The organism is Martinezella sp. CNPSo 3959, from assembly GCF_057784355.1.
This window is the reverse complement of sequence record NZ_JBXSOV010000001.1, coordinates 224,981-282,134: the sequence shown is the minus strand read 5'-3', so window position 1 is coordinate 282,134 and position 57,154 is coordinate 224,981. Positions and strand designations below refer to the sequence as shown.

At 58.9% G+C, this 57,154-nt stretch carries 54 protein-coding genes (2 of these 54 cut by a window edge); 30 read left to right on the top strand and 24 right to left on the bottom strand.

What is annotated here, in order from left to right:
- Both AC13RE_RS01450 and AC13RE_RS01445 read left to right on the top strand, forming a co-directional pair.
- Positions 1-370, top strand: partial view of a DNA polymerase III subunit delta' gene (locus AC13RE_RS01450; protein WP_488561694.1) — the end only. Its footprint begins 662 nt before the window's first position; the window shows 370 of its 1,032 coding nt (coding positions 663-1,032); its start codon lies beyond the left edge, outside the window; the stop codon is at positions 368-370.
- A 242-nt stretch (positions 371-612) separates the two neighbouring features.
- Positions 613-1,566, top strand: a complete 954-nt coding sequence (locus tag AC13RE_RS01445) for an NmrA/HSCARG family protein (protein ID WP_488561693.1) — start codon at positions 613-615, stop codon at positions 1,564-1,566.
- A 17-nt stretch (positions 1,567-1,583) separates the two neighbouring features.
- On the opposite strand, the gene AC13RE_RS01440 is transcribed toward AC13RE_RS01445, so the two are convergent.
- Together AC13RE_RS01440 and AC13RE_RS01435 are read right to left on the bottom strand one after the other, a co-directional pair.
- Positions 1,584-2,504, bottom strand: a complete 921-nt coding sequence (locus AC13RE_RS01440) for a LysR family transcriptional regulator (RefSeq protein WP_488561692.1) — start codon at positions 2,502-2,504, stop codon at positions 1,584-1,586.
- A 123-nt stretch (positions 2,505-2,627) separates the two neighbouring features.
- On the bottom strand, positions 2,628-3,467 hold the full coding sequence (locus AC13RE_RS01435; protein WP_488561691.1) for a sulfite exporter TauE/SafE family protein: 840 nt from the start codon (positions 3,465-3,467) through the stop codon (positions 2,628-2,630).
- A 210-nt stretch (positions 3,468-3,677) separates the two neighbouring features.
- Between AC13RE_RS01435 and metG the strand changes: the two genes are divergently transcribed.
- The 5 genes from metG to AC13RE_RS01410 all read left to right on the top strand — a co-directional run bounded on the left by metG (position 3,678) and on the right by AC13RE_RS01410 (position 7,896).
- Positions 3,678-5,231: a methionine--tRNA ligase gene (gene metG / locus AC13RE_RS01430; protein WP_488561690.1), complete on the top strand. Its 1,554-nt coding sequence runs from the start codon at positions 3,678-3,680 to the stop codon at positions 5,229-5,231.
- A gap of 8 nt (positions 5,232-5,239) precedes the next feature.
- Positions 5,240-6,022 (top strand): TatD family hydrolase, encoded by a 783-nt coding sequence (locus tag AC13RE_RS01425; RefSeq protein WP_488561689.1) that lies wholly within the window; start codon positions 5,240-5,242, stop codon positions 6,020-6,022.
- A 4-nt stretch (positions 6,023-6,026) separates the two neighbouring features.
- On the top strand, positions 6,027-6,854 hold the full coding sequence (locus tag AC13RE_RS01420) for an MBL fold metallo-hydrolase (protein WP_112413779.1): 828 nt from the start codon (positions 6,027-6,029) through the stop codon (positions 6,852-6,854).
- The gene (locus tag AC13RE_RS01415; protein ID WP_132716587.1) at positions 6,851-7,342 is read left to right on the top strand and encodes a YbaK/EbsC family protein; all 492 of its coding nucleotides are present in this window, start codon (positions 6,851-6,853) and stop codon (positions 7,340-7,342) included. The genes AC13RE_RS01420 and AC13RE_RS01415 overlap by 4 nt, the downstream gene beginning before the upstream one ends.
- Positions 7,343-7,416: 74 nt before the next feature.
- Positions 7,417-7,896 carry an SRPBCC domain-containing protein gene (locus AC13RE_RS01410; protein ID WP_488561688.1) on the top strand — a complete coding sequence of 160 codons (480 nt, stop codon included), beginning with the start codon at positions 7,417-7,419 and terminating at the stop codon, positions 7,894-7,896.
- Positions 7,897-8,079: 183 nt separating this feature from the next.
- On the opposite strand, the gene AC13RE_RS01405 is transcribed toward AC13RE_RS01410, so the two are convergent.
- The 3 genes from AC13RE_RS01405 to AC13RE_RS01395 form a co-directional block, all read right to left on the bottom strand.
- On the bottom strand, positions 8,080-8,823 hold the full coding sequence (locus tag AC13RE_RS01405) for a class I SAM-dependent methyltransferase (protein WP_488561687.1): 744 nt from the start codon (positions 8,821-8,823) through the stop codon (positions 8,080-8,082).
- 458 nt (positions 8,824-9,281) lie between these two features.
- Entirely contained in the window at positions 9,282-10,136 is an 855-nt protein-coding gene (locus AC13RE_RS01400; protein WP_488561686.1) for a D-alanyl-D-alanine carboxypeptidase family protein, read from the bottom strand.
- Between the two features lie 269 nt (positions 10,137-10,405).
- Positions 10,406-10,633 (bottom strand): DUF1127 domain-containing protein, encoded by a 228-nt coding sequence (locus AC13RE_RS01395; protein WP_488561685.1) that lies wholly within the window; start codon positions 10,631-10,633, stop codon positions 10,406-10,408.
- A 54-nt stretch (positions 10,634-10,687) separates the two neighbouring features.
- On the opposite strand from AC13RE_RS01395, the gene AC13RE_RS01390 reads away from it, so the two are divergent.
- The gene (locus AC13RE_RS01390) at positions 10,688-11,614 is read left to right on the top strand and encodes a LysR family transcriptional regulator (RefSeq protein ID WP_488562525.1); all 927 of its coding nucleotides are present in this window, start codon (positions 10,688-10,690) and stop codon (positions 11,612-11,614) included.
- Between the two features lie 57 nt (positions 11,615-11,671).
- Here AC13RE_RS01390 and AC13RE_RS01385 read toward each other — a convergent pair whose 3' ends face one another.
- Positions 11,672-12,328 carry a dihydrofolate reductase family protein gene (locus tag AC13RE_RS01385; RefSeq protein ID WP_488561684.1) on the bottom strand — a complete coding sequence of 219 codons (657 nt, stop codon included), beginning with the start codon at positions 12,326-12,328 and terminating at the stop codon, positions 11,672-11,674.
- A gap of 226 nt (positions 12,329-12,554) precedes the next feature.
- On the opposite strand from AC13RE_RS01385, the gene AC13RE_RS01380 reads away from it, so the two are divergent.
- From AC13RE_RS01380 to AC13RE_RS01355, 6 genes are all read left to right on the top strand, one after another.
- On the top strand, positions 12,555-14,444 hold the full coding sequence (locus tag AC13RE_RS01380; RefSeq protein ID WP_488561683.1) for an ABC transporter ATP-binding protein: 1,890 nt from the start codon (positions 12,555-12,557) through the stop codon (positions 14,442-14,444).
- 2 nt (positions 14,445-14,446) lie between these two features.
- Complete coding sequence (locus AC13RE_RS01375; protein WP_488561682.1) at positions 14,447-16,348, top strand: ABC transporter ATP-binding protein; 1,902 nt, start codon at positions 14,447-14,449, stop codon at positions 16,346-16,348.
- Between the two features lie 37 nt (positions 16,349-16,385).
- Positions 16,386-16,976, top strand: coding sequence for an NADPH-dependent FMN reductase (locus tag AC13RE_RS01370; protein WP_488561681.1), 591 nt, complete (start codon positions 16,386-16,388; stop codon positions 16,974-16,976).
- 190 nt (positions 16,977-17,166) lie between these two features.
- Positions 17,167-17,673 (top strand): winged helix-turn-helix transcriptional regulator, encoded by a 507-nt coding sequence (locus tag AC13RE_RS01365; RefSeq protein ID WP_488562524.1) that lies wholly within the window; start codon positions 17,167-17,169, stop codon positions 17,671-17,673.
- A 17-nt stretch (positions 17,674-17,690) separates the two neighbouring features.
- Positions 17,691-18,956, top strand: a complete 1,266-nt coding sequence (fabF, locus tag AC13RE_RS01360; protein WP_488561680.1) for a beta-ketoacyl-ACP synthase II — start codon at positions 17,691-17,693, stop codon at positions 18,954-18,956.
- A gap of 57 nt (positions 18,957-19,013) precedes the next feature.
- The gene (locus AC13RE_RS01355) at positions 19,014-19,436 is read left to right on the top strand and encodes a DUF4864 domain-containing protein (protein WP_488561679.1); all 423 of its coding nucleotides are present in this window, start codon (positions 19,014-19,016) and stop codon (positions 19,434-19,436) included.
- A gap of 180 nt (positions 19,437-19,616) precedes the next feature.
- Here the strand turns inward: AC13RE_RS01355 and AC13RE_RS01350 are convergent, their stop codons facing one another.
- The 7 genes from AC13RE_RS01350 to coaD form a co-directional block, all read right to left on the bottom strand.
- Positions 19,617-20,507 (bottom strand): cell wall hydrolase, encoded by an 891-nt coding sequence (locus AC13RE_RS01350; RefSeq protein ID WP_488561678.1) that lies wholly within the window; start codon positions 20,505-20,507, stop codon positions 19,617-19,619.
- 253 nt (positions 20,508-20,760) lie between these two features.
- Positions 20,761-21,186 (bottom strand): VOC family protein, encoded by a 426-nt coding sequence (locus AC13RE_RS01345; protein ID WP_488485013.1) that lies wholly within the window; start codon positions 21,184-21,186, stop codon positions 20,761-20,763.
- 246 nt (positions 21,187-21,432) lie between these two features.
- Positions 21,433-22,563: a tRNA guanosine(34) transglycosylase Tgt gene (gene tgt / locus AC13RE_RS01340; protein ID WP_488561677.1), complete on the bottom strand. Its 1,131-nt coding sequence runs from the start codon at positions 22,561-22,563 to the stop codon at positions 21,433-21,435.
- Positions 22,564-22,569: 6 nt separating this feature from the next.
- On the bottom strand, positions 22,570-23,655 hold the full coding sequence (gene queA / locus AC13RE_RS01335; protein ID WP_488561676.1) for a tRNA preQ1(34) S-adenosylmethionine ribosyltransferase-isomerase QueA: 1,086 nt from the start codon (positions 23,653-23,655) through the stop codon (positions 22,570-22,572).
- Positions 23,656-23,743: 88 nt separating this feature from the next.
- On the bottom strand, positions 23,744-24,244 hold the full coding sequence (locus tag AC13RE_RS01330) for a peptidylprolyl isomerase (protein WP_015339890.1): 501 nt from the start codon (positions 24,242-24,244) through the stop codon (positions 23,744-23,746).
- Between the two features lie 34 nt (positions 24,245-24,278).
- On the bottom strand, positions 24,279-24,851 hold the full coding sequence (locus tag AC13RE_RS01325) for a peptidylprolyl isomerase (RefSeq protein ID WP_488561675.1): 573 nt from the start codon (positions 24,849-24,851) through the stop codon (positions 24,279-24,281).
- 29 nt (positions 24,852-24,880) lie between these two features.
- Positions 24,881-25,393, bottom strand: coding sequence for a pantetheine-phosphate adenylyltransferase (gene coaD, locus AC13RE_RS01320; protein WP_488561674.1), 513 nt, complete (start codon positions 25,391-25,393; stop codon positions 24,881-24,883).
- 202 nt (positions 25,394-25,595) lie between these two features.
- Here coaD and AC13RE_RS01315 point away from each other — a divergent pair, with 202 nt between their 5' ends.
- From AC13RE_RS01315 to AC13RE_RS01300, 4 genes are all read left to right on the top strand, one after another.
- Positions 25,596-25,820 carry a hypothetical protein gene (locus AC13RE_RS01315; protein ID WP_488484964.1) on the top strand — a complete coding sequence of 75 codons (225 nt, stop codon included), beginning with the start codon at positions 25,596-25,598 and terminating at the stop codon, positions 25,818-25,820.
- Between the two features lie 91 nt (positions 25,821-25,911).
- The gene (locus tag AC13RE_RS01310; protein WP_015339886.1) at positions 25,912-26,070 is read left to right on the top strand and encodes a hypothetical protein; all 159 of its coding nucleotides are present in this window, start codon (positions 25,912-25,914) and stop codon (positions 26,068-26,070) included.
- 39 nt (positions 26,071-26,109) lie between these two features.
- Positions 26,110-26,244 (top strand): hypothetical protein, encoded by a 135-nt coding sequence (locus AC13RE_RS01305; protein ID WP_015339885.1) that lies wholly within the window; start codon positions 26,110-26,112, stop codon positions 26,242-26,244.
- A 212-nt stretch (positions 26,245-26,456) separates the two neighbouring features.
- Complete coding sequence (locus AC13RE_RS01300) at positions 26,457-27,347, top strand: NAD-dependent epimerase/dehydratase family protein (protein ID WP_488561673.1); 891 nt, start codon at positions 26,457-26,459, stop codon at positions 27,345-27,347.
- Between the two features lie 147 nt (positions 27,348-27,494).
- Here AC13RE_RS01300 and gyrA read toward each other — a convergent pair whose 3' ends face one another.
- Entirely contained in the window at positions 27,495-30,290 is a 2,796-nt protein-coding gene (gene gyrA / locus AC13RE_RS01295) for a DNA gyrase subunit A (RefSeq protein WP_488484962.1), read from the bottom strand.
- Positions 30,291-30,514: 224 nt separating this feature from the next.
- Here gyrA and AC13RE_RS01290 point away from each other — a divergent pair, with 224 nt between their 5' ends.
- Positions 30,515-31,147 (top strand): MarC family protein, encoded by a 633-nt coding sequence (locus AC13RE_RS01290; protein ID WP_041677886.1) that lies wholly within the window; start codon positions 30,515-30,517, stop codon positions 31,145-31,147.
- Between the two features lie 170 nt (positions 31,148-31,317).
- Positions 31,318-31,512: a hypothetical protein gene (locus tag AC13RE_RS01285; protein WP_132716568.1), complete on the top strand. Its 195-nt coding sequence runs from the start codon at positions 31,318-31,320 to the stop codon at positions 31,510-31,512.
- A gap of 69 nt (positions 31,513-31,581) precedes the next feature.
- On the opposite strand, the gene AC13RE_RS01280 is transcribed toward AC13RE_RS01285, so the two are convergent.
- Entirely contained in the window at positions 31,582-32,130 is a 549-nt protein-coding gene (locus tag AC13RE_RS01280) for a single-stranded DNA-binding protein (RefSeq protein WP_488561672.1), read from the bottom strand.
- A gap of 273 nt (positions 32,131-32,403) precedes the next feature.
- On the opposite strand from AC13RE_RS01280, the gene uvrA reads away from it, so the two are divergent.
- Positions 32,404-35,325, top strand: a complete 2,922-nt coding sequence (gene uvrA, locus AC13RE_RS01275; protein WP_112610291.1) for an excinuclease ABC subunit UvrA — start codon at positions 32,404-32,406, stop codon at positions 35,323-35,325.
- 33 nt (positions 35,326-35,358) lie between these two features.
- Positions 35,359-36,165: a DUF72 domain-containing protein gene (locus tag AC13RE_RS01270; protein ID WP_488561671.1), complete on the top strand. Its 807-nt coding sequence runs from the start codon at positions 35,359-35,361 to the stop codon at positions 36,163-36,165.
- Positions 36,166-36,167: 2 nt separating this feature from the next.
- Here AC13RE_RS01270 and AC13RE_RS01265 read toward each other — a convergent pair whose 3' ends face one another.
- The gene (locus AC13RE_RS01265; RefSeq protein ID WP_488561670.1) at positions 36,168-37,643 is read right to left on the bottom strand and encodes an NAD(P)H-hydrate dehydratase; all 1,476 of its coding nucleotides are present in this window, start codon (positions 37,641-37,643) and stop codon (positions 36,168-36,170) included.
- On the opposite strand from AC13RE_RS01265, the gene AC13RE_RS01260 reads away from it, so the two are divergent.
- The 4 genes from AC13RE_RS01260 (at position 37,642) to hspQ (ending at position 40,341) form a co-directional block, all read left to right on the top strand.
- Positions 37,642-37,773: a hypothetical protein gene (locus tag AC13RE_RS01260; protein WP_488561669.1), complete on the top strand. Its 132-nt coding sequence runs from the start codon at positions 37,642-37,644 to the stop codon at positions 37,771-37,773. The genes AC13RE_RS01265 and AC13RE_RS01260 overlap by 2 nt on opposite strands.
- 218 nt (positions 37,774-37,991) lie before the next feature.
- Entirely contained in the window at positions 37,992-38,330 is a 339-nt protein-coding gene (locus AC13RE_RS01255; protein ID WP_015339877.1) for a P-II family nitrogen regulator, read from the top strand.
- 62 nt (positions 38,331-38,392) lie between these two features.
- Entirely contained in the window at positions 38,393-39,802 is a 1,410-nt protein-coding gene (gene glnA / locus AC13RE_RS01250; protein ID WP_132716564.1) for a type I glutamate--ammonia ligase, read from the top strand.
- Positions 39,803-40,011: 209 nt separating this feature from the next.
- On the top strand, positions 40,012-40,341 hold the full coding sequence (hspQ, locus tag AC13RE_RS01245; RefSeq protein ID WP_015339875.1) for a heat shock protein HspQ: 330 nt from the start codon (positions 40,012-40,014) through the stop codon (positions 40,339-40,341).
- 152 nt (positions 40,342-40,493) lie between these two features.
- Here hspQ and AC13RE_RS01240 read toward each other — a convergent pair whose 3' ends face one another.
- Positions 40,494-41,153: an invasion associated locus B family protein gene (locus tag AC13RE_RS01240; protein ID WP_113233463.1), complete on the bottom strand. Its 660-nt coding sequence runs from the start codon at positions 41,151-41,153 to the stop codon at positions 40,494-40,496.
- 264 nt (positions 41,154-41,417) lie between these two features.
- Between AC13RE_RS01240 and AC13RE_RS01235 the strand changes: the two genes are divergently transcribed.
- Positions 41,418-43,229: an extracellular solute-binding protein gene (locus tag AC13RE_RS01235; protein ID WP_488561668.1), complete on the top strand. Its 1,812-nt coding sequence runs from the start codon at positions 41,418-41,420 to the stop codon at positions 43,227-43,229.
- A gap of 93 nt (positions 43,230-43,322) precedes the next feature.
- A complete protein-coding gene (locus AC13RE_RS01230) occupies positions 43,323-43,994 on the top strand; it encodes a DsbA family oxidoreductase (protein WP_132716562.1) in 672 nt (223 codons plus the stop codon).
- Positions 43,995-44,074: 80 nt separating this feature from the next.
- On the opposite strand, the gene AC13RE_RS01225 is transcribed toward AC13RE_RS01230, so the two are convergent.
- Positions 44,075-44,662, bottom strand: a complete 588-nt coding sequence (locus AC13RE_RS01225; protein WP_488484955.1) for a TetR/AcrR family transcriptional regulator — start codon at positions 44,660-44,662, stop codon at positions 44,075-44,077.
- 168 nt (positions 44,663-44,830) lie between these two features.
- On the opposite strand from AC13RE_RS01225, the gene AC13RE_RS01220 reads away from it, so the two are divergent.
- Positions 44,831-45,253 (top strand): RidA family protein, encoded by a 423-nt coding sequence (locus tag AC13RE_RS01220; RefSeq protein ID WP_488561667.1) that lies wholly within the window; start codon positions 44,831-44,833, stop codon positions 45,251-45,253.
- Positions 45,254-45,352: 99 nt separating this feature from the next.
- On the opposite strand, the gene mfd is transcribed toward AC13RE_RS01220, so the two are convergent.
- Together mfd and AC13RE_RS01210 are read right to left on the bottom strand one after the other, a co-directional pair.
- Positions 45,353-48,853 (bottom strand): transcription-repair coupling factor, encoded by a 3,501-nt coding sequence (mfd, locus tag AC13RE_RS01215; RefSeq protein WP_488561666.1) that lies wholly within the window; start codon positions 48,851-48,853, stop codon positions 45,353-45,355.
- Positions 48,850-49,164 carry an FAD assembly factor SdhE gene (locus AC13RE_RS01210; protein WP_168806214.1) on the bottom strand — a complete coding sequence of 105 codons (315 nt, stop codon included), beginning with the start codon at positions 49,162-49,164 and terminating at the stop codon, positions 48,850-48,852. Before AC13RE_RS01210 ends, mfd begins: the two co-directional genes overlap by 4 nt.
- A 173-nt stretch (positions 49,165-49,337) precedes the next feature.
- On the opposite strand from AC13RE_RS01210, the gene recG reads away from it, so the two are divergent.
- Positions 49,338-51,443 (top strand): ATP-dependent DNA helicase RecG, encoded by a 2,106-nt coding sequence (gene recG, locus AC13RE_RS01205; RefSeq protein WP_488561665.1) that lies wholly within the window; start codon positions 49,338-49,340, stop codon positions 51,441-51,443.
- 42 nt (positions 51,444-51,485) lie between these two features.
- Here the strand turns inward: recG and AC13RE_RS01200 are convergent, their stop codons facing one another.
- The 4 genes from AC13RE_RS01200 to glmU all read right to left on the bottom strand — a co-directional run.
- Positions 51,486-52,973, bottom strand: a complete 1,488-nt coding sequence (locus AC13RE_RS01200; protein WP_488562523.1) for an esterase-like activity of phytase family protein — start codon at positions 52,971-52,973, stop codon at positions 51,486-51,488.
- A gap of 238 nt (positions 52,974-53,211) precedes the next feature.
- Complete coding sequence (locus AC13RE_RS01195; protein WP_488561664.1) at positions 53,212-53,910, bottom strand: DUF502 domain-containing protein; 699 nt, start codon at positions 53,908-53,910, stop codon at positions 53,212-53,214.
- Between the two features lie 176 nt (positions 53,911-54,086).
- The gene (glmS, locus tag AC13RE_RS01190) at positions 54,087-55,913 is read right to left on the bottom strand and encodes a glutamine--fructose-6-phosphate transaminase (isomerizing) (protein ID WP_488561663.1); all 1,827 of its coding nucleotides are present in this window, start codon (positions 55,911-55,913) and stop codon (positions 54,087-54,089) included.
- A 113-nt stretch (positions 55,914-56,026) separates the two neighbouring features.
- On the bottom strand, positions 56,027-57,154 hold the 3' portion of the coding sequence (gene glmU / locus AC13RE_RS01185; RefSeq protein WP_488561662.1) for a bifunctional UDP-N-acetylglucosamine diphosphorylase/glucosamine-1-phosphate N-acetyltransferase GlmU. 234 nt of this gene lie beyond the right edge of the window; only the last 1,128 of its 1,362 coding nucleotides appear in the window; its start codon lies off the right edge, out of view; it ends in the stop codon at positions 56,027-56,029.

Sequence of the window (57,154 nt, the reverse complement as noted above, 5' to 3'; positions counted from 1 at the left end):
AGCCAAAGGCAGCGTCAGCGAGGCGCTCAAGCTCCTGAACTATGGCGGCGGCGAGATCATCGAAGCTTACCGCCAGGTGCTTTCGGCAGACGGACCTGCGGCACGCAAGGCAATGCATCGGCTCGCTGACGCGCTTTCCGGCAAGGACAGCGACACGATCTTCGGCTTCTTCCTGTCGCATATCGGCGACGATATCATCGAGCGAGCCCGCGCCGCCGCGCTTGACGGCTCCATTTCGACGGCCGAAAGGCTGGCACGCTTGCATTCCGAGACGACAGAGCGGCTGAACGTGTCGCAAGCCTATAATCTCGATCGTAAGCAGACCCTCATTACCATTCTCGGTGAGCTCAAACAGCAGCTTTCGGCCTAGCTTCCCCATGCAATTTCCGGGAATGAAAACTCGCTGCATTCCTCAGTTTTGCGGCAAGAGATGCATGCGGATCATCACGGCGATATATCCAAAAAACGGCATGATGTAATTCATTACCAGCGTGTAGTGCAGCGCGATGCGGCCCCCTACCTTCATGGTCAGACCGTATCTTAGTTGAAGTGATCGGTCTCATTTGAAGGTGCCGCAGCTCTTCGGCTGTGGAATTGGATTGGAGACTAACCGTGACAATACATGACAAACCGTTGATCGCGATTGTCGGTGCGACGAGCAAGCAAGGGCGAAGCGTGGCGACGACGCTGCTTCAAAGTCAACGCTTCCGCGTCCGTGCGCTTACTCGGAGCAAGGATTCGCCCTCAGCGCGCGCGCTGCGGGCGTTAGGAGCGGAAATCGTGACGGTGCCGCTCGAACTCGGCCGGACAAAGGAACTCGTGGGTGCTTTCGAGGGCGCTGCCGGCGCCTTCCTGATGACGCCTCCCATCGCGCCGCCAGACACGAGTGAGGCGCCGCTTGGCCGGCAATTGGCCGATGCTGCCGTGGAGGCCGGGGTCGGCCATGTGGTCTTCAGCACGCTGGAGAATGTCGAAAAGATCACAGGCGGGACGAAATATGCGCCGCACTTCACCGACAAGGCAAAGGTTGCCGATTATATACGCGGACTTCCGGTCTCGCACTCCTTCGTCATGCTCGCGTTCTTCTACACCAACCTGCTCGAATATTATGTTCCTCGTTATGATGGCGACACGCTCCTATTGCCGATCTATCTGCCGGAAGACTTCGCCGCACCTTTCGTCGATCCGTTGACGGCCACCGGTCCTGTCGTTCTTGAGATCTTCTCCCACCCTGAACGCTACAACGGAAAGACGCTTCCGATCGTGGGCGATATCATTTCACCGCGTGAAATGGTCGATACCTTCCGGCGCGTAACGGGTCTGAAAGCCGAATATCGGAACGCCTTTTCCAGGGGCGGCCTCCTGCGGTATTTTCCGGAATTCGCCGCCAACGAGCTGCTCGTTCGCGAGATTTTGGGGATGGTCGAATATGCCGTCGAATATGGCTATTTCAGCGGAGAACATGATCTCGGCTGGAGTCGCCGCTTGGATCCAGACACATTGAACTGGGAGCAATTTTTGCGAACCACCGGCTGGCGCGGTGAAAAGCGAGCGTTCGGACTTTGAGGCCGATTGCCTGTCTCTCAGTTAGGAGCGATGCCCGGCAGCTTCGTTAACTCGGTGACGAGAAAATCGACCAATAACCGCACGCGAGCGACGCCTGCTCGTTCGGGCACGACGAGCAGGCTGACGGGAACCGCCTCAAGGTCGCACTCGTCAAACAGAACTTCGAGCGTACCGGCATCGAGCAGATCCTGGACCAGCCAGAGGTGAGCGGGACCGATGCCGCGGCCGGCGGCCAGAGCAGCTCGAGCAGCGAGGCCGTGATCGACCCGCAGCATTCCGCTCACAGGAACCACCAGACGCATCCCATCCGGAGCAAACAGAACAAGCTGATCGCTTCCGGCAATGTTGGACATTACCACGCTATCGTGTTGCGCGAGGTCGGCGGGACGTGTGGGCCGCCCCTTGCGGCGAAAATAATCGGGAGAACCCACGAGCCTTCGATGGCTTTTTCCGATGGAAACGAGCTTCATGGCGTCATCGGCGATCGGCCCCAGCCGCAAAGCGATATCAATCCCCTCCCGGGCAAGATCGATGCGCTCATCCGTGAGATTAAGATCTATCCCGATCTCCGGATATCGGTCTTGAAAATCGAAAATCATCCGCGTGACGTGCATGACGCCGAGAGCGGCAGTGCAGGATAGGCGAACCGCACCTGCCGGCGACCGCCGCGCATTTCTTGCTTCTTCGGTAGCCTGCTCTACAAGCCGCAGAATCTGCAGGCAGTTTGCATAGTAGCGGCTCCCTTCCTCGGTGAGCGTGACGCGGCGTGTGGTCCTTCCGAGAAGAGGAACTCCGACGGCCGCCTCCAACTCATTGATATGGCGGGTTACCGTCGATTGACCAAGGCCAAGCTCTCGCGCAGCAGCCGACAAACTACCACGTTCTACAACCCGGACGAATGTCCGCATCCGATCCAGGGAAAGGCCTTGATCATCCATTTTTTGGCGAAATCAGGTTCATTACCCCTTATAAATTGATCAATCGCCTTTGGCTACGGCAACCCTTCCAAGGGGGCTGCATGATCGTACCGGCTATCAATCCGGCATTATGTTCAGGGCGACCTAGGGTAAGATCAGCTTCCAGGCAACGATCGTGAGCGTCACGGCAAGTATGATGCGCACGGACCGCTCATGCAGGCGAGGCGCGAGCAGGCTACCGGCGACGATACCTGGAATTGACCCCACCAACAGGGCGAACAGCATCGCCCAGTTGATCTCGCCGATGAACCAATAGCCCATGCCGCCGATCAAAGTCAGCGGCACGGCATGGACGATGTCGGAGCCGACGATTTCGCGTACGTCGGTCTGCGGATAGAGCACCAGCAGAACGGTGACACCGAGCGCGCCGGCGCCGACCGAGGTCATCGTGACGAGAATACCGAGCATAAGGCCGAGGATGACTGTGAGCAGAGCAATGTTGCGCGGCGATATCGTTCCGCGCTCGCCGCGCCATTTGCGGATGGCCTCGAGGATCTGGCCACGGAAAATCAGCATCAGCGCCGTCAAAAGCAAAAGACAGCCCAATGACAGGGTGATGGAATGAGCAACGGCGGGGCTCTCGCGATTGACGCCGGCCATGATCCAGAGCATGGCGAGCGCCGCCGGAACGCTGCCTGACGCCAAGAGGCTCACAACCTTCCAATTGACGCGTCCGTGCATGCCGTGCACGGCCGTTCCCGCCGTCTTGGTGATGGCGGCATAGAGCAGATCCGTGCCAACGGCCGTTGCCGGATGGACGCCGAAGAGAAGTACGAGCAGGGGGGTCATCAGCGAACCGCCGCCAACCCCTGTAATGCCCACGAGCATGCCGACGAAAAAGCCGGAAAAGGAATAAAGCGGCTGAAAGGAATCGATCAAACTCAAACTCACGGCCTCTTGAAGCCGTTTGGCAGACCAATACATAAAACGATGAAATCCACGGCGACGTCTGTCCTGCGTTCCACTCTCCCGAAGGGGTAAAGGCGAGGCGGAGTCGAGTCAAGCAAAGCGCCATCCTGAAGTTCCGAATGCTGCGCGCGCGAAACTTGGTGTTTCGCTCATGGCAAACATGCGCTAAAGCGAGCGGAGCAAGAATAACAGCGACGTAACAGTAAAAGCGGGCCACTGCCTCACATGACCGAAAAAACTCCGTTCTACATCACCACCGCGATCGCCTATCCCAACGGTAAGCCGCATATCGGCCATGCCTATGAGCTGATCGCCACCGATGCGCTGGCACGTTTCCAGCGCCTCGATGGCCGCGATGTCTTCTTTCTGACGGGTACGGATGAGCATGGCCAGAAGATGCAGCAGACGGCGCGGGCAGAAGGCATGGAACCGCAGCAGCTCGCCAATCGCAATTCCGATGAATTCCAGGCGATGGGCAAGCTGCTGAATGCGTCGAATGACGATTTCATCCGCACGACGCAGGCGCGCCACCACGAGACCTCGCAGAACATCTGGAACCTGATGGCCGATGCCGGTGACATCTACAAGGATTCCTATGCCGGCTGGTATTCCGTGCGTGACGAAGCCTATTACCAGGAAAACGAAACCGAGCTGCGCGCCGATGGCGTGCGCTACGGGCCGCAAGGCACGCCGGTCGAGTGGGTGGAGGAGGCAAGCTACTTCTTCAAGCTCTCCGAATACCAGGACCGGCTGCTGAAGCTTTACGAAGAGAACCCGGATTTCATTGGTCCGGCCGAACGCCGCAACGAAGTCATTTCCTTCGTCAAGTCCGGCCTGAAGGATCTGTCGATTTCCCGCACGACTTTCGATTGGGGTATCAAGGTACCTAACGATCCGTCGCACGTCATGTATGTCTGGGTCGACGCTCTGACGAACTACATCACGGCGACCGGCTACATCGAGGATAGGAACAATCCGAGGGCGAAATACTGGCCTGCCGATCTTCATATCATCGGCAAGGACATCATTCGCTTCCACGCCGTCTACTGGCCAGCCTTCCTGATGTCGGCGAAGCTGCCGCTGCCGAAGCGTGTCTATGCCCATGGCTTCCTGCTCAACAAGGGCGAGAAGATGTCGAAGTCGCTCGGCAACGTCGTCGATCCGGTCAATCTGGTGAACCATTTCGGCCTAGACCAGGTGCGCTACTTCTTTCTGCGCGAAGTCTCCTTCGGCCAGGACGGCAGCTACAGCGAAGAAGCGATCGGCACGCGCATCAATTCCGACCTCGCCAATGGCATTGGCAATCTCGCCAGCCGCTCGCTGTCGATGATCGTCAAGAACTGCGACGGCCAGATTCCTGAATGCGGTCCACTGACCGACGAAGACAAGGCGCTTTTGGCTCAGGCCGACGCGTTGCTTGCCTCGACCCGCGAAGACATGGGCAAGCAGCTTATCCATCGCGCTCTCGCTTCCATCATCGCGGTGGTTTCAGAAACCGACCGCTATTTCGCGAGCCAGGAGCCCTGGGCGCTGAAGAAGACCGATCCGGCGCGCATGGCAACCGTGCTCTATGTCACGGCCGATGTCGTGCGTCAGATCGGCATTCTCCTGCAGCCCTTCATGCCGGAATCCTCGGGTAAGCTCTTGGATCTCATCGCCATCCCAGCCGACAAGCGTGATTTCGCAGCCCTCGGCGAGGCCGGCCGCCTCGTTGCCGGAACGCCGCTGGAGGCCCCAAAGCCGGTCTTCCCGCGCTATGTCGCGCCGACTGCCGAATAAGGTTTTCCATGCTGATCGACACGCACTGCCATCTGGATTTTGCCGACTTCGAAGAGGAGCGCGACGCGATCGTCGCTCGCGCTCACGAGATGGGCGTCAAGCAGATGGTCACCATTTCGACAAAGGTCAGGAAGCTCGACGGATTGCTTGCTCTTACCGAGCGTTATCCGACGGTTTTCTGCTCGGTCGGCACCCATCCGAACAGCGCCGATCAGGAGCTTGATATCCAGACGGAAGATCTCGTGAGGCTGGCAAACCAGCACGAGAAGATCGTCGCGATCGGCGAGGCGGGTCTCGATTACTTCTACGATACCGTCAAGCCGGAAGATCAGAAGACCGGTTTCCTGCGCCATATAGCGGCCGCGCGCGAAACGCAGCTACCGCTGGTTATCCATAGCCGCAGCGCCGACGAAGACATGGCCGCGATCCTGACTGAGGAAACAGGGAAGGGGGCTTTCCCCTTTATCCTCCATTGCTTTTCTGCCGGCCCTGCCCTTGCCCAGACCGGCGTCGAGCTCGGCGGCTATATTTCCTTTTCCGGCATCCTGACCTTTCCGAAATCGGAAGAGCTGCGCGAGATCGCCAAGACTGTCCCACACGATCGTCTGTTGGTCGAAACGGATGCGCCATATCTCGCGCCGAAACGCTGGCGGGGAAAACGCAACGAGCCGTCCTATGTCATCAACACTGCCGAAGTGCTGGCCGATACAATCGGTGTCAGCATGGACGAGATCGCCGACATCACGACCGAAAACGCCTTCCGCTGCTTCTCCAAAATGACGAGGGTCTGACGTCGTGACATACCGGCGACGCTTCACCATTTTGGGCTGTTCATCGTCGCCGGGTGTTCCGCGTATTACCGGCGATTGGGGCGCCTGCGATCCGAAAAACGCAAAAAACCGTCGCACGCGCGCTGCCTTTCTCATCGAGCAGATCGCACCGGATGGCGGCATTACCACCGTCGTCATCGATACAGGTCCGGATTTCCGCGAACAGATGATCCATGCCGGCGTCAGCTTCATCGACGCCGTTCTCTATACCCACGCCCATGCCGACCATATTCACGGCATCGATGATCTGCGCGGCTATTTCCATATCTCGAACGAGCGCATCCCGATCTATGCCGATCCGCCGACGATGGACCGCATTCGCGAAGGCTTTCGCTACTGCCTGGAAACGCCAGCCGGCAGCAGCTATCCGCCGATCGTGCGGCCGGTGCTGATCGAAAATCTCGAGAAAAGTTTCGTGATCGATGGGGCAGGCGGTCCCATCCGCTTTTGGCCGCACAAGCAAGTCCACGGCGATATCCATTCGTTGGGCTTCCGTATCGGCAAACTCGCTTATTGCAGCGATATCAGTGACTTCCCGCCGGAATCGATAGAAAGAGTTCAAAACCTCGACATTCTGATCATCGACGCGTTGCAGTATCGGCCTCATCCAAGCCATCTGTCGTTGGAGCAATCGCTCGAATGGATCGAACGCCTGGCGCCGAAACACGCCATCTTGACCCATATGCATACGCCGCTCGATTATGAAACCGTGCTGGCTGAAACGCCCGATCATGTCGAGCCGGCCTACGATCAGATGCAGATCGAACTCGACGTGGAGGATGATGAGCTATGAGCGAAGATATCAGGAAGCTTTCCAGCCTGGAGCGCGTCGAACTTGCGGCGCGCACGCTGGGGCTCGACATCTCGATCAAGCGCATGGAGCAATCGACGCGGACCGCCGAAGAAGCCGCCAAGGCCGCAGGATGCGCCGTCGGCCAGATCGTGAAATCGCTGGTTTTCGTCAATGCCGATACGCAGGCGCTGACGCTGCTTCTTGTTTCCGGCGCCCACAATGCCGACACCGCTTATATTGCAACGGCTTATGGCGTTCGGCTGAAGCGCGCGGATATCGATCGCGTTCGCGACGAAACCGGCTTTGCCATCGGCGGCGTCGCGCCCATCGGCCATCTGGTCGATCTGCCTGTCTTTATGGACGAGAGCCTTTTGGCTTATGATCAGGTCTGGTGCGCGGCCGGACGTCCGGACAGCATTTTCTCCTGCAATCCAACGACGCTGGCCGAGAAGATTGCGGCCAAGGTGATCCGCATCAAAGCAGGCTGAAGAGGCAAACGCTGTCGGCATTGAATCGGCCGAACCGTACGAAGCGCTGCAATGCGCACGACGAGGAGGATGTGATGAGCGAGGCAACAGGCGCGAAAAGAACCGACACGGCTTCCAGAATAATCCGCGCCACGCCACACACGATCTTCGACGCATTCATCAATCCCGATGCATTGATCGCCTGGCTTCCGCCCAATGGCATGACGGGGCACGTTCACGTCTTCGAGCCACATCAAGGCGGCAATTATCGGCTGGCGCTGTCCTATGATGCAGCGGATCATTCGACACCCGGAAAATCCTCCGAGCACACCGATATCGTTTCCGGCCGGTTCCTCGAAATCGTTCCTGATAAGCGCATCGTTCAGGCGGTGGATTTCGAATCCGACGACCCGGCGTTTGCTGGCACGATGATCATTACGTGGTCCTTTGTGGAGGTGCCATCCGGTACGAAGGTCACCATAGTTTGCGAGAATGTGCCATATGGTATCAGCAAGAAAGACCATGACGAGGGCTTGAAATCGACTCTCGAAAATCTCGATAACTATCTGAAATAAAATCAGAAAATTGCCCTCTCTTTCCAACCGCTATATTTGATTTAGTTCCATAATCTATCTTATCTGATGTTTATTCGTAACCGGGTGGGTTCCATTTTTAAATGCAACAAACACACAGCATCAGCCATGATTTCTTGGGCACGGCATGGCCTGCTCTTTTGCGCGATTGAACAGGCCCGCCCCTCATGCCTCGAGGGTCATGACAACGATCCAAGCCTGCCATCTGACGCCAGGGATTTTGAGCAGAAGATTGTCAATCTGTTCGCCGGTGCCTCGGACCGCGGTGCCGAACGGGCTCCTGCGAAACGGGATCGAGGCAAGCGTAGCGAGCCCGAAGAATTCCAGATCGCACTTCGAGAAATATTTGCGCACGATGTCGAAGTCGGATTTCAAGAGCGGGTGCTCATCGACCGTACGGGCCTCCGGCGTCCGATTGCGATAGAGATTGATCACGGGGTTGTGGCCGAGTGGTTCGAAGAAGAATGCCTTGCCACCGGGTCTGAGCACACGCCGGATCTCGCTAAGCGATTTCTCCAGGACCAGGTGGTGCAGGATGCCGCTGCCGAAGACGACGTCAAAACCCGCTGACGGTAGGCTCATATCCTCGGCATTATCGACCTGGAACGTCACGTTGTCGATTCCGAGAAGAGCCGCCGAATTCTTGGCCTGCTGAATAGCGACATCAGAAATGTCGATACCGGTGATCCGCTTGGCGGAGTGCGCAAGACCAATGCTGCTCATGCCGTTCGAGCATCCGTATTCGAGTACATCCCTTTCGGGACAGGCCGCCCTCACCAGCCGCCAATAGGTGACCACAGCGGCTCTGACGGCGAAATAAAACGAATCCTCCTTGCGCTCCTCCACTGCACCGAAGCGTTCATTGTGAAAGTCGCGCTCACGCGTCAAACGTGCATCATCATACGTCATTCCGGTCCTCCAAACTTGACCCTAATGCGCTGAAATATTTGCTTTGCGAGATTTTATAGGAGCATCAGACCGGTCGCGGCCAATGATGGATCCTTCATTTCGGAGAATACAAACTGAAACCAGATATCTCCGCCTAAGCGAATTCGCAGTTCGGCGCTGATTTCTACCAAATCACGACAAGCGCAGCGAACGAGCAACAGTAGACATAGGGCAGTCCGCCAGTTCGGCAATCACTGTTCGACTATTCATCATCAGAGAGCCCTCTCACTGATCAACGATGAAAAGGCCTTGCGTGAAAGTGGCGGTCGGGGTCATCGCACTTTTGCACGAAGAAACCCGCCCCCTCACCCTGTAATGTGGCAGGTTAACTTCTCCACGGAGCGACTTCGAAAACGGAGCCACCCCTCGTCAGCCGCCCAAAGATCAATGGTCGGCCGGACGCTGAAATCAAGCAGAAATCAGTTCGCCGAGCTTTGCTTGGGAGCGCCGGTCAATACCGTGGTCGTTGATGCCACGGGGGCCAGATAGGTGTCCAGAAGGCTCGCCATCTTGTCATCGCGAATTTGCGCCGTCTTCTCCCCCATGACCACGCCGACGACGCGGCGGCCGTTTTTCGAGGCTGACGTCACGAGATTGTAGCCGGAGGCATCGGTATAGCCGGTCTTGATGCCGTCGGCGCCTGCGTAACGATACATCAGATTGTTGTGGCCCCGCAGCTTCATGCCGCGGAACTTCATGCCGCGCAGCGAGAAAAGTTTGAACTCTTCCGGAAAGTCGCGCATGAGCGCAACGCCCAGCGTTGCCATATCGTGTGCGGTCGTGACCTGTTCCGGATCCGGCAAACCTGACGGATTCTTGAAGACGGTCTTGCTCATACCAAGCTGGTGCGCCTTCGCGGTCATGATCTTCCCGAAGCTCTCCTCCGAGCCGCCAAGCTGCTCGGCAATCGCGACAGCCGCATCATTGGCCGACAGGACGACGATGCCTTCAACAGCCTCGCGCGTCGTGACCTTGCGGCCTGCACCGATCGCGAATTTGAAGGGCTCCTTGCTCTCGGCATTCTCCGACATGGTCAGCTTCTGATCCCATTTCAGGCGACCGTCATGCAGCGCTTCGAAGGCGAGATAAAGCGTCATCATCTTGGTGAGCGAGGCCGGATAATTCAGCTCGTTCTCGTTGGATGCTTCCAGCACCTGACCGCTATGCGCATCCACGAGATAACTCGCCTGCCCGGCCTCCGCTGCCGAAGCTGCGCCGAGAAGCGATAGGGTCGAAATCGCCGCGGCGAGGAGCAGGGATTTTGTATTGAGCATGGATTTTGCGGTCTCGTACTTTGATGTTCCAGGCGAAACAGCAGATCACCGAGGAAACCGGCCGCCTGCTTTCGAGCGGAATGGATCGGGCAAATCTGTGGCGGAAAAAAGAACAACGGGATGAAAAAAGGACGATCGGAAAATACTCCCCAGACCATTTTGCCCGCCCTCGCCCAAATGCCAAGCTTTCAACCGCTTTCCGCCGGCAACCGCTGCAAGATACCGCTCTATTCCAACCCGGGCCGATGGTTTGAACGCCTTCAAGCACCCTATCCCCAGAACCACGACTTATTGACTTCGGTCCTGGCTTCGGTGCGCGTCATGCCGATGTCTAGAAGCTGGTCATCGGTCAGCTCGCGCAGGCTCCATCTTGTCTCGCGCTTTTCAAGATAGGTCAGGAATTTCTCCAGCGCTTTTCGCCACAATCCCCGCTTTCGCCGACCTCTACCTGCAACGGCGGCCGCTGCTCGCATCGGTCTGTCGATATCGGTCGTCATTTTCCTGCTCCTCAGGCTCATATGAACATGGCTCAGGATGCACTGGCGCTGGCAATGAATGAAGCTTATGATATTTATACAAACCATAAGGAATTCTTTTTGCTCAACCTGGATCAGCTAGCCGCATTTGTCAGTGTTGTCGATCTCGGAAGCTTTACAGCCGCTGCCGATAAGGTCGGGCTCACACAACCGGCTGTCAGCCTGCAGGTGAAACTGCTGGAGCAGCGTCTCGGCGTAAAGCTGATCGAGCGCGTCGGCAGGCGGGCGCAGCCCTCGCCGGCCGGGCTTGATTTGCTTGCACATGCCCGCCGCATCATCGAAGCCTGCTCGATCGCAGAGGAGGCGATGACGCCTTTTCGGGAGGGATCGGTCGGACGCGTGCGGATCGGCAGCGGCGGCACCGCTTCGATTCATCTGCTGCCGCGCGCCATCGCCATGGCAAAGAAGCGCATGCCCGATCTCGAGATCATCGTCCGTGTCGGCAATATCGAGGAGATCCTGCGTGATCTCGAAGCCAATGCGCTGGATCTTGCGGTCGTTGCCCTGCCCGCCTCCGGCCGTTCGCTGGAAGTCGAGCCATTCCATGAAGACGAGCTTTTGGCCGTGGCCCCCAAGGGAAGCGCGATGCCGGAGGGCGGGCCGGATGTAGAATTCATGAAAACCAAGACGATGCTGCTTTACGAAGGCGGTAACACGCGTCGCGCCACGAATGAATGGTTTGAGGCCGGTGGGGTTCACCCCGAGCCGGCCATGGAGTTTGGCAGCGTCGAGGCGATCAAGGAACTGATCGCCGCCGGCCTCGGATGGTCCATCCTTCCCGACATGGCTCTGAGACGGGATAGGTCGGACCAGCTGGTTACCTCGCCACTCAAGCCGAGGCTCGTTCGGCAACTCGGCATGGTGTTGCGCCGGGACAAGCATCTCACAAGAGGTCTTCGCGAAGTCATGAAAGCGCTGCGTGATTTTCAAACATCGGAATAGGCGATATAAGCCTTGGCGGGACATCTAGACGGTGTCCCGCTGCCGACCTTTGGCTGCCTATTCGAGCCGCCTGCGGCGCTCCATCTCCTCTTCAGAGGGATTGTGACCAACGAAGGAACCCGTCTTCACCGGCCCATCGGGTTCGTAGGTCGCGAAGATGACGCCGGTCGGAGAGGTTTTGCTGCGCAGCAGCTTCATTGCACAAGGCACCGCCCCGCCGGCAAACAGCTTCTTGCCGCCGCCCAGAACCAGCGGAAAGATCACCAGATGGTATTCGTCGATCAGCCCGTGGCGGAGGAGGGTCTGAATGAAATCGCCACTGCCCTGAATCAGCAGATCCGGCCCCTCGCCCGCCTTCAGTTCCTTCATTGCAGCAACGACATCCTTGCCGAGCGATCGGCTCTTGTTCCATTTCAATTCGGCGTCGCCGCGCGTCGCGACATATTTGGTGACGCTGTTGAATTTATTGGCAATTGGATTGTCGTTGTCGATATAGGGCCAATAGGCTGCGAAAATGTCATATGTCTTGCGGCCGAGCAGCAGATCGAACGGCTTTTCGAACAGTTCGAAGAGCGTCTTGCCGGTTTGCTCGTCAGAGTGCGGGAAGACCCAGCCGCCATACTTGAAGCCGCCGGTCGGATCCTCGTCCGGACCACCGGGTGCCTGCATAACGCCGTCGAGGCTGATAAATGTCGCTGCGATAATCTTGCGCATGGTGCTCTCCTTTTCTGGCACGGTGCCCCAAGGACGCCTCATCAAACTCCATCCCGACATCTCATCGGCAATTTTTGAACACGCAATCTAACGTTCGCGTGGCACTTGTGACCGATTGACTCTTGAACGTCGCCATGGAATCGGCAAAATTCATCCTATCAATACTTTCCCTGAGATACGAACCCGTCTGCGGGCCCGCCTCGTTCAATTATGCCTGGATAAAAGCGTGAGCAGCGATTCATCAAGAAGCGCGGCGAAGCCATTGGCCTCGCGCGCGCATATCAATGCGGTCGGTTGGGGCCAAGGCCTGTCGACGATCGTCCGGATCACCCATATGACGCTGCGCCACCCATGGCAGACGAGCTTCGCCATAGGGGCAACATTCGTAGCTGCAACGTTGCAGCTGACGATCCCGCGCCTGCTCGGTCGCGCGGTCGATCAGACACAGACAGCGGTCGCTGGCGGTACCGCTGGCCAGATCGCCGAAAATGCTTTGGCGACGACCGCTTTGCTGTTGCTTATTGTCAGCATTCTGCGCGGCCTGTTCACGATGGTGCAGAACTATTACAGCGAATCCGTCGGCCACCATATGGGCTATGAGCTCCGGCTTGCCTGCTACGAGAAGATCCAGCAGCTCTCCTTCAGCTTCCACGATAAGGTCCATTCCGGTGATCTTATCACCGTCGGCCTGCTCGATCTCGAAGGCGTGCGCATGTATTTCTCCACCGCGCTGGTGCGCATGGTGCTGCTCACCATGCTGATCGGTGTCGGCGCCTATATGCTGCTTACGACGGATGTGGCACTCGGCCTCCTGGCCCTGAGTTTCGTGCCCTTCGTCGCTTGGCGCTCCTCCGTGACGCAGCTGCGGCTGCGGTCGACATGGCTCGAGCTGCAGGAACGGCTCTCGGTGCTGACGCGCGTCATGGAGGAAAATCTCGGCGGCATCCGTGTCGTCCGGGCCTTTGCCGCTCAGGCGCATGAAATCCTGAAGTTCGATCGCGCCTCCTACAATGCGCTTTCGCTGGCGCACAAGCGCGTCGGCATCCGCGTGGTTAATACCAGCGCCATGAACTTCTCCTTTTTCGCGTCTATGGGGCTCGTGCTTTGGCTGGGTGGTCTCAAGGTCATTGCGGGTGAGATCAGCGTCGGCACGCTGGCCTCATTCCTGACCTTCATGACCATCCTGCAGATGCCGGTGCGCCAGCTTGGCCTGATGGTGAATGCCTTCGCCCGCGCATCGACCTGTGGCTCGCGCCTGTTTGCGCTGCTCGATCTCGATATCCCCATCAAGGATGCCCCGGACGCCAAGCCGCTCGTCGTCACCAATGGCACACTGCGGTTCGAGAATGTCGACTTCAGCTATCCAGGCGCTGAGGAGCGCCCTGTGCTCAAGAATATCTGTTTCGAGGCAAGACGCGGTGAAACGATCGGCATTGTCGGCCCGCCCGGTAGCGGCAAGTCCACCATCGCGCATCTCATTCCACGCTTCTACGATGTCACGGCGGGAGGGATCACCCTTGACGGTCAGGATATCCGCAAGACAACGCTGCAATCGCTGCGACAAAACGTTGCCGTCGTGCAGCAGGATTCCTTCCTGTTCACCACAAGCATCGAGAACAACATTGCCTATGGCGATCCTTGGGCAAAGGAAACCCGCATCGAGCGCGCCGCAGAGTCGGCGCAGCTGCACAATTATATTCTCGGTCTACCCGCCGGCTACACCACGGTCGTCGGCGAGCGCGGTGTGTCCCTTTCCGGTGGTCAGCGCCAGCGTCTGACGATCGCTCGCACATTGATGCTGAAGCCCGCCGTCATGGTCTTCGACGATTCCACCGCCGCGATCGACGCCGCGACGGAGCAGCGCATCCGCAGCGCCATGAAGCGTTTTGCCCGCGACCGTGTGACCCTGATCGTCGCCCATCGACTGAGCTCGCTGATGCATGCGGACCAGATCCTTTTCATCGAGGATGGCGAGATCGTCGAGCGCGGCACGCATGAGCAGCTTTTGGCCGCAGCTGGCCGCTACAAGGCGCTTTACGATCTCCAGGTTCGCCCGGAGGACGATGTCATCAGGACATCGGGCGACATGCTCGAAAGAGCAAAAAGGGAGGTATGACGATGTCGGAAATCACCGAAACCGAGCGCAACGATGTGCGCGAAGACGGTCGCCGCCCTCCCCGCGCAGTTGTCGGCTCGCACCGCGTCGAAGAAGAGATCTTTGGCAAGGTCTTCGACAGCAAGATCATCCGCCGCATCTGGGCCTTCGTCAGCCCTTACCGCCGGCAGGTCTATATTTCGGTCGTCGCCGTTCTGCTTTTCACGGGATCGCAGATCGTCATCCCGCTTGTGATCCGGCATGCGATCGACAATGCGATGGCACCCGGTGCCATCGATTACTCCGCGCTCTGGCTGTCCCTAGCGATTTTTGCTGCGGCAATCCTCGTCAATTACGGGGCGAGCTACGTACAAGAAACCTTTGTCGGCCAAGTCGCCGAAGAAGTCTTGTTCGACATACGCCGGGCGATGTTCGCGCATCTGCAGCGCGTCTCTCTGTCCTTCATGGACAAGACGGAAGTCGGACGTTTGATGTCGCGCCTGCAGGGCGACGTGAATTCCATGCAGGAATTCCTTGAAACTTCAGTGCTTTCCGTCGGCGATATAGCTCTGCTTTTCGGTATCGTCATCGTCATGCTGTCGCTCGATTTCCGGCTCGGCCTGCTGACGCTCTCCGTCATGCCGATCCTCTTCATCGTGCGGCTGTTCTGGCTGCCGAAAGCGCGTGTCGCCTTCATGAACGCGCATGAGACCAACTCCATCACCAATGGGGCGCTGGCGGAGGCCATCCATGGCGTACGCGCTGTCCAGGGCATGCATCGGCAAGCCGTCAATTTCGCTCTTTTCGACGACAAGGCACATACGAATCTTCAGTCGCATCTGACGGCGGCACGCTATGCGCAGATCATGGTGCCGATCGTCGATACGCTGACCGGTATGGCGATGGCGATCGTCATCATCGTCGGCGGCTCGATGGTGCTGAACCACAGGCTCGATGTCGGCATCATGGTCGCCTTCCTGTTCTACATCCAGCGCTTCTTCGATCCGATCCGTTCGCTCACCATGCAATATTCGGTGATGCAGCGCGCCATGGCCTCCGGCCAGCGGTTGACCGAAGTGCTCGACGTTCCGGTCGACATCAAAGATGCGCCGGATGCGATCGAGCTGTCGGCCGACATGGACGGCTCGGTGGAATTTCGCGATGTGATCTTCGGCTATGATCCAAAGCACCCTGTGCTGAAGAATGTCAGCTTCAGGGTCAATCCAGGAGAAACGGTGGCGCTGATCGGGCCGACGGGCTCGGGCAAGTCCAGTTCGATGGCGCTCATTCACCGATTCTATGACGTGCAGCAGGGCCAGGTACTGGTCGGCGGTCACGACGTGCGCTCCCTCACCCAGGATTCGCTCGGCCGCCAGATCGCCATGGTGCTGCAGGAGCCGTTCCTCTTCACCGGCACGGTGCTGGAGAACATCCGCTATAACAAGGCGGAAGCGACGCGCGAAGACGTCATAGAAGCCGCCAAGGCCGTCGGCGCGCATGAGTTCATCATGCGCCTTCCGGATGGCTACGATTCCGTTCTCGGCGAGCGCGGCGGCGGTCTTTCGCTCGGCCAGCGCCAGCTCGTCAGCTTCGCCCGCGCGCTCGTCGCCGATGCCAAGATCCTCGTACTCGACGAAGCCACTGCGAATATCGACAGCTACACCGAAATGCTGATCCAGAAAGCGTTGGTGAAGCTGCTCGAAGGCCGCACGGGTCTCGTCATCGCCCATCGGCTTGCCACCATCCGCGAAGCCGACCGCATCATCGTGCTGCAGAACGGCCAACTGCTTGAAAGCGGCAACCACAATCAGCTGATGGCAAACGGCAAGCTTTACTCGAAGCTCTATAACCTCAATTATGCGTCCTTCGACGACATTCCGGAGGAAGAGGCGTCTGCTTCCGTGCCTGCGGAGTCGCAGACCTAGAGTAAGGTCACAAAAAACTGTGGGGGCATAATCAACAATGACCGACAGTATTCTGGTTCTCTACGGTTCCTACCGCTCGGATCGCCTCGGCATCCGTCTCGCGAATTATCTCGTAACCAGCCTGCGTCAGCGCGGAAACGATGTAGAGCTCATCGACGCCAAAACGGTTGGCCTGCCGATGCTGGACCGGATGTATAAAGAATATCCCAAAGGCTCCGCTCCCTCGGCCATGGAGCAGCTTGCGGAGAAAATCCGGACTGCCGATGCCTTCGTCTTCGTCACGGGCGAATACAACTGGGGTATGCAACCCGGCCTGAAAAACCTGACCGACCATTACCTTGAGGAGTGGTTTTGGCGACCGGCGGCCATTGCCAGCTATTCCGGCGGCCGCCTTTCCGGCGCCCATGCGGCGGTCTCCTGGCATGGCACCCTTTCCGAGATGGGAATGGTGGTCATCTCAAGCACCCTCGCAGTCGCCAATATCTCGGCCGCCTTGGACGCTGACGGCAAACCTACCGGGAACGGCGGCGATGCCCTTGCGAAGGCGTTTCCCCGTTTTGCCGAGGACCTCGCCTGGTGGACCGAGGCAGCAAAACAGCAACGTGCCCGCAAGGCACCTCCCTATTGAAAATCCGGAACCCGTAAACATCTCGTTTTGGTCATCGACACCTCGACGCAGAGGTCGCCTTTTTCAACTTGTGGCAAAACCCTCGAAAGCAGTCAGATTTCGCGCTTGCAGATCGCGCTTTCGCCTATGCGAAGTCAGCGTGCGCTAGTAACTTGCATAATGATAGTTACTCGTGCTATCTGCCCTGTCCATGCAAAGAACGAGCTTCAGCACCTTCAAATGCCCTGCCGCCCGTGCGCTGGAAAGCGTCGGCGACTGGTGGAGCATCCTGATCCTGCGTGATGCCCTTCAGGGGTTGAGGCGGTTTGATGAATTCCAGAAAAGCCTTGGAATTGCACCCAATATTCTGACGCGCCGGCTCAAGCATCTGACCGATGAAGGCCTGTTTGAGCGACGGCTCTATCAAGAGCGACCGCCACGCCACGAATATGTCTTGACTGACAAGGGCCGAGATTTCTTCCCTGTGCTGATGGCGCTCTTCACTTGGGGCAATCGGCACTTGCCTGCCGAAGAAGTCGCCGTGCGGCTAGCCGACGCTAGCACCGGTGAAGATCGCGACCCACTTCTCATCGACCGCGTCACCGGCCGCGCCTTTCAGCCCGAAGACACGATCCTCGTGCCGGGACCGGCCGCCGACGACGCGGTTCACGAACGCATTGCCCAGATGAAAGCATGGTTTCTGGGCTTCGACGCCTGAGATAATAGGAGCAAAAGATGGATCGTATCGTCGTCACCGGCATGGGGCTGGTTTCGCCCCTGGGCGTGGGTGTCAATGCAAGCTGGAAGAGGCTTGTCGAGGGGCGCTCAGGCCTGAGGCTGTTGCCCGAGGAGATGGTGGGCGATCTCGGGGCGAAGATCGGCGGCGTCGTTCCCGATAGCGCCGAAGATCCCGAGGCGGGCTTCGATGCCGATCGCTATGTGCCCGTCAAAGACCAGAAGAAGATGGATCGCTTCATCCTCTTCGCCATGGCTGCCGCCGAGGAAGCGATCCTGCAGGCCGGCTGGCAACCGACTGACGTGGGCGCTCTGGAGCGGACGGCCACGATCATTGCATCGGGCGTCGGTGGCTTTCCCGCCATCGCCGATGCCGTGCGCACAGCCGAAACGAAGGGCGTGCGGCGTTTGTCGCCCTTCACGGTCCCCTCCTTCCTCGTCAATCTTGCCGCCGGCCAGGTGAGTATCCGCTATGGCTTCAAGGGGCCGCTCGGTGCGCCGGTCACTGCCTGTGCCGCCAGCGTGCAGGCAATCGGCGATGCGGCGCGGCTGATCCGGTCCGGAGAAGCCGATGTCGCCATCTGCGGCGGAGCGGAAGCCTGCATCGACAAGGTCAGCCTTGGCGGCTTTGCTGCGGCGCGTGCGCTTTCGACAGGCTTCAGCAATCGCCCCGAGGAAGCCTCCCGTCCCTTCGACAGTGGCCGTGACGGCTTCGTCATGGGTGAAGGCGCCGGCATGCTTGTCATCGAGACGCTAGAGCATGCCCTTGCGCGTGGTGCCGCGCCGCTTGCCGAGCTTGTCGGCTATGGCACTGCCGCCGATGCCTATCACATGACGGCAGGGCCGGAAGACGGCGATGGCGCACGCCGGGCTATGCTCGCGGCCCTCACCCAGGCACGGATTTCGCCGGCCGAGGTCAAACACCTGAATGCGCACGCGACATCGACCCAAGTCGGTGACCGCGGCGAGATGGAAGCAATTAAGACCGTCTTCGGCCGCGAGGGCGCGATCGCCGTCAGTGGCACGAAGGCGGCGACTGGCCACCTTCTAGGCGCGGCCGGCGGCATGGAAGCGATCTTCACCATCATGGCGCTGCGGGACCAGATCGCGCCGCCAACGCGCAATCTGCAGGATCCGGATCCGGCGGCCGAGGGCATCGATATTGTCGGCGGCACGGCGCGACCGATGGCCATGGACTACGCAATCTCCAATGGTTTCGGTTTCGGCGGCGTCAACGCCAGCGCCCTCTTCCGCCGCTGGCAGTAATCGCTTCTGCTTGCGATCAAAGCGCGCTAAGCTTTCTCCATATGGCTGGGGACGGACATGCGCGCTTTTTCTTTCGCCGTTTTTCTCTGCTGCGTTGCCTCTGCACCGTTCGCTTACGCGGAAGATCCGGTGCAAACGGCACAGAGCCTTATTGAGCAGCAGATCGAAGCTTTCCTGCACGATGATGCGGCGACGGCCTATTCCTTCGCCGCACCTGGCATCAAGGCGCTCTTTCCCGACAAGGACAGCTTCTTCGCCATGGTGAGGAAGAACTACCTGCCGGTCTATCATCCCGGCAACTATGCCTTCGGCAAAAGTCGCGCGATCGACAATGGCGCAGTCGTCTATCAGGAGGTATTGATCACAGGGACCGATGACAAGGACTGGACGGCGATCTACCAGATAACTCGTCAGCCGGACGGCAGTTATAAGATCAACGGCGTGCAGATTCTTGCCAAAACGGCAAGTGAGGGCATTTAAAGCATTTCCGCTTTTCTTCGAATCGCGAAAATGCTCTATCTTCTTGTTTTTACGCAGTTCCGGACGCAAAACCGCTTCGCACTTTTGCTGGAACCGCTCTAAGTCATCGCTGGCTACAAAACGCAAACAGCGCATCTCTAAACAAGAGACGCGCTGTCATAAAGCATGGGCTCGATCTTATTAACCGCGAACTCTAAGCGAATTTCCTGCGGGCGCGTTGCCTTCGAATTCCGGCCGCGGCTGCGGAATCACAACTGTCGAAGCCGGCATAGGCGTATTCGTGTATGTGGTCTCGCCGCTTGAGAGCGGTCCTGAAATTGCCATGTCCGTAGGTGCGGGCGTCGGGATCGGAACCGCAGTCGGGATGACGACGGCACTCTGCGGCATCGTCACCGTCGGATTCGAGACCGGCGTGAAGGCCGCTACGGCAGACGTCATGGACGCAGGCTGCGTTTCCGGCAGGACGAACGGAGATTGCGGCGCGCCCTGCGCGGGCACGTAATTCATCGCAACCTCATAGGCCGGAAGCGGCGCAGGCGTCTGCAATTCGCCATCGCGACCACGCTTCTCATAGAACGCGTTGCCGCCGGCATAAGCGACGTAGTGCATATTATCGTATGGGAATCTCAGGCCTTCGGTATGAAAGAACATCGCGTCCTTCACCTGGGGATGCCGTTCGCCGCGCAGGATCTTCGAGGCAGCGACTTCAAGATCGGGCTTTGCCTGATCCTTGACTTCCCTGGTCATCACGCCCGGGGCAAACTGCTTTTCCTGGGCAACGACGCCGCAGATCGTGGGCGGATAAGCACCGGAGGTCAGCCGGTTCATTACGACCGTACCGACAGCCATGTAACCGCTCGGGTCGGAACGCTCTGATTCGAAGTACATTGCACGTTCGAGACAGTCCTTGTCCTTCGTCGTGTAATTGTACGTTACTTTAGCGCCACGAATGGGCTTGGTGGTATTGCTGGGGGTGGGGGTTGTCTTCTGCGTCGTCGTGCAGCTCGTAGCGGCCAAACCGACAACCAATAGTCCCGAAAGACATGCCCCGAATTTGCGTTGCGCCCTCAACGGCAAGTGCCTCCTATTTTCGGTAGTACAGCCCTTATCGATTAAGAGAATGCGTTTTAGCCGGATTTTTTCGAAATTCCAAGCAGCCACGCAATCAAATCTGCCAATGACGTTTTTCAAAGGCGGACGGACCGTTTATTCCGATTCGCTATTTTTCCCAATGCTTTATTGTCGCCAAGCTCATTTTGAAACGCGGCCGGAAGCGGAAATTGCCCAAGGCAAGCCCGTTCCAGCCGGCTCAAAATGATGTTTGTTAAGGATAGCAATCAATCGATAATAAATGATTTACCAACAGCGCAAGGTCCATGCGCCAGCCGACTTCGACGAGGATTCGCCCCGGTGCGAAACAATAAAACGACCAATTGCCACGTATGGCCGAAGGTGGTTTCCAAATCTCGCAGCCGCTCGATTTCGCTCGCTCGAACAGAAGATCGACCGCCTCTCGAGACGGCTGCATGAAGCCGATGTGATAGGTATTGCGACCGATGGAGACGCTATCGGCACCACCGAATTTCTCGACAGGCCGGCTGATGACAAGTTCAAGTCCGGCGTCGTCGCGAAGGATGGCAAGGCCATTTGCGCCCCGCGTTTCCACCTCCGTCAGGCCGAATACGGAAACAAAAAATTCCCGAGTCGCGGCGACATCGGGAACATGCAGATCCAGGTGGTTCAGTCTCATGACAGCTCCAAAAGGCATTCCCGCGGAGACATGTCGGTCGATCCCGGCCCACGTCAACGCGAGACACTCGACCACAATGGTCAAGTTCCGCGTCGCGGGCTCTCATCGCCAATGGCTAGGAGCAGAACTTCCAAACCGGAAGGGGTTGGGCCTACCGAAACCAACCCTGCCTTTTTCGACACGCTTCTGTTAGCGCGGAATCGCCATAGGAGCAAGATCGCGTGGCGCATCCTCGTCGTCGCTGAATCAAACGGGCTCGAGATCACCCCTCGCCCAGTTTTCCTGCGTCTCGGCCATGAAATCGGCAAAGCGGCCTTCGGCGATCGCCTGGCGAATGCCCTGCATCAATTCCTGATAGTAGGCAAGATTGTGCCAGGAGAGCAGCATGCCGCCGAGCGCTTCGTTGGCACGGACGAGGTGATGTAGATAGGCGCGGGAATAATCGCGCGAAGCCGGGCAATTGGACTGTTCGTCCAGCGGACGCATGTCTTCGGCGTGGCGGGCGTTGCGGATATTCACCTTGCCGCGGCGGGTGAAGGCCAATCCATGGCGACCAGAGCGGGTCGGCATCACGCAGTCGAACATGTCGATGCCGCGGGCGACGGACTTCAGGATGTCGTCCGGCGTGCCGACGCCCATCAGATAGCGCGGCTTCTCCGTCGGCAGTTCCGGCAAGGTGATCTCAAGCATGCGCAGCATGATTTCCTGCGGCTCGCCGACGGCAAGGCCGCCGACCGCATAGCCCTTCAGGTCCATACCGCTTAGCGCCTGTGCGGAGCGGACTCGCAGCTCCGGCACGTCGCCACCCTGGACGATGCCGAACATCGCCTTGCCGGGCTGGTTGCCGAAGGCAACCTTGCAACGCTCCGCCCAACGCAACGACATTTCCATGGCGCGCTCGATTTCTTTCGGCGTTGCCGGCAGAGCGACGCATTCGTCGAGCTGCATCTGGATATCCGAGCCGAGCAATCCCTGGATCTCGATCGATCGCTCCGGCGACATATGATGCAAGCTGCCGTCGACATGCGATTTGAAGGTGACCCCCTGCTCATCGAGTTTACGCAGACCGGACAGCGACATCACCTGGAAGCCGCCGGAATCGGTCAGGATCGGATGCGGCCAACGGATCAGCTGATGCAATCCGCCGAGGCGGGCGACGCGCTCGGCTGTCGGACGCAGCATCAGGTGATAGGTATTGCCGAGAATAATGTCGGCGCCCGTCTCGCGCACCTGGTCGAGATACATGGCCTTAACGGTGCCGACGGTGCCGACGGGCATGAAGGCCGGCGTGCGGATGGTCCCGCGCGGCATGGAAACTTCGCCGAGGCGGGCGCCGCCATCGGTCTTCTTCAATTGAAACTGAAAGCTCTCGCTCATTTCGTCCTAGTCTTTCCGGTAGAGCAGGCTGCCATCGCCATAGGAATAGAAGCGATAGCCCGTCTCGATAGCATGGGTATAGGCCGCGCGCATCGTATCGAGGCCGGCAAAGGCCGATACGAGCATGAACAGGGTCGAGCGCGGCAAGTGGAAATTGGTCATCAGCATGTCAACGGCCTTGAAGCGGTAGCCGGGCGTAATGAAAATGCCGGTAGCGCCTTGCCAGGGCTGGATGGTGCCGTCGTCAGCGGCGGCGCTTTCGATCAGTCGCAGCGAGGTGGTGCCGACGCAGACGATGCGCCCACCCCTCGCCTTGACGGCGTTGAGCTTCTCGGCGGTGGCGGCATCGACATAGCCGATCTCGAAATGCATCTTGTGGTCATCGGTATCGTCGGCCTTGACCGGCAGGAAGGTGCCGGCGCCGACATGCAGCGTCACAAAATGCCGCTCGACGCCCATGGCATCGAGCGCGGCAAACAAGGATGGCGTGAAGTGCAGGCCGGCGGTGGGTGCTGCGACCGCGCCCTCTTCACGCGCATAAATCGTCTGATAGTCGGCGCGATCACGCTCGTCTTCGGGGCGCTTCGCCGCGATGTAAGGTGGCAGCGGAATATGCCCAACGCTGGCAATCGCCTCATCGAGAGCGGGACCGGATAGATCGAACCGCAGGGTAATCTCGCCGCCCTCGCCTTTTTCCTCGACAGTGGCGTCGAGCGAACCGAGCGCGCAGACATTTTCGCCGTGACCGAACTGGATGCGATCGCCGATCTTGATACGCTTGCCGGGCTTGGCAAACGCCTTCCAGCGATCTGGCGCCGCGCGCATGTGCAAGGTCGCCGAGACCTGCTGGCCGGGCGCGCCTTCGCGGTGACGAGTGCCTTCCAGCTGCGCTGGGATCACCTTGGTATCGTTGAAGACTACAGCGTCGCCTGGGCGCAGGAAGGATGGCAGATCCTGTATCTGATAGTCGCTTAGCGTATGCGAGCCATTGTTCGGATCGACAACAAGCAGACGCGCGCTGTCGCGCGGCTCGGCAGGCCTGAGCGCGATACGCTCCTCCGGCAGATCGAAATCGAAAAGGTCAACACGCATTCAATTGGTCCAGGCAGTTCATGCAAGCAAAGCGAAACCCGCCCCTCACGCCAAAGGCGCAAGAGGCGGGTTTCAGGAATAATCACGATCAGACGTCGGCGGCAACCCGCGCGGAGACGATCGAATCCGGATCCTTTACCGGCTCGCCGCGCTTGATCTGATCAACAAATTCCATGCCGGAGATGACCTGACCCCAAACGGAGTACTGCTTGTTCAGCCAAGGTGCATCGGTGAAGCAGATGAAGAACTGCGAGTTGGCCGAGTTCGGGTTCTGCGAACGAGCCATCGAGCACGTACCGCGAACGTGCGGAGTTGCGGAGAATTCAGCCTTCAGGTCAGGCTTGGACGAGCCACCGGTGCCGGCGCGGGCGGTGTTGCCGCCAACCTTGCCATGCTCGACATCACCGGTCTGAGCCATGAACCCGTCGATGACGCGATGGAAAACAACGTTGTCATAAGCCTTTTCGCGCGCCAATTCCTTGATGCGGGCGACATGCTCCGGAGCGACCTGCGGCAGAAGCTGAATGACAACCTGGCCCTTGGTGGTTTCCAGGATGAGGGTGTTTTCTGGATCCTTGATCTCAGCCATGTTCGTTTCCTTGTTCTCTCTGTTTGCTTTGGAATTATTTCTTTGTGACGGTAACCTTGACCATCTTGTCTGGATTGCTCACTTCGCCGTTCTGGCCTTCGCCACGTTTGATCTTGTCGACGAGCTCCATGCCCGAGATGACCTTGCCGACGATCGTGTACTGGCCGTTCAGGAAAGCGCCGTCGGCGAACATGATGAAGAACTGCGAGTTGGCGGAGTTCGGGTCTTGGGCACGCGCCATACCGACAACGCCGCGCGTGAACGGAACCTTGGAGAATTCGGCCGGAAGGTTCGGCAGATCGGAACCGCCGGTGCCGGCCTTGTTCGGATCAAAGCCCTTAGAGGCGTTACCATACTGAACGTCGCCCGTCTGAGCCATGAAGCCATCGATGACGCGATGGAACACGACGTTGTCGTAAGCGCCCTTCTTCGCCAGCGCTTCGATCTGGGCGACGTGCTTCGGAGCAACTTCCGGCATCAACTGGATAACCACCGGGCCGTCCTTGAGCTGGATGGTCAAAAGATCTGCGGCTGCGGCCGAGAACGCGCTGCCTGCGAAGGCGGCAAGGCTCAGGAATCCTGCCAATGCAATATGAAAGAGTTTCATGGATGCTCCGTTCGGGATTGGATTTCGGCTCAGCTGTTGCCGCTGGCCTTATTTTTGAGTTTGCCGTTCAGCGCTTCCAGAACCGCCAACGGCACGAAGGCGCTGACATCGCCGCCCATGGATGCGATCTGCCGCACCAATGTGGCGGTTATAGGCCGCGAGGCCGTGCCGGCGGGCAGAAACAGCGTCTGAATATCCGGCGCCATCTGCCTGTTCATGCCTGCCATCTGCATTTCATAGTCAAGATCGGTGCCGTCACGCAGGCCACGCACCAGCAAGGTCGCGCCATGGGCGCGAGCGGCATCGACGACCAGATTGTCGAAAGCGACGACGGAAATAGCGCCCGCCTTCTGCGGCAGAGCCTCACCGAGCGACCTGCGGATCAGCTCCGCCCGCTCCTCGAAAGAGAAAAGAGGCTTCTTGCCCGGATGAATGCCGATCGCGACGATCACCTTGGCGGCGACATTCAACGCCTGCACGAGGACATCAAGATGTCCGTTGGTCATCGGGTCGAAGGACCCTGGATAGAAGGCTGTCGTCATTATCAAGCCGGCTCGTTGTTTCGACGCCTTTTGTCATGGATGAGGCCGTATCGCAAGTGATTTGCAACCCGGCGGCAGCCTCTGAACTGCAGATGAACACGCCGTTCAAACCTGTTTCAGCTCGACAATGCTTTACTGGCATCAACATCGAAACGGGCCTGGTTCAACGGCTCGTCGATCTCGGTTTCAGGGACATCATGCCATGCTCGTCTTCATCATCGCAGGCGCCATCATCGGTTCATTTTTCGTCGAATACCTCGTTCATGTTTTCTCCGACAATTATGAGATCGAATGGGATTCCGCCTCGGAAAACGGCAAAGATATCAATTTTGCCCAAGAAATCGCCACTGCCATGCGCAAGACGCATCGCGAATCTGAACGCCAGATGAACAAGGCATTCAAGGTCGCTTCAGGCACGCATTGCTAGATAGCTCTCAATATCGGCGGAACCATTTGGAAAACGCCGCGTTAACAGTCCGAAACTCAGATTGCACATTGCGGCAAGAAGGAAGAAGAGTATGCCCGACAAGATCACCCTTATTAACGTTGTTTGGATGGCCATGATTTCGGGAATGCTTGCAGCAACCGTTGCACTTTACGATCAGAAACCCGACCAGTCGAAGATCTACGGTCCCTTTGCTTCGGCTCGTCCCTTCGTTGCCTCGAGCCAGTACTAAGGGATCTGAACGCTAGTCCCACCTAAGGAGGGAGCGATCATGTTCACAATTTTGACGCTGCTTACAATTTTCATCAGCATCATGTTTGTCGTGTCAGTCGCATCCACCATTTCGGCGCTTCATCGCGAAAGCGAAGAGAGCAAGAGGCTGCATAAGCGTCACAAGACGCTCTGATCTCCGCGTACCGAGCGCCTCCCCGCCACATATGCTCGGATGGACCCTGAACCGGACGCTTTCCCCGCCAGCGTCCGGTTTTTTATTGCCCTTATAGTCCCGGCGCTTCCCTTAGGCCCTGCTGCCAACACGCAAAAGCATGATTTTGTAAGAGGAAGCGCGCCAGCTGCTTCAATCATGCTATGGTGATCGTGGTTCATCGAGGGATCAAGATGCGCATTGTCCTGACAGGCAGCTCCGGGCGACTTGGCCGGGCGATCTTTAATGCGCTGGCGCCAAGCCATAGGGTGATAGGCATCGATCGTTCGCCATTTTCGACGACGCATATACTCGGAGATTTTACCGATGCGGCGTTGTTACGCCAGGCGTTGACGGGTGCGGATGCAGTCATCCATTGCGCGGCCCTGCACGCGCCTCATGTCGGCGCGGTTTCCGAGGATGAATTTCGCCGCATCAATGTGGACGGGACACGGCGGCTGGCGGAAGCGGCGCTGGCTGCCGGCGTGAAACGACTGGTGTTTACCAGTACGACCGCACTTTATGGTCGCGCGGTCGTTCCCGGTCATTGCACATGGGTCGATGAAGACACCGCACCGCAACCGAAAAGCATCTATCACCGCACGAAACTGGAAGCCGAGCAGATCCTTAAAGGCATGACTGGCCCGGATTTGCAGGTCCGCGTTTTACGCATGTCTCGAAGTTTTCCAGAAGCAGCCAATGTGATGGCTGTTCATCGCCTGCATCGCGGCGTCGATATCCGTGATGTCGCGGATGCCCATGTCGCAGCGCTGACCAACGGCGGCAAAGATTTTCAACGACATATCGTTTCCGCCGGCACGTTATTCAAACCGGAAGACTGCGAAGCGCTCGCGGCCGATGCCGCCTCCATCATCCAACTGCGCGCGCCCGGCCTTGCCGCGAAATTTGCACAGCGAAACTGGTCGCTGCCTGACAGAATCGATCGCATTTATGCATCGAAATCTGCGGGCACGGTTCTCGGCTGGCATTTCCGCTTTGGTTATGACGAGGTTTTCGCACAGCTCGAGCGGGAAAGCCTGGAGGTTCTTCCGGCTTTTTCGCAAAATAACGAACGCCCGGAATAAAGGGTTAGGAACCGGCCGCCAGATCCTGTGCGCTCTGCTCCAAATGACAATCGCCTGAGCTTGTTGCCAAGCTCAGGCGATCGAAAACCTTCAGCGTGCAGATAGGCCAGCCCAGCCCCACTGCTCTCCAAGCGGGCACAGCGAAGACTATTCTTCGCTGCCACCCTCGTTGCCGGCATCTCCGGCATCACCGCCAACAGCATCGTCTTCGGCTGCCGAAGCATCATCCTCGTCGCCTTCCGGCTCGCTGATACGCTCGACGGATACGACTTTCTCGTCCTTTGCAGTAGAGAAGATGGTGACGCCCTTGGTGGCGCGGCTGGCGACGCGGATGCCGCCGACTGGCACACGGATCAGCTGACCGCCATCCGAGACGAGCATGATCTGATCGCCATCCTCGACCGGGAAGGCGGCCACGAGTTCGCCGATCTCGCCCGTCTTCGACGTGTCGGTGGCGCGGATACCCTTGCCGCCGCGGCCGGAGATGCGGAAATCGTAAGAGGACGACCGCTTGCCGAAGCCCTTTTCCGAAACCGTCAGGATGAACTGCTCGAGCGCCTTGAGTTCTTCGTAGCGCTCGTCGCCGAGCTGTCCCTCTTCGGTGACTTCTTCACCGACCAGTGCAATCTCCTCGTCGTCACCCGTCGCGGAGCGGCGCTCGCTGACGGAGCGCTTGAGATAGGCTGCGCGCTCCCACGGCTCGGCATCCACATGCCGGACGATCGTCATCGAAATGATGCGATCCCCTGGTGCAAGCGTGATACCGCGAACGCCGATCGAATTGCGGCCGGCAAAGACACGCACATCCGATACGGAGAAGCGGATGCACTGGCCGAGCGCCGTCGTCATCAGCACGTCGTCATGTTCGGTGCAGGTCTCGACGGAGAGGATTTCATCGCCCTCCTCCTCCAGCTTCATGGCGATCTTGCCGTTGCGGTTCACCTGCACGAAATCCGACAGCTTGTTGCGGCGCACGGTTCCGCGCGTCGTCGTGAACATGACGTCGAGATTGTCCCAGGTGCTCTCGTCTTCCGGCAACGGCATGATCGTGGTGATGCGTTCGCCTGGTTCCAGCGGCAGCATGTTGATCAGCGCCTTGCCGCGCGATGTCGGCGTGCCGATCGGCAGACGCCAGACCTTTTCCTTGTAGACGATACCGCGGGAGGAGAAGAACAGGACCGGCGTGTGCGTATTGAGAACGAATAGCCGGGTAACGAAATCCTCGTCACGGGTGGTCATTCCCGAGCGACCCTTGCCGCCGCGGCGCTGCGCACGGTAGGTCGTCAGCGGCACGCGCTTGATATAGCCCAGATGAGAAACGGTGACGACCATATCCTCGCGGGCGATCAGATCCTCATCGTCCATCTCGAGACCGCCATCGACGATCTCGGTGCGGCGCGGCGTTCCGAACTCGTCGCGAACCGCGGCAAGCTCTTCTTTTACAATGGTTTGGATGCGGGCACGTGACGAGAGAATATCAAGATAGTCCTTGATTTCCGCACCGATCTGATTGAGTTCTTCATCGATTTCGTCACGGCCGAGAGCGGTCAGGCGTGCCAGACGCAGTTCGAGAATGGCGCGCGCCTGTTCTTCGGAGAGGTTGTAGGTGCCATCTTCGTTGATGCGATGGCGGGGATCGTCGATTAGCCGGATAAGAGATTCGACGTCTGCCGCATTCCAGCGGCGCGTCATCAGCTCTTCGCGGGCCGATTGCGGATCCGGCGCCTGGCGAATGACGCGGATGACTTCATCGATATTGGCGACGGCAATCGCCAGACCGACCAAGACGTGAGCGCGATCGCGCGCCTTGCGCAGCAGATACTTCGTGCGGCGGCTGATGACTTCCTCGCGGAAAGCCACGAAAGCGCGCAGCATGTCCATCAGGTTCATCAGCTCGGGCTTGCCGCCGTTCAGCGCCACCATGTTGCAGCCGAAGGAGGTCTGCAGCGGCGTATAGCGGTAAAGCTGGTTCAGGATGACGTCGGCATTGGCGTCGCGCTTCAGCTCGACGACGACGCGATAGCCCTGGCGGTCGGACTCGTCGCGTAGGTCCGAGATGCCCTCGATGCGCTTCTCGCGCACGAGTTCGGCCATCTTTTCGATCATCGACGCCTTGTTCACCTGATAGGGAACCTCGGTGATGATGATCTGCTCGCGATCGCCACGCATCGGCTCGATGGTCGCGACACCGCGCATGACCACGGAGCCGCGGCCCGTCTCATAGGCGGAGCGGATGCCGGCGCGGCCGAGGATCTTCGCGCCGGTCGGGAAATCCGGACCGGGGATGATCTCCATCATCTCAGGCAGCTCGATCGCCGGATTGTCGATCAGCGCGATGCAGCCGTTGATGACTTCGGAGAGATTGTGCGGCGGAATGTTCGTCGCCATGCCGACGGCGATGCCGCCGGAGCCGTTGACGAGCAGGTTCGGGAAGCGTGCCGGCAGAACCTTGGGTTCTTCCGTCGTCGCGTCATAGTTTTCCTGGAAATCGACCGTTTCCTTGTCGATATCCTCGAGAAGCTCGTGGGCGACCTTCGTCAGGCGGGATTCCGTGTAGCGCATCGCCGCCGGCGGATCGCCGTCAATCGAGCCGAAATTGCCCTGCCCGTCGATAAGCGGCACACGCATCGACCAATCCTGCGCCATGCGGACCAAGGCGTCATAGATCGAAGCGTCGCCGTGTGGGTGATAGCTACCCATGACGTCGGCGACGGGACGGGCCGACTTCACATATTTGCGGTTCCAGTGATAGCCGCTCTGATGCGCCGCATAGAGAATGCGCCGATGAACGGGCTTCAAACCATCGCGAACGTCGGGAAGCGCGCGGCTGACGATAACGCTCATGGCGTAATCGAGATACGACCGCTGCATTTCCTCGATGATGGAAATCGGCTCGATGCCTGGCGGGAGCTTCCCGCCGCCGGGTGGTGTTTGCTCAGTCAAAACAGATCACGATCTCTTTTAGAATCACTGCGAAATTTATAGCCGAAAGGCCTGGCGAGCGCCAATTTTGGCCGGTGTTTTTGAACAGGTTTTGCCCCTTTAAGCCATGGAATCGAACATTTCCATGGCGAAACTGATCAACACCGGCGCATGACCCTTTGCGAAAGCCCGTTCCTCGCATAACAATGCTTGCCAACAGCGATAAAACAAGCTTCGGGGACTATATGGCGAGCGCGGATACGCTGATCAATGCCTTCACGACTCTGCTCGTCACTGTCGATCCGCCGGGGCTCGCGCCGCTTTTCATCGGACTTACGGCTGGCATGAATCGTTCGGAGCGCAAGCAAGTGGCGCTGCGCGGCTCGCTGATCGCCTTCTTCATCCTGGCGGCCTTCGCCTTGTTCGGCGCGAGCGTGCTTGGTGTGCTTGGCATCTCCATCGGTGCGTTCCGCATTGCCGGCGGCTTGCTGCTGTTCTGGATCGCCTTCGAAATGGTGTTCGAGCGGCGGCAGGACAGAAAAGAGAAGACGACGGAAGTCGCCATTACCAAGGATCACATCCGCAATATCGCAGTCTTTCCCCTCGCCCTGCCCCTGATCGCCGGTCCCGGCGCCATCTCGGCCACCATTCTGTTGGCCGGCTCGCTGCAGACGACGCTCGACCGCGCGCAGCTGATCGGCGTCATCGCCATCAATCTGGCCCTGGTCTTTGCAGCCCTTGCCATTTCAGACAGACTCGACCGAATGCTCGGCGCCACCGGCCGCGCCATTCTCACCCGGCTGCTCGGGGTTATTCTTGCGGCGCTTGCCGCGCAGTTCGTCGTGGATGGGGCAAAAGCAGCGCTCACGCTTTCATGAAAAGCGCGTCTGTCAGACGGCTTATTCGATGAGCCGGGATACTCGATAACTAAAAGCGCTCGGAGCTCTCGATGTTAAAAAGCATAATAAGATCAGTCTTCAAAAGGTATGGCTATACGTCTCTCAAGACGGTGTATCTGCGCGACCATAAGGACAGCGAATATGCTTCAATGAGCATTGTCACCGAGGGTGACCTCAACAAGAAAATCCTGTTCATTTATCTGCGCGATGAGATTGCCAGAACGCACATTCTCACCGAGAAAAACCTCACGCAAACTATCGATGCGTGTGAAGCTATCCTGAGAGAAATTAAAGGGGCTACGAAGGATAAATCAATTGATAATCCAGCCGCCCGAGAAGAATAGCGAAGACAAATCGAAGCTGATAAAAACCCGCCAAAAGACGGGTTCCAAATTCAGTCGGGCACGCCTATCTCAGAACGGGATGTCATCATCCAGATCGCGCGAGAAGTTGCCGCCGCCGCCCTGGCTGCTGCCACCACGATTGCCACCGCCGCGGGAGGAGCCTTGCGATGAGGACTGGCCGTAATCGTCGCTACCGTAGTCGCCGCCAAAATCACCGCCGCCGCGGCCACCACGACTCCCACCTTCGATGGAACCGCCGCCCTCGCCGCGGCCATCGAGCATGGTCAGGGTCGAATTGAAGCCCTGCAGCACGACTTCGGTCGAGTAGCGGTCCTGACCGTTCTGATCCTGCCATTTGCGCGTTTGCAGCGCGCCCTCGATGTAAACCTTGGCACCCTTCTTCAGATATTGCTCAGCCACCTTGCAGAGACCTTCATTGAAGATGACGACGCGGTGCCATTCGGTCTTTTCCTTGCGCTCGCCGGAATTGCGGTCGCGCCAGGTTTCCGACGTGGCAATGTTGAGGTTGGCGATTGGGCGGCCGTCCTGCGTGCGGCGGATTTCCGGGTCCGCCCCGAGATTTCCAACCAGAATTACCTTGTTCACACTACCGGCCATGATACCACCCTGCTTGCCGCCCATCGACGGCTTTGAAATTCTATGGGGAGCACCTTAACCCATAGCGGGCGTCGGGTGCTATTTATGCGGCCTTCTCAGTTCCGTTCATCCACAAAGAAATCGCCGCGATAATTTTGTTCTTTATTTGTTCTAATTTATCCTTATGATGATGTCAACGGAATCGAAAACCCGGCTCCATCCCTTCATTTCAGCCTCGACTCGCGGGCTGACATCACTAAATAAAGGCAGACTCCAAAGGACCTGCATACGACGATGAGCGAACTGAAGACTATTTCGATACGTGGTGCGCGCGAGCACAATCTCAAGGGCATCGATCTTGACCTGCCACGCAACAAGCTGATCGTCATGACCGGCCTTTCCGGCTCCGGCAAGTCGTCGCTCGCCTTCGACACCATCTATGCCGAGGGCCAGCGCCGCTATGTCGAAAGCCTTTCGGCCTATGCGCGGCAGTTCCTCGAAATGATGCAGAAGCCTGATGTCGACCAGATCGACGGCCTCTCGCCAGCGATTTCGATCGAGCAGAAGACGACCTCGCGCAATCCGCGCTCGACGGTCGGCACGGTCACGGAAATCTACGACTATATGCGTCTGCTGTTTGCCCGCGTCGGCGTTCCCTACTCGCCAGTCACGGGCCTGCCGATCGAGAGCCAAACCGTCAGCCAGATGGTCGACCGCGTGCTCGCCTATGAGGAAGGCACGAGGCTCTATATTCTCGCGCCGCTCGTGCGCGGGCGTAAGGGCGAATACAAGAAGGAACTGGCGGAGCTCATGAAAAAGGGCTTCCAGCGCGTCAAGGTCGATGGCCAGTTCTACGAGATCGCCGATGTGCCGGCGCTCGACAAGAAATACAAGCACGACATCGACGTGGTCGTCGACCGTATCGTCGTGCGTCCGGACATGGCGGCGCGTCTCGCCGACAGCTTCGAGACATCGCTGCGTCTTGCCGACGGGCTCGCGGTCGCGGAATTTGCCGACAAGCCGCTGCCGCCGGAGGAGACTGCTGCCGGCGGTTCCGCCAATAAGTCGCTGAACGAGACGCATGAGCGCGTGCTCTTCTCCGAGAAGTTCGCTTGCCCGGTTTCCGGCTTCACCATTCCGGAAATCGAGCCGCGGCTGTTCTCCTTCAACAATCCCTTCGGCGCCTGTCCGTCCTGCGACGGCCTGGGCTCGCAGCAGAAGATCGATCCGGAACTGATCGTGCCGGAGCCGGAACGTACGCTGCGCGATGGCGCGATCGCTCCCTGGGCCAAGTCGACCTCGCCTTATTACAACCAGACGCTGGAAGCGCTCGGCAAGCATTACGGCTTCAAGCTCGGCAATCGCTGGAACGAGCTGTCCGACAAGGCCAAGGACGTGATCCTGAACGGCACGGAAGACAAGATCGAATTCCACTATGCCGATGGGGCGCGTTCCTACACCACGCATAAGAATTTCGAAGGCATCGTGCCGAACCTCGAGCGCCGCTGGAAGGAAACGGATTCCGCCTGGGCACGCGAGGAGATCGAACGCTTCATGTCGGCCGCCCCCTGCCCGGCCTGCAACGGCTATCGCCTGAAGCCGGAGGCTCTGGCGGTCAAGATCGACAAGCTGCACATCAGCCAGGTGGCAGAGATGTCGATCCGCGTTGCTCGCGACTGGTTCGATGCGCTGCCGGGCACGTTCACCGACAAGCAAAACGAAATCGCGGTGCGAATCCTCAAGGAGATCCGCGATCGCCTACGCTTCCTCAATGATGTCGGCCTCGAATATTTGAGCCTGTCGCGTAATTCTGGCACGCTGTCCGGCGGCGAAAGCCAGCGCATCCGGCTCGCGTCACAGATCGGGTCGGGCCTTACCGGCGTTCTCTATGTCCTTGACGAGCCCTCGATCGGCCTGCATCAGCGCGACAATGCACGCCTTCTGGAGACGCTGAAGCATCTGCGGGATATCGGCAACACCGTCATCGTCGTCGAGCACGACGAGGACGCGATCCTCACAGCCGACGATGTTGTCGATATCGGCCCCGCGGCCGGCGTGCATGGCGGCCAGGTGGTGGCGCATGGCACGCCGCAGGAGATCATGGCGAACCCGAAGTCACTGACCGGTAAATATCTTTCCGGCGAACTCGGCGTGCCGGTTCCGGACGAGCGACGTAAGCCTAAGAAGGGCAAGGAGATCAAGGTCGTCGGCGCAAGGGGCAACAATCTCAAGAACGTCACGGCTTCCATCCCGCTCGGTGTCTTCACTGCCGTGACTGGCGTGTCCGGCGGCGGCAAGTCTACTTTCCTGATCGAGACGCTTTACAAGTCGGCGGCGCGACGTGTCATGGGCGCCCGTGAAATCCCCGCGGATCATGACCGCATCGACGGTTTCGAGCATATCGACAAGGTGATCGACATCGACCAGTCACCGATCGGCCGCACCCCACGCTCGAACCCGGCGACCTATACCGGCGCCTTCACGCCGATCCGCGACTGGTTCGCTGGCCTGCCGGAGGCCAAGGCACGCGGCTATCAACCGGGCCGCTTCTCCTTCAACGTCAAGGGCGGTCGCTGCGAGGCGTGCCAGGGCGATGGCGTCATCAAGATCGAGATGCACTTCCTGCCCGACGTCTACGTCACCTGCGACGTCTGCCACGGCAAGCGCTACAATCGCGAAACGCTCGATGTCACATTCAAGACCAAGTCGATCGCCGACGTGCTCGACATGACGGTCGAGGAAGGTGTCGATTTCTTCGCGGCCGTTCCCGCCGTGCGAGACAAGCTGCAGAGCCTGAAGGATGTCGGCCTCGGCTATATCAAGGTGGGACAGCAGGCCAACACGCTATCGGGTGGCGAAGCGCAGCGCGTCAAGCTAGCCAAGGAATTGTCGAAGCGATCGACGGGTCGCACGCTCTACATCCTCGACGAACCCACAACCGGATTGCACTTCCACGATGTCGCCAAGCTTCTGGAAATGCTGCATGAGCTGGTCAATCAGGGCAATTCCGTCGTGGTCATCGAGCACAATCTCGAAGTCATCAAGACTGCCGACTGGATCCTCGATTTCGGTCCTGAAGGCGGTGATGGCGGCGGCGAGATCGTGGCTGTCGGCACGCCGGAGGCGATCGTGAAGGAGAAACGCTCCTATACGGGGCAATTCCTGAAAGAGTTGCTGGAGCGGCGGCCGGTGAAGAAGGTTGCGGCGGCGGAGTGAGATTGACCCGGCCGAATGGCCAAGGAGGAGAGAATGACCAAAGCGGGCGAAATCCGCACAGGCATAGGCGGCTGGACTTTCGAGCCCTGGCGCGGGACCTTCTATCCCGACACGCTGAAGCAGAAGGACGAGCTGAATTACGCCAGCCGCCAGTTGAAGGTGATCGAGGTCAATGGCACCTATTACAGCACGCAGAAGCCCGAGGTTTTTGCCAAATGGGCCGCCGATGTGCCCGATGGTTTCATCTTCTCTCTGAAGGCGACGCGTTTCGTCACCAACCGCCGTGTCCTCTCGGAAGCCGGGGAATCCATGCAGAAGTTTCTGGAGTCCGGTATCAGCGAGCTCGGCGATCATCTCGGCCCTCTCCTCTGGCAGTTCGCGCCGACCAAGAAGTTCGACCCGGATGACTTCGAGGCATTCCTGAAGCTGCTGCCGGCCAAGCAGGATGGGCTTGCTCTCAGGCATGTGGTCGAAGTCAGGCACGATTCCTTCAAAGTGCCGGAATTCATTGCACTGCTTGAGAAGTATAATGTGGCGCCAGTCTGTGCCGAGCATTTCGAATATCCGATGATCGCCGACGTGACAGCGGACTTCGTCTATGCCCGACTGCAGAAAGGCTCGGATGACATCAAGACCTGCTATCCGCCGAAGGACCTGAAAGCCTGGGCGGATCGCCTGAAAACCTGGGCCACGGGCAAGGTGCCGGATGACCTGCCGCTGATCGATGCTAAACGCAAAATCAAAGCCGAGCCGCGTGATGTCTTTGCCTTCATGATCCATGAGGGCAAGGTGAACGCCCCTCCGGGCGCAATCGCATTGCAGCAAGAAGTGGCAAAATAGCTCTATAGCGGCTTGATGACCGCTACGAGATCTTCAGCCGTTAGTCCTTTTCCGGCATGCTGGCCTGCCAGACCATGCAGCCAGACGCCGGCCGCGGCGGCTTCGAATGCAGGCGCTCCCTGCGCTATGAGGCCGCCGACAATGCCGGCAAGCACATCGCCCGAACCCGCGGTCGCCAGCCAGGGCGGCGCGTTCGCATTTATCAAGGCCCTGCCATCGGGGGCGGCGATCACGCTATCGGCGCCCTTATAGATGATCGCGGCATGGGCTTTCTTTGCTGCTGCCCTCGCCTTGTCGATCTTGCTCAATGTCTCGTCGGCGGCAATATCGGGAAAGAGGCGGCCAAACTCCCCCTCGTGCGGCGTCAGCACCAATCGGGTCGGCCCTTCGGCAAAAGCATCGAACAATCGCTGCGGCTCGTCGCGAAACGAGGTGATGCCGTCTGCGTCCAATACCAGATGCCGATCCGCAAGCGCGAGGCAGAATTGGCGCGCCTTCTCGCCGGCGCCGAAGCCCGGCCCGAGAATAAAGGTCGAAAGACGTTGATCGGTAAGCCATTTCCGTAAAGCAGCTTCGTCGTCGACTGCATGCAGCATGATTGAGGTCAACAAACTGGCGTTAACCCCCAGAGCCTCCGAGGGCGATGCGATAGTGACGAGCCCTGCCCCAGCCCTCAGGCCCGCCATTGCCGACATGCGCGCGGCACCTGTCGCGTTCGGCCCGCCCGAGAAAACGACGAGATGACCTCGCTTGTATTTGTGCGTCTCGACGCCTGCCGAGGGCATGGCCGCCTGCCACTGTGCCGGCTTGTTTTCGGCGAGCAAGCGGTCGGCATTGGCGCGGACGATACGGTCGGGAATGCCGATGTCGAAAACCTCAAGCTCGCCGCAAAGGTCACGACCGGGAAGGAGAAGATGTCCCGGCTTGCGCGTCATGAAGGTCACTGTTCGCACAGCGCGGAAGGCAGCGCCGAGAATCTGGCCGCTGCGGCCATCAAGGCCAGAGGGCAGGTCAACGGCAATCACCGGAATGCCGATCTCGTTGACCCGTGCAATAATAGCCGCCACATCATCCGAAACGGGACGGGAGAGTCCCGCGCCAAAGATTGCGTCAATCACCACATCTCCAGTCATCGGGACGTAACCATTGACCGCGGCGCCATCGATGGAACACTCGGCGAAAGCGCGGGCGGCGTCCCCCTTGAGCCGCTGTGGATCGCCCAGATGAAAGAGCTGTACGTCGGCTCCGGCCTGTTGCAGTGCCAGCGCCGCCACGTACCCGTCCCCGCCATTATTGCCAGGCCCGCAAAGGACGACATAACGCAGCGCTCCGGGAAAGTGCCGAAGTGCCGCGGCAGCAACCGCCTGCCCTGCCTTCTCCATAAGCCCATAAGAGCTGATGCCGGATGCGGCCGCAGCGCGGTCAACGCGAGACATGGCGTCAGGGGTGAGAAGCAGATCGGCGAGCGGCAACATCATGGCGGATATTATAGATGCGAAATCTGCCTCAAAAACAACCGCTATTGCGGAGGCCATTTTGGTTTATAAATATGCATTTGCACAACAATTAGACGATAACATTCAAGGCCTTGCTGGAGCACAAACATGACGCGCACAGCACTTTTTTGCGAAATTTTGCTTATCCAACGCATTTCGACGCGAAATCGCTTCCATTTTCCCGAAAAATCCTCATCAATTCATCGTCTCGGTGCGAAATCGCCGGGAATTTTTACGGCGGCTTGTTTTCAATTGGCATGATAAGTGCATCACGTTGGCCGAGCGGGAAATAGGCCTGCTGTAACAGGAGAAGCGGAGAGACATTTTCTCATGAAAAAGATCGAAGCGATCATTAAGCCCTTCAAACTCGACGAAGTGAAGGAAGCCCTTCAGGAAGTCGGCCTGCAGGGCATCACCGTCACGGAAGCGAAGGGCTTCGGTCGTCAGAAGGGCCACACGGAGCTTTACCGTGGCGCCGAATACGTCGTCGACTTCCTGCCGAAGGTGAAGGTCGAAGTTGTATTGGCGGACGAAAATGCGGAGGCGGTGATCGAGGCCATCCGCAAGGCCGCGCAAACAGGGCGTATCGGCGACGGAAAGATTTTCGTTTCCAACGTGGAAGAAGTCATCCGAATTCGTACCGGCGAAACGGGCATCGACGCCATCTAATCCGCCCGGCCCTTCAGGCCGCGGCTCGTTCAATCGTCATCTATGTCAAGGGAAGTAATTTCATGACGACTGCAAGCGAAATTTTGAAGCAAATAAAGGATAACGACGTCAAGTTCGTCGACCTGCGCTTCACCGATCCGAAGGGCAAGCTGCAGCATCTCACCATGGATGTGGTCTGTGTCGACGAAGATATGTTCGCCGATGGCGTCATGTTCGACGGCTCCTCGATTGCGGGCTGGAAGGCCATCAACGAATCCGACATGGTGCTGATGCCCGATCCGGATACGGTCCACATGGATCCATTCTTCGCGCAGTCGACGATGGTCATTCTCTGCGACATCCTCGACCCGATCTCCGGCGAATCCTATAACCGCGATCCGCGCGGCACTGCCAAGAAAGCCGAAGCCTATCTCAAGGCCTCGGGTATCGGCGACACCGCCTTCTTCGGCCCGGAAGCCGAATTCTTCGTCTTCGACGACGTCAAGTACAAGGCCGATCCCTACAATACCGGTTTCAAGCTCGATTCGAGCGAACTGCCGTCCAACGACGACACCGACTATGAAACCGGCAACCTCGGCCACCGTCCGCGCGTCAAGGGCGGTTACTTCCCGGTCCCGCCGATCGACAGCTGCCAGGACATGCGCTCGGAGATGCTGACGGTTCTGACCGAAATGGGCGTTACCGTCGAAAAGCACCACCATGAAGTCGCAGCCGCCCAGCACGAACTCGGCATCAAGTTCGATACGCTGGTACGCAGCGCCGACGGCATGCAGATTTATAAGTATGTCGTCCACCAGGTCGCCAATGCTTATGGCAAGACGGCAACCTTCATGCCGAAGCCGATCTTCGGCGACAACGGCTCGGGCATGCACGTTCACCAGTCGGTCTGGAAGGGCGGCAAGCCGACGTTCGCGGGCGACGAATATGCAGGTCTTTCCGAGACCTGCCTCTATTACATCGGCGGCATCATCAAGCATGCCAAGGCGATCAACGCCTTTACCAACCCGTCGACGAACTCCTATAAGCGTCTCGTTCCGGGCTATGAAGCTCCGGTTCTGCTCGCCTATTCGGCTCGCAACCGTTCGGCTTCCTGCCGTATCCCGTTCGGCTCGAACCCGAAGGCAAAGCGCGTCGAAGTTCGCTTCCCTGACCCGACGGCCAATCCCTATCTCGGTTTCGCCGCCATGCTGATGGCCGGCCTCGACGGCATCAAGAACAAGATCCATCCCGGCAAGGCCATGGACAAGGATCTCTACGACCTGCCGCCGAAGGAACTGAAGAAGATCCCGACGGTCTCCGGCTCGCTACGTGAAGCTCTGGAAAGCCTGGACAAGGACCGCAAGTTCCTGACCGCTGGCGGCGTCTTCGACGACGACCAGATCGATGCCTTCATCGAACTGAAGATGCAGGAGGTCATGCGCTTCGAAATGACCCCGCATCCGGTCGAATATGACATGTACTATTCGGTCTGATAAAAAATTGCGAAAGCCCCGGCCTTGCCGGGGCTTTCCTCATTATGAGGAAGCCGGTGGCGGGCGTCCCTCCAAATATCGTCTTCACATTGAGCTGCTGCTCGGAGCAGACCCGAGCCGAATGTGACAGTTCAATGAAGGAATGGGGGCAAAATCCTTGATATCAGTGGTGAAAGTCACCACATGATTACTTGAAAGGAAGTCGTGCCATGAAACAACGAAACGCAAAATTCAATATTGGCGACGTGGTTCGACACCGGATGTTCCCCTTCCGCGGTGTCATCTTCGATGTCGATCCGGAATTCGCAAATACAGAGGAATGGTGGAATTCCATTCCCGCGGAAGTGCGTCCCGATAAGGACCAGCCCTTCTACCACCTTCTCGCCGAAAACGACGAGACGGAATATGTCGCATACGTATCGGAGCAGAACCTCATCAACGATGAGAGCGGGCTTCCCTTGCGCAATCCGCAAGTCGCTCAGATCTTCGACCAAGCCCCGACCGGGCAGCTCAAGCCTAAGATGAGCTTCGCTCATTAAGCACTGGTAAAATATATCCTATTCCAAAGGGAAGGCGCTCCCAACGCCTTCCCTTTTTATTTGGCTTCCGAGCATCGCATGCCGTCCTCTGCGCAAAGAAAAAGCCCGGATCGCTCCGGGCTTTTTCTCATGAAAGGAGACCTATCGTCAGCTTACTGCTGCTTGGCAGCCTTCTGCGCGTCTTCGAGCTTCTTGCGAGCTTCCTCGGCCTTTTTCTGCATGCTGTCCTGCAGGCTCTTCTGGCTTTCGGCAAGCTTGCTGTCGGAGATCGCCGGGCCGTCAAAAGCGGCGCCGAAGCCGGTCAGCGAGATCTTGATCGGGTTCGGAGCGCGACGGAAATTCACAGACGTGAAGGTGACGTCGGTGCCCTTCTTCAGCGAAGCAATCATCGCGTCCGTCACGGGGACTTCCGCGGTGCACTTGTCCGGAAGGCAGACGGCGTAATCGAGCTTCTGACCCTTGCCGCCATCGACCTGCATGGTGATGCCCGGCGGAATGAGGCGGGCCGTCGGAACGGAGATCTGCAGGATCTTGCGGTTTACCTTGCCGTCGACGGAGATGAGGCCAACAGCCGTAACGAGCTGGCCGTTGTTTGCCATGATCAGGTTCTGCACGATGCAGATGTCGGCATCGTCCTGTTTGGTGCAGGTCTTGTACCAGCCCAGACGCGGCTGGTTGGGATCACTACCGCCATCGGCCGGAGCTGCGTTGGACGCATCCTGCGCGAAAGCGGCAGCCGGCATGGCCGCGCCAATCATGAGAGCCAGAGCAGAAAGACCTGCCCGCATTTTGTTGTCAGTCTTGAACATCATAGCGAAACCGCCTCCTGAAATCCGCTGCGGGACGACAGCGCGCCGTCCCATGCAATTCGGGTCAAACCGTCGTCCACCTGTCGAATGAATAAGGCAAATACATGACCCGAGAAACCCGGCACCCCTGTTACATCGCACTGGCACGGATATCCAGCTTTTCTTTGGTCTTTTCTGCCAAGTCCTAAGATTTCCGCAGTCGCGTGTTGAATTCGGCACGCTCATGATAATGTTCGGCCGAATCATACCCTTCCCGGAAAGGATGCCATGCAAGCGCTCCGGATCGCTGCCTTCCTGTTCTTCGCAACCTTGTGCAATGCCGCGGCAGCTCAGCCGCTTTACGGCATCGCCATGCATGGAGATCCGGCGCTGCCGGTGGACTTCAAGCATTTCCCTTACGTTAATCCGGATGTCAAAAAGGGCGGCCGCGTCAGCTATGGCGTCGTCGGCACTTTCGACAATCTCAACCCCTTCATTCTGAAGAGCATGCGCACGACGGCGCGGGGCATGTGGGACCCGGAATACGGCAATCTCGTTTATGAACCGCTGATGGTGCGCTCTCGCGACGAGCCTTTTACGCTGTATGGGCTTCTGGCGCAGACGGTCGAATGGGACGAGAGCCGAAGCTATATTCAGTTCAACCTCAATCCCGACGCCAAATGGTCGGACGGGCAGCCCGTAACGCCGGAAGATGTGATCTTCACGTTCCAGCTTCTTCGCGACAAAGGCCGCGTCCCGTTTTCATCGTGGCTTGAGACCATCGCCAGCATGGAGAAGGTTGGTGAGCACAGCGTGATGATCCGCTTCAACGAGAAAGCCAATCGCGAAACGCCGCTCATCATCGCCTCTTCGCTGCCGGTTCTGCCGAAGCATGCGATCGACACGGATAGCTTCGATCAGACCTCCCTGCGCATTCCGATCGGTTCCGCCCCCTACAGGATCAAGAGCATCGACCCCGGCCAGCGCATCGTCTTCGAGCGCCGTTCTGACTACTGGGGCAAGAACCTCCCGTCGAAGGTCGGCATCGACAATTATGATGAAATCACCGTCAATTACTTCCTGCAGGACACGACGCTGTTCGAAGCTTTCAAGAAAGGCGATGTCGATATTTACCCCGACGGCAGCCCAGGCCATTGGCAGCAGGCTTACAATTTTCCTGCGGTGACTTCCGGCGCCATCATCAAGGAGACCTTTAGGCCAAAAATACCAAGCGGGATGCTCGGTTTCGTCTTCAATACGCGGCGGCCGATGTTTGCCGACAAGAATGTGCGCAAGGGACTGACCCTCGCCTTCGACTTCGAATGGCTAAACCGAAATCTCTATTCGGGCGCCTATAAGCGCACGGAGAGCTATTGGCAAAATTCAGATCTTTCGTCGTTCGGCATTCCCGCGGATCCGCACGAGCTCGCCATGCTGGGACCGATCAAGGACCGCATCGATCCGGACGTGCTCGATGGCAGCTACAAGCTGCCCGTCAGCGACGGTTCCGGGCGTGACCGCAAGATCCTGCGCGAGGCGGTAGCCCTGCTCAAGGAGGGTGGCTATGCAATCCGCGGCGAGAAGATGGTCGATAAGAACGGCCGACAGCTCAGCTTCGAAATATTGACCCAAAATGCAGATCAGGAACGCATGGCGATCCCCTATCGCCGGTCTCTGGAATTGCTCGGCATTGCCGTAACGATTCGCACGGTCGATGATTCGCAATATCAGCTCCGGACGATCAACTACGACTACGACATGATCATCAAGTCCTACCCTTCGTCGCTATCGCCGGGCATCGAGCAAGTGGGGCGCTGGAGCTCCTCTGCCGCCAAGACCGAAGGCAGCCTTAATTTCGTCGGCGTCGCAGACCCCGATGTCGATACGCTGATATCACATTTTTTGATGGCGCGTTCGGCAGAGGATTTCCGCGACGCCGTGCGTTCTTTCGATCGGATGCTGATTTCTGGATATTATCTAGTGCCGCTCTACCATATCGACCAGCAATGGGCGGCGCGGCGCAGCCGTGTCAATCATCCCGGCGTTCTGCCGCTTTACGGGTACTATCTACCTGCGTGGTGGGACGCTTCCGCGCAGTAATCTCGGCCGGTTCCCTTTCGGTAACCGGTTGAAGCCATCGGCACAAAGGCCTAGATGGAGGAGAACAGCCCGAAAAACCGAAAGGATGAAACCATGGAACGCATCACGATCGACATCGTCTCGGATGTCGTCTGCCCATGGTGCTATCTCGGCAAGGCCCGCCTGGAGCTCGCCATTGCCGAGGTGCAGGACGAAGTAGGCGTCGACCTCAACTGGCGACCCTATCGGCTCAATCCCGACTATCCGCCCGAAGGCGTCGACCAGAAAAAGGCGCTGGAGCAAAAGCTCGGCGGCGCGGAGCGTGTCGCCGAGGGGCACAAGATGCTAACCGAGCTCGGCCGCGAAGTGGGAATCAAGTTCGATTTTGACGCTATCAAGATCGGCCCGAACACGCTCGATGCCCATCGCCTCATCCACTGGTCCGTCACCGAAAGCCGCGAAAAGCAGGATAAGGTGGTCGATGCGCTCTTCAAGGCCAATTTCGAAGAGGGCCTCAATGTCGGCGATCATGCCATACTGCTCGATATTGCCGAAAAGGCCGGCCTCGACCGCTCCGTCATAGCAACCCTGCTTGCCTCCGACGCCGACCGCGATCTCATCATCGGCGAGATCGACGCCGCCCAGAAGATCGGCGTCAACGGCGTTCCCTTCTTCATCTTCGACCAGCAATATGCCGTCAGCGGCGCGCAGACGCCGGATGTGCTCGCCGAGGCCTTGCGCGACATCGCCAAGATGAAAGCGGAAGCACGGGCGGGGATGAATTAAGCGGGATTCCGCTTTTTCGATCATAGCTGCAAGAGCTTCCGCGATCTGCGATTCGCGGAAGTAGCCGCGTCATACCGGCATTAGGTCTTTGCCAGTAATCCCGAAGCCATCGCCCGGAAGGCCTCTATCGCCTTGGGCAGCACTTCCGCCGGATTATCGCTGGCAGCAACCCAGAGCGCAGCATTCAGCGCTGCGCCGGAAATGAGCCGGGCTGCAGCCTCGGGATCGACCGGCTTGACTACCTCTTGTTTCAGAAGCTTTGAAACCGTCTGCCGGGTGCCGGCGAGACAGCTGTTTTGGCTGGGCCATTTCGAGGGGTCGCCCAGAACGGCCGGACCGTCGAGCAAGACGATGCGCTGGACCTCCGGATCGAGAGCCATTTTGATATAGGCCTCCCCCTCGGCAAGCAGACCTTGCCAGTCCCCATCCGCCTGTGCGCCGATCTCCTTCGCCCGTAGCGCCAGTTCGTTGTCGATCTGATCGACGACGGCGGCGAGCAATCCGCGCTTGTCGCCGAAATTATGATAGAGGGCGCCTCTCGTCAGGCCGACATCCGCCGTCAACTCATCCATTGAGGCCGCCGCAAATCCTTTCTCCGCGAAGGCTTTCCGCGCAGCGGCAATGAGCTTGCTCCGATTTTCTTCCATGGTTTCCAGGCGCTTTGCCATATCACTCTCAAATTTCACATACGTTTCGTATTTGAAATATTGACATACGTCGCGCATATGCATATTTCACATACATGCCGTATATCAAATGAAACGGCGGTTTGGAAGCCGCGTGCGAGCTTGCGTTCTTCCCATCTTTTCATGTCAACACGAATGAGAGCCGATACCATGACGACACGTACCGCAATCTTCCCGAAGAACAGGCATGCGCTTTATGAGGAGCACGGCTATTCCGCCGCAATCCGCTCCGGCGATCTGCTGTTCGTCTCCGGCCAGGTCGGCAGCCGCGCGGATGGAAGCCCGGAGCCTGATTTCGAGAAGCAGGTTCAACTCGCCTTCGACAATCTGCAGGCAACTTTGGAAGCGGCAGGCTGCACCTTCGATGACATCATCGATGTCACCACGTTCCACACAGATCCCGAGGGGCAATTCGGCGCGATCATGGCCGTCAAGAACCGGGTCTTTACCGAAAAACCCTACCCGAACTGGACGGCGATCGGCGTCAACTGGCTGGCGGGCTTCGATTTCGAAATCAAGGTCATCGCGCGCATTCCGGATGTTGGGGAGCTGCGCGAGCCGCAGGCGGCTTGAGGAAATATCCGATCTCGGCCTGCCGCCGAAAATAGGTTGCGGCGGGCCGGATACCGGGTTCTTCATCAGGCGCAAAGCCGCTGGCTGAGCGCCCACCTTCTATTTTGCCAGCTCCGCCAGCTGCGTCATGACCACAGCCGCCCCCTGCAGCCGCTTTTCCGGCGTCGGCAGGTCGCGCGTCAGGAACACGCTCTGGTCGGGACGGATCTTGGCCATCGTGCCCTGCTTGGCGATATAGCCGACGAGGTTGGCAGGGTTCGGGAATTCCTTGTTGCGGAACTGTACGACGACGCCCTTCGGGCCGGCATCCAGCTTCTCGACGTTGGCGATCCGGCAGAGCGACTTGATATAGACGATCTTGAGGAGGTGCTGCACCTCGATCGGCAAGGGACCGAAGCGATCGATCATCTCGGCTCCGAAGCTGTCAATCTCCTTCAGCTCGGTGATCTCGCCGAGGCGGCGGTAGAGCGCCATGCGCAGATGCAGATCAGGCACATAATCGTCGGGGATCATGACCGGCGTGCCGACGGAGATCTGCGGCGACCAGCCGGTATCCCGGATCTCGTCGACGCCCTTGACCTCGGCGACGGCCTCTTCGAGCATCTGCTGGTAGAGCTCGAAGCCGACTTCCTTGATATGGCCTGACTGTTCTTCGCCCAGCAGATTGCCGGCGCCGCGGATATCGAGATCGTGGCTCGCCAGCTGGAAGCCGGCGCCGAGCGTATCCAGCGACTGCAGCACCTTAAGCCGGCGCTCCGCCGTCGTGGTCAGCACCTTGTTGACGGGCAGCGTGAAGAGCGCAAAGGCGCGCACCTTGGAGCGGCCGACGCGGCCGCGGAGCTGATAGAGCTGGGCCAGGCCGAACATGTCGGCGCGATGGACGATCAGCGTGTTGGCCGTCGGCACGTCGAGGCCGGATTCGACAATGGTCGTCGACAGCAGCACGTCATAACGTCCCTCGTAGAAGGCATTCATGATGTCTTCCAGCTCACCGGCGGGCATCTGGCCATGGGCGACCGCCACCTTCAGCTCCGGCACATCCGATTGAAGGAAGGCATGGATATCGGCGAGATCGGCGAGGCGCGGACAGACATAGAAGCTCTGGCCGCCACGATAATGCTCACGCATCAGCGTTTCGCGGATGACCAACGAATCGAAGGGCGAGATGAAGGTGCGCACCGCCATGCGGTCGACCGGCGGCGTGGTGATGAGCGACAGTTCACGCACACCGGTCATCGCGAGCTGCAAGGTGCGCGGGATCGGCGTCGCCGACAGCGTCAGCACATGCACGTCGCTCTTCAGCTCCTTCAGGCGCTCCTTGTGCTTGACGCCGAAGTGCTGCTCCTCGTCGATGACGAGCAGGCCGAGATTGGCGAACTGGATGCCAGCGCCGAGCAGCGCGTGGGTGCCGACAACGATATCGGTCTTGCCTTCGGCGACTTCCTTCTTGGTCAGCGCCAGTTCCTTGGAACCGACCAGACGAGATGCCTGCTGTATGCGGATCGGCAGTCCACGGAAGCGCTCGGAGAAGGTCTTGAAATGCTGGCGCGAAAGCAGCGTCGTCGGCACGACGACGGCGACCTGCACGCCATTCATGGCAGCGACGAAGGCTGCGCGCAGCGCCACTTCCGTCTTGCCGAAGCCGACATCGCCGCACACGAGGCGATCCATCGGCCGGCCGGCGCCGAGATCCTCGCGCACCGCCTCGATGGCGTTCATCTGGTCGTCGGTCTCGTCATACGGGAAGCGCGCGGCAAATTCGTCATACAGCCCGTCCGGCGTGCTGAGAACAGGCGCATGCCGCGTCAGGCGCTCGGCCGCGACGCGGATCAAGGCGCCGGCCATATCGAGCAGGCGCTTCTTGAGCTTGGCCTTGCGCATCTGCCAGGCGCCGCCGCCGAGCTTATCCAGCTGCGCCTCGGTGCCCTCGCCGCCATAGCGCGAGAGCAGATCGATGTTTTCGACCGGCAGGAACAGCTTGGCATCGTCAGCATATTGCAGCTCGAGGCAGGCGTGCGGTGCGCCGGCTGCCTCGATGGTCCTGAGGCCAACGAAACGGCCGATCCCGTGCTCGGCATGAACAACGATCGAGCCTTCATCCAGGCCTGCTACTTCCGAGATGAAATCGGCGGCGCGCTTGCGCCGCTTGGAACGGCGTACCATCCGGTCGCCGAGAATATCCTGCTCGCCGATAACGATCAGATCGCCCGCTTCGAAACCGGCTTCGAGGCTCAGCACGGCGGCAGCAGCCTCGCCCTTCGCCAGGCCGCCAAGGTCCTTGAAGGCCTCGATCGTCTTGACGCGCGCCAGCCCATGTTCGGATAGCACCTGCAGGAGGCGATCGAGCGAGCCTTCCGTCCAGGCCGAAATCAGCACCTTACCGCCCGAAGCCCGCTTGTTGGCGATATGCTTGACGACTGCATCGAAGACGTTGACGCGCTCGCTATCGGTTGTGTCGGTCGCTGCCCGCGCCCAGCGCGGCCCCTGGCGGGCATCAAGCTCGATGACGCGACGCGCCTCGCCCTCATGCTCGTTGAAGGGCGAGATACGGATAGCGCCGAAGGCGTCAAGCGCATTGCCGAATGCCTTGCCATCGAGATAGAGCTGGCCGGGCGTTACTGGCTTATAGGGCGTGCCCTGTGCCATCTGCCCCTTGGCCTGCTGGCCGGATTGAAGGCGGGCGTCGTAATAGTCGAAGACGAGCTTGGAGCGCTCCTCTGCCGCTTCGCGCACGGTGTGATCCGTGACCAAGCGAAAGCCTTTAAGGTAATCGAAGACCGTCTCGAGCTTCTCGTAGAAGAGCGGCAGCCAATGTTCCATGCCGGCGTATCGCCGACCTTCGGACACGGCGAGATAGAGAGCGTCATCACGCGTGGCGGCGCCGAAGGCGGAGAGATAGTTCTTGCGGAAGCGGCTGATCGTATCCGGCGTCAACGTCACTTCGCTCATCGGATTGAGATCAAGCGAACGCACCTGCCCTGTCGTGCGCTGGCTGGCCGGATCGAAGCTGCGGATGCTCTCCAGCGTATCGCCGAAGAAGTCCAGACGCATCGGCTCTTCCGTGCCCGGAACGAAGACGTCGAGAATGCCGCCGCGCACGGCATATTCGCCGACCTCGCGCACGGTCGCCACGCGCTCGAAGCCGTTGCGCTCGAGGCGAGCCGCGATATCGTCCATCCGGACCTGGTTCCCGGGACGTGCCGAGAACGCCAGGCTTTCGATGATATCCTGCGGGGCGACCTTCTGCAGCATGGCGTTGACGGTCACCAGCACAATGGCTGCATGCGGCTTGCGATGATGCGCGATCAGGCCGGACAAAGCCGCCAGGCGCCGGGCCGAGGTGTCAGAGCTTGGGGAAACACGGTCATAGGGAAGACAATCCCAGGCCGGCAGGGTGAGTACCGGAATTTCAGGCGCGATGAAGCCGAGCATCTGTTCGACATCGGCCATGTGCTGGCCGTCGGACATGACATAGGCAACCGGCTGGCCGGCCTTTGCCATTTCGGCAATCAGGAACGGCTCCAGACCGGCCGGAACATGACCGATCGTCATCGGCTCGCTTGCGGCGAGCAGCTTCTTCGCGTCGAAACCGGGGATCATTTGGTTAATCCGAACCTTTCGGCGATCTCTTCGAAATCGGGCTTATAGGAGGCCAGCCGCTCAAAGAGCGGCGTCTGCAGATGCTGCGGCGTTGGCTCACTACCGAGGATCCATTTAAGAAGATCGTTGTCCTCTTCGGCCATGATGCGCTCCAGCTCATCAAGATCGGCTTCAGGGAGGCCCGGCAGTTCATTATCGGCAAACTGGCCGAAAACCAGATCCATCTCGCGGATACCGCGATGCCAGCAACGGAAAAGGATGCGCCGGCGGCGAGGATCGAGATCGGCACTGCTGAGGGTCAGCCCAGTCATCAAAAACACCTTTATGTTGATGCGTCTCTATAAAACCAGCGCTCAAAGGTGGGAACCGGTTTTTCAGAAAAAAGCACCTGCGATGCAATTTTCCGGGGAGTGTGGAGCTCAAACGGATCGAGTTCTTCGCTGCCCCTTGCCAAATGCGCCCTGCCCGTCGCATTTTGCCTGCCATGCGTCCCGCTATCCTCGACCCGCTATTTGCCTCTATTTCTTCGCTATCAGGCGTCGGGCCGAAGGTATCAGAGTTGCTGGTGAAGCTGCTGGATCGGGAAACCATCGACGATTGCCGCGTCATCGACCTGATTTTCCACGCGCCGCATTCGATCATCGACCGGCGCGAACAACCGGGCATTGCCCGGGCGCCGCAGGGCGCTATCGTCACCATCACCGGCCGCGTCGATCGCCACCAGCCGCCGCCCAATCCGCGCAGCAACGTGCCTTATCGCGTCTATCTGCATGATGAGACGGGCGAGCTTGCACTGGTCTTCTTCCGCGGCAAGGCGCAATGGCTCGAAAAGCAGCTGCCGATCGATGAAACCGTTACCGTCAGCGGCAAGGTCGACTGGTTCAACGGCCGGCCGTCCATGGTGCATCCGGATTATATTATGCGCGAGAGCGAGGCGGAAAACCTGCCGCTGGTCGAACCGGTCTATCCGCTAACCGCCGGGCTTACGCCGAAGTTCCTGCGCAAGACGATAGAGGCAGCATTGCCGCGCATCCCGCAGCTGCCCGAGTGGGATGATATCGCCCTGACGCAGAAGCAAGGCTTTCCCTCGATCTCCGATGCCTTCCACATGCTGCATGCGCCTAGGGATGCGGCCGATATCGATCCGCAATCTCCCGCGCGCCGCCGGCTGGCCTATGACGAATTCCTGGCGGGGCAATTGTCGCTTTCGCTGGTGCGCCAAAGGCTGCGCAAGGTTGCGGGGCAGCCGGTGCAGGCTACTGGAGAAATCAGCGGCAAGATACTGGAATCTGTTCCTTTCTCTATGACAAATAGCCAGCGTGATGCGGTTGCGGATATCCTCAAGGATATGGCAGGCACCGAACGTATGCTCCGGCTGCTGCAGGGCGATGTCGGCGCGGGCAAGACGCTGGTGGCGTTGATGGCGATTGCCGCCGTCATCGAAAGCGGCGGCCAGGCCGTGCTGATGGCTCCGACCGAAATCCTTGCTCGACAACACTTCGCCACGATTTCAAAATTCGCAGCAAGTGCAAACCTTTCTGTCGAAGTTCTCACAGGCCGCACGAAGGGCCGGGAACGCGACGCGATCCTGGAGCGCATTGCTTCCGGCGAGGCGCAGATCATCATCGGCACGCATGCTTTGTTTCAGGATAGCGTCGCCTATGCCAATCTGATGCTGGCTGTGGTCGACGAGCAGCACCGCTTCGGCGTCCACCAGCGCCTGCGCCTGACCGCAAAGGGTATCTCTCCCCACATGCTCGTCATGACCGCAACGCCGATCCCACGGACGCTAGTGCTGGCCGCCTTTGGCGACATGGATGTTTCCAAGCTCACTGAGAAGCCGGCGGGCCGAAAGCCGATCCAGACGATCACCATTCCGAATGAACGAACCGGCGACATCGTCGCGCGCCTAAGGAGTGCGCTAGCGGAAGGCAAAAAAGCCTATTGGATATGCCCACTTGTGGAGGAATCCGAAGAATCAGATTTAATGTCGGTGGAGGAGCGGCATGAGACGCTGACCAAGGCGCTCGGCCCCGGCATCGGCTTAATCCATGGCCGCATGAGCGGCCCCGAAAAAGATGCCGTGATGATGGCGTTCAAGAATGGCGAGATCCGTCTGTTGGTGGCTACGACGGTCGTCGAAGTGGGCGTCGACGTGCCGGATGCGACGATCATGGTCATCGAACACGCTGAACGTTTCGGCCTGGCGCAGCTTCACCAGTTGCGCGGGCGCGTCGGTCGCGGCGACGAAGCCTCGACCTGCATCCTGCTCTACAAAGGCCCGCTCGGCGAAACCGGGCATGCCCGGCTGTCGATCATGCGAGAGACCGAAGATGGCTTCCGCATTGCCGAGGAGGACTTGAAGCTGCGCGGCGAAGGTGAGCTTCTGGGGACACGCCAGTCCGGCACACCGGGCTTCCGTATCGCCAGCCTCGAGGCTCATGCCGATCTTCTCGAGATCGCTCGCAAGGATGCCGCCTATCTCATCGAGCGCGATCCGGAACTGACCAGTGAGCGTGGCAGTGCGGTACGCACCCTGCTCTATCTCTTCCGCCGCGATGAGGCGATCCGCTTCCTGCGAGCTGGGTAGGCGGATGGACGCGTTAGCCGCATCCATCCGCGTTTCATCAGATCACTTGGCGGCAAGGCCCGGAATGGTAACCTGGAATACCTGGAACATGGTATCGACATCGGCGCCGCTATCATCCTTGTAAGCAGCGCCGACCTGGAAACCATCCTGGGTGATGAAGTCGTTGTCGTTGGCGACAAACAGGAAGTAATCGTCCGGCAGCTTCGGATCCTGAACGCTGACGATCGACATGGCCTCCCACTTTTCCGAGAGGTTGTTGCGGTCGTTCGGTGCGCCGTTATGCAAACCAAAGCGCGCTAGATCGGCGCTGTCGTTGATATCGATGAAATTGCTGACCGCCGCAGGCTTTACCGAAGGATCAAGAACGCCCTTCGGCGCGACCGCTGCATCGCCGTCGAACTTGCCGCCGGCAATATCGGTGGCAGCGGAAACATCGACAGCCACAACGCTGCGATAGAGCGACTTATCGCCCTTCTGGCCGTAGCCATTGTTGCTATCGCGCGCCAGCATCAGGAAGCTTGTCGGTGAGAGCGCCACGATTTCGCTTTGGGCGGCGACAGCCGTCTTGCCCTTGTCATTGGTGAAGACCGGCAGAGGCACAACATATTCGTGCACCAGCTTCAGATTTGCAGGGTCGGCGGCATCATAAACCAGCGCGCGGGTATTCTGGCGCGTGGAGCTGGAATCGCCGCCATCCTGGCGGGTTGCGGACTGGAGCACCACGATCAGGAACTTGCCGTCCGGGGTCAGAGACATGCCCTCGAAGCCCTGATTATTTTGGCGTCCGCTGGTCGGATCCTTCGGATCGGGCGCGGCTTCGCCCGGGCCTGGATTGTTCGAGGAGAAATTCACTGCGCCGTGGCGGATCGGCAGAAACGCGGCCGGCGGTGCCGTAGCCGAGATCATCAGCCCATCCGCCGAGAAACGGTAGATATAGGGACCGTATTCATCGCTGATGAACATCGAACCATCGGGCAGTCGGGCAATGGCTTCGTTATCGAGCGAGATCTTGCCGTTCGGTGCTTGCGGCAAAAGCGGCATGCCGCCTTCCGCCTGGCGAACGCTGTTGGCTGGATCAAGGCCAGTGGTTTCGTTGCCTTTGTTGTCTTTCAACAGCAGCGTATCCACGAGCTTGGCTTCGACGCCCGACTGTTCCTGGCCGGCTGGAGGTGTTGCACCGGGGGCAACCGGCGTCAGCTTGATATCGATGGTGTTGAGACGCCCGCGGTAATCCGTGGTTCCGGCGACATTATAGCCGCGGTCCGGCAGCAGCCATAGCGAGCCGTTGTAGGTGCCATCGGCATTGCGAACCCAGCTCTTGGTATCGATCGACATGCCCGAACCGGAACCGAAGGTCTCGCCGAACTTATCGCGCAGATTGGCCGGGATGCGGCCGACCGCGACGCGGCCCTTGTTGACGAGCGTCACGCCTTCGACCGTCACGGAATTATCCGCCAGCGCCGGCATCGGAGCCGTGAAAACAAATGTGGCAAGCGCCGCCGACAGCAGCGGCAAGCTCTTCGAACGCATATAGCTCAAGACAATATCCTCCTGATGAAAACATTTGCGGAGACAATGGCATTTATCTCCGGCGCGTTTTCGGACCGCGCTAAGAACTGCAGTCCGGCGCCGGTGCCCCGAACATTCGATGCTGAGATACATGCGATTATCTGCCCCGACTGACGATCTAAGGCGTCAATATGATAGAGGCATGACAATTCGCGCAAAACGCGAAGCTATTGATCCAACCATTGGAAGATGAGCAATTCTAGCTCAAGGAGTCCATCGGAATCGGCTGCTGCAGTTTCTTGGCTGCGACTAGTTCCTTGTATTCCGGCGACACAAGGCCGCCTGAGATCAGCAGCTTAGCGCCATCTTCAGGGCTCATATCGAGCACCGTGATCTTTTCGCGCGGAACGAAGACAAGGAAGCCGGCCGTCGGCACCGGCGTCGGCGGCAGGAAAACCGCCACCATGTCCTGACCCATGGCATTGAATTTCGAAGCGATCTCGCCCTTGGCATCCGTCGATATGAAGACCATAGACCAGAGGCCGGGGCTTGGATATTCGATCAGCCCCACCTTCTTGAAGGATGTGCCCTGCTCCTTCAGCACTGTCTCGAAGATCTGCTTGACGCTCTTGTAAATGGTTCGCACCAGCGGCACGCGATTGACGATCGACTCACCGAAACGGACGATGCTCTGACCGATCAGGTTCTTGGCCAGAAAGCCGACAATCGTGATGAAGATCATCGCAATCACCAGGCCCGTACCGGGCACAGCGAAGTTCAGATAGCTCTCGGGATCGTAGCGCGCGGGAATATAGGGGCGAACCCAGCTATCGGCCCAATGGACGACGGACCAAGTCAGCCATAGTGTAATGGCGATCGGGGCACAGATAATCAGGCCGGCCAGGAAATTGTTTCTGATCCGCGTCGTCACGGACATTTTGATGAGTTTTTCAGTCATTCGCCGCTCGAAAACTCCGTCCCGTCGCTACCGCTTCCCGGCAAACCCTCCCCACCATCTCCGTGGGCGAATCGTGCCAGAAATTGGCGCGGCATACAACCCGGCAGCCGCGTCTGTGAGCCGAACAAGCGATCGACTCACGAGGACGTGACGGCGAATGCGCGGCGGAAGGAATCTTATTCCACGGTGACCGACTTGGCGAGATTGCGGGGCTGATCGACATCCGTGCCCATGAACACGGCCGTATGATAGGCAAGCAATTGAATCGGCAGCGAAAAGATGATCGGCGCGATGATCTCGTCCACGATGGGCAAGGTAATGGTCGCCATGGTCGGCAATGTCGATGCGGCCGCGCCAATTTCATCCGTGATGAAGATGATTCGACCGCCACGAGCCGCAACTTCCTGCATGTTGGAAACGGTCTTATCGAAGAAGCGGTCATGCGGAGCGATGACGATAACGGGCATGTTCTCGTCGATCAGCGCAATCGGCCCATGCTTCAATTCGCCGGCCGCATAGCCCTCTGCGTGGATGTAGGAAATCTCCTTGAGCTTCAGCGCGCCTTCCATGGCAAGCGGGAAGCTGGTGCCGCGGCCGAGATAGAGCACATCCTTGAACTTTGAGATCTCGCGCGACAGGCTTTCCATCTGCGGCTGGATGATATTCAGAACATTCGCCATGATACGCGGCATCTCGACGAGATGGCGCACCATTTCCTGTTCATTTTCGGCGCTGATGGTACCTCGAGCGACGCCTGCTCCAATCGCCAGCGAGGCGAGAACGGCAAGCTGGCAGGTGAAAGCCTTCGTCGAGGCGACACCGATTTCCGGGCCGGCTAGGATCGGAAACACGGCATCGGATTCGCGCGCGATGGTCGATTCCCTCACATTGACGACAGCACCGATTTTCAGGCCGTTATCCCGGCAATAGCGCAGCGAAGCCAAGGTATCCGCGGTCTCGCCGGACTGCGAGATAAACAGGGCCGCCTGCGACGGCGACAGTGGCATTTCGCGATAGCGGAACTCGGAGGCAACATCGATTTCGACCGGCAGCCGCGCATAGCGCTCGAACCAATATTTACCCACCAAGCCGGCGAGATAGGCGGTGCCGCAGGCTGATATCGCAAGACCGGAAACCCCGCCGAAATCGATGGCCGAGACATCCGGGCGCACGCGATAGCTGGCGAAATCGACATAGTGACTGAGCGCGTGGGAAATGACTTCCGGCTGCTCGTAGATTTCCTTTTCCATGAAGTGACGGTGATTGCCCTTGTCCACCACATAGGCCGTCGCCTGTGAGATCTGCCGCGGTCGGCTCACTTCCGCGCCGCTGAAATCGAGAATGGTCGCGCCGGCATGGGTGACGATGGCGCAGTCGCCGTCGACGAGATAGCTGATCTCATTGGTGAAGGGCGCAAGGGCTATCGCATCCGAACCGAGGAACATTTCGCCCTTGCCGTAACCGACGGCAAGCGGCGGACCGGAACGCGCCGCAATCAGCGTGCCGGGATCATTCTGGAACATCACGGCCAATGCGTAGGCGCCGGTCACGCGGTTCAGCATTTTCAGCATGGCTGTACGTGCGTCCAAGCCCTCGCGGACATATTTGGCCAGAAGATGGGCGACGACTTCCGTATCCGTCTGCGAGGCAAATTCCTGCCCTTCGGCCTTCAGCTCTTCGCGCAGCTCGGAGAAGTTTTCGATGATCCCGTTATGGACGACGGCAACGCCTTCCACGAAATGCGGGTGGGCATTGGTTTCATTCGGAACACCGTGGGTTGCCCAGCGTGTGTGTGCAATGCCCGTCGTGCCTGGCAGAGGATCCGTCTCCAGCCGCTTCTCCAGATTGAAGAGCTTTCCTTCCGCGCGGCGGCGATCCATCACGCCGTCATGGATCGTCGCGACTCCAGCCGAATCATAGCCGCGGTACTCGAGCCGCCGCAGCGCGTCCACCAAACGCTCCGCCACAGGCTTCGTTCCGACGATCCCAACAATACCGCACATACAGCTCTCCGTCTGGCCTCAGATATGAAGGCAAGTCCTAATCATTCCTGCAATTTTCTCAATTGCAACCACGGTCACTTTCGATTTCGGACCGTTACGTCAACGCACGAGTCTTAGTGGCCGCCCTTTTTCGCTGCCTTGATGGCAAGGGCTCGCTCGCGGATCACCTTGGCCCGCTCCGGCTTTATTTCCTGGCGAGCCCGGCCGAAGGCCAGCGCATCGGCCGGAACATCCTCGGTGATGACACTGCCGGAAGCAATATATGCGCCGTCGCCGATGCGGATGGGCGCAACCAGCGACGAATTGGAACCGACGAAAGCATTGGCGCCGATATACGTTTCATGCTTGTTGACGCCATCATAATTGCAAGTGATCGTACCCGCGCCGATATTGCTGCCGGCTCCGATCGTCGCATCACCGATATAGGTCAGATGATTGACCTTGGCGCCCTCGCCGATCTTGCCGTTCTTGACTTCGCAGAAATTGCCGACCTTGGCGCCACCGGCGAGATCGGCGCCCGGGCGCAGCCGTGCAAAAGGTCCGACTGTCGCTCCAGCACTGACATGGGCACCCTCGATGTGCGAGAAGGCATGAATGACTGCGCCTCCCTCGATGACCGCACCCGGACCGAAGACAACATTCGGCTCGATCAGCGCATCCTGGCCGATCACGGTGTCATAGGCGAGGAAAACGGTTTCCGGCGCTATCATGGTCACGCCCGACAGCATCACCTCATGCCGGCGGCGCTCCTGCCAGAGGCGCTCGATGAAGGCAAGTTCGGCGCGGTTGTTGCAGCCGGTCATCTCGACTTCGGGCGCATCGACAGCAACGGCGCGTCCGCCAAGCGAGCGGGCGATCTCGACGAGATCGGTGAGGTAATATTCGCCCTTGGCATTGTTGTTGCCGATGCGGTCGAGAAGCTCCAGCGCCTTGCGGCCGTTGATCGCCATCAGTCCGCTATTGCACCATTTTATCGCGAGTTCGGCATCGGTTGCATCCTTGGCTTCTCGAATGGCGATCAGCTCGCCATCCTTGACCAGCAATCGGCCATAGGCGTTGGGATGTTCCGTATGAAACCCGATGACGACGATGTCGTTACCATCGGCCAGTCCCTGGCGGGCGGCACGAAGCGGCACATCGGTCAGCAGAGGGACGTCTCCGTAGGCAACAATAATATCGTCATATCCACGGGCAATCGCCTCGCGCGCCGCCAGCACGGCATGACCCGTGCCGAGACGTTC

Bases quoted from the DNA above. Each gene is read 5' to 3' on its own strand.
- AC13RE_RS01385 (WP_488561684.1), bottom strand. From the start codon at position 12,328: ATGCGCAAGATTATCGCAGCGACATTTATCAGCCTCGACGGCGTTATG.
- AC13RE_RS01235 (WP_488561668.1), top strand. From the start codon at position 41,418: ATGCAAGCGCTCCGGATCGCTGCCTTCCTGTTCTTCGCAACCTTGTGC.
- AC13RE_RS01290 (WP_041677886.1), top strand. From the start codon at position 30,515: ATGGCGAGCGCGGATACGCTGATCAATGCCTTCACGACTCTGCTCGTC.
- AC13RE_RS01330 (WP_015339890.1), bottom strand. From the start codon at position 24,244: ATGGCTGAGATCAAGGATCCAGAAAACACCCTCATCCTGGAAACCACC.
- AC13RE_RS01265 (WP_488561670.1), bottom strand. From the start codon at position 37,643: ATGATGTTGCCGCTCGCCGATCTGCTTCTCACCCCTGACGCCATGTCT.
- AC13RE_RS01255 (WP_015339877.1), top strand. From the start codon at position 37,992: ATGAAAAAGATCGAAGCGATCATTAAGCCCTTCAAACTCGACGAAGTG.
- AC13RE_RS01415 (WP_132716587.1), top strand. From the start codon at position 6,851: ATGAGCGAAGATATCAGGAAGCTTTCCAGCCTGGAGCGCGTCGAACTT.
- glnA (WP_132716564.1), top strand. From the start codon at position 38,393: ATGACGACTGCAAGCGAAATTTTGAAGCAAATAAAGGATAACGACGTC.
- AC13RE_RS01390 (WP_488562525.1), top strand. From the start codon at position 10,688: ATGAATGAAGCTTATGATATTTATACAAACCATAAGGAATTCTTTTTG.
- AC13RE_RS01280 (WP_488561672.1), bottom strand. From the start codon at position 32,130: ATGGCCGGTAGTGTGAACAAGGTAATTCTGGTTGGAAATCTCGGGGCG.
- metG (WP_488561690.1), top strand. From the start codon at position 3,678: ATGACCGAAAAAACTCCGTTCTACATCACCACCGCGATCGCCTATCCC.
- recG (WP_488561665.1), top strand. From the start codon at position 49,338: ATGCGTCCCGCTATCCTCGACCCGCTATTTGCCTCTATTTCTTCGCTA.
- AC13RE_RS01270 (WP_488561671.1), top strand. From the start codon at position 35,359: ATGACCAAAGCGGGCGAAATCCGCACAGGCATAGGCGGCTGGACTTTC.
- AC13RE_RS01220 (WP_488561667.1), top strand. From the start codon at position 44,831: ATGACGACACGTACCGCAATCTTCCCGAAGAACAGGCATGCGCTTTAT.
- coaD (WP_488561674.1), bottom strand. From the start codon at position 25,393: ATGACGACAGCCTTCTATCCAGGGTCCTTCGACCCGATGACCAACGGA.
- AC13RE_RS01425 (WP_488561689.1), top strand. From the start codon at position 5,240: ATGCTGATCGACACGCACTGCCATCTGGATTTTGCCGACTTCGAAGAG.
- AC13RE_RS01310 (WP_015339886.1), top strand. From the start codon at position 25,912: ATGCCCGACAAGATCACCCTTATTAACGTTGTTTGGATGGCCATGATT.
- AC13RE_RS01370 (WP_488561681.1), top strand. From the start codon at position 16,386: ATGACCGACAGTATTCTGGTTCTCTACGGTTCCTACCGCTCGGATCGC.
- AC13RE_RS01315 (WP_488484964.1), top strand. From the start codon at position 25,596: ATGCTCGTCTTCATCATCGCAGGCGCCATCATCGGTTCATTTTTCGTC.
- AC13RE_RS01200 (WP_488562523.1), bottom strand. From the start codon at position 52,973: ATGCGTTCGAAGAGCTTGCCGCTGCTGTCGGCGGCGCTTGCCACATTT.
- AC13RE_RS01260 (WP_488561669.1), top strand. From the start codon at position 37,642: ATGGCGGATATTATAGATGCGAAATCTGCCTCAAAAACAACCGCTATT.
- uvrA (WP_112610291.1), top strand. From the start codon at position 32,404: ATGAGCGAACTGAAGACTATTTCGATACGTGGTGCGCGCGAGCACAAT.
- AC13RE_RS01300 (WP_488561673.1), top strand. From the start codon at position 26,457: ATGCGCATTGTCCTGACAGGCAGCTCCGGGCGACTTGGCCGGGCGATC.
- AC13RE_RS01375 (WP_488561682.1), top strand. From the start codon at position 14,447: ATGTCGGAAATCACCGAAACCGAGCGCAACGATGTGCGCGAAGACGGT.
- AC13RE_RS01345 (WP_488485013.1), bottom strand. From the start codon at position 21,186: ATGAGACTGAACCACCTGGATCTGCATGTTCCCGATGTCGCCGCGACT.
- AC13RE_RS01240 (WP_113233463.1), bottom strand. From the start codon at position 41,153: ATGATGTTCAAGACTGACAACAAAATGCGGGCAGGTCTTTCTGCTCTG.
- AC13RE_RS01440 (WP_488561692.1), bottom strand. From the start codon at position 2,504: ATGGATGATCAAGGCCTTTCCCTGGATCGGATGCGGACATTCGTCCGG.
- AC13RE_RS01410 (WP_488561688.1), top strand. From the start codon at position 7,417: ATGAGCGAGGCAACAGGCGCGAAAAGAACCGACACGGCTTCCAGAATA.
- AC13RE_RS01325 (WP_488561675.1), bottom strand. From the start codon at position 24,851: ATGAAACTCTTTCATATTGCATTGGCAGGATTCCTGAGCCTTGCCGCC.
- AC13RE_RS01285 (WP_132716568.1), top strand. From the start codon at position 31,318: ATGAGCATTGTCACCGAGGGTGACCTCAACAAGAAAATCCTGTTCATT.
- mfd (WP_488561666.1), bottom strand. From the start codon at position 48,853: ATGATCCCCGGTTTCGACGCGAAGAAGCTGCTCGCCGCAAGCGAGCCG.
- AC13RE_RS01230 (WP_132716562.1), top strand. From the start codon at position 43,323: ATGGAACGCATCACGATCGACATCGTCTCGGATGTCGTCTGCCCATGG.
- AC13RE_RS01395 (WP_488561685.1), bottom strand. From the start codon at position 10,633: ATGACGACCGATATCGACAGACCGATGCGAGCAGCGGCCGCCGTTGCA.
- hspQ (WP_015339875.1), top strand. From the start codon at position 40,012: ATGAAACAACGAAACGCAAAATTCAATATTGGCGACGTGGTTCGACAC.
- AC13RE_RS01365 (WP_488562524.1), top strand. From the start codon at position 17,167: ATGCAAAGAACGAGCTTCAGCACCTTCAAATGCCCTGCCGCCCGTGCG.
- queA (WP_488561676.1), bottom strand. From the start codon at position 23,655: ATGCGTGTTGACCTTTTCGATTTCGATCTGCCGGAGGAGCGTATCGCG.
- AC13RE_RS01435 (WP_488561691.1), bottom strand. From the start codon at position 3,467: ATGTATTGGTCTGCCAAACGGCTTCAAGAGGCCGTGAGTTTGAGTTTG.
- AC13RE_RS01225 (WP_488484955.1), bottom strand. From the start codon at position 44,662: ATGGCAAAGCGCCTGGAAACCATGGAAGAAAATCGGAGCAAGCTCATT.
- glmS (WP_488561663.1), bottom strand. From the start codon at position 55,913: ATGTGCGGTATTGTTGGGATCGTCGGAACGAAGCCTGTGGCGGAGCGT.
- AC13RE_RS01210 (WP_168806214.1), bottom strand. From the start codon at position 49,164: ATGACTGGGCTGACCCTCAGCAGTGCCGATCTCGATCCTCGCCGCCGG.
- AC13RE_RS01195 (WP_488561664.1), bottom strand. From the start codon at position 53,910: ATGACTGAAAAACTCATCAAAATGTCCGTGACGACGCGGATCAGAAAC.
- AC13RE_RS01400 (WP_488561686.1), bottom strand. From the start codon at position 10,136: ATGCTCAATACAAAATCCCTGCTCCTCGCCGCGGCGATTTCGACCCTA.
- fabF (WP_488561680.1), top strand. From the start codon at position 17,691: ATGGATCGTATCGTCGTCACCGGCATGGGGCTGGTTTCGCCCCTGGGC.
- tgt (WP_488561677.1), bottom strand. From the start codon at position 22,563: ATGAGCGAGAGCTTTCAGTTTCAATTGAAGAAGACCGATGGCGGCGCC.
- AC13RE_RS01355 (WP_488561679.1), top strand. From the start codon at position 19,014: ATGCGCGCTTTTTCTTTCGCCGTTTTTCTCTGCTGCGTTGCCTCTGCA.
- AC13RE_RS01405 (WP_488561687.1), bottom strand. From the start codon at position 8,823: ATGACGTATGATGATGCACGTTTGACGCGTGAGCGCGACTTTCACAAT.
- AC13RE_RS01305 (WP_015339885.1), top strand. From the start codon at position 26,110: ATGTTCACAATTTTGACGCTGCTTACAATTTTCATCAGCATCATGTTT.